Source organism: Microvirga tunisiensis, assembly GCF_009296175.1.
Lineage (GTDB): Bacteria > Pseudomonadota > Alphaproteobacteria > Rhizobiales > Beijerinckiaceae > Microvirga > Microvirga tunisiensis.
The window spans coordinates 1-43876 of record NZ_VOSK01000035.1; the positions used below are offsets into that span (position 1 = coordinate 1).

Annotated in this window: 43 protein-coding genes, 1 pseudogene and 1 riboswitch; of the genes and pseudogenes, 28 read left to right on the forward strand and 16 right to left on the reverse strand. The window is 64.9% G+C overall.

Going from position 1 to position 43876, the window contains the following annotated elements; genetic code table 11:
• Positions 1–306: 306 nt before the first annotated feature.
• A complete protein-coding gene (mutY, locus tag FS320_RS11950; protein WP_152711817.1) occupies positions 307–1425 on the reverse strand; it encodes an A/G-specific adenine glycosylase in 1119 nt (372 codons plus the stop codon).
• Between the two features lie 57 nt (positions 1426–1482).
• On the opposite strand from mutY, the gene FS320_RS11955 reads away from it, so the two are divergent.
• The 9 genes from FS320_RS11955 (at position 1483) to FS320_RS11995 (ending at position 9748) form a co-directional block, all read left to right on the forward strand.
• Positions 1483–1992, forward strand: a complete 510-nt coding sequence (locus FS320_RS11955; protein ID WP_152711747.1) for a DUF721 domain-containing protein — start codon at positions 1483–1485, stop codon at positions 1990–1992.
• A 72-nt stretch (positions 1993–2064) separates the two neighbouring features.
• Positions 2065–2703 (forward strand): DsbA family protein, encoded by a 639-nt coding sequence (locus FS320_RS11960; RefSeq protein ID WP_152711749.1) that lies wholly within the window; start codon positions 2065–2067, stop codon positions 2701–2703.
• A gap of 45 nt (positions 2704–2748) precedes the next feature.
• On the forward strand, positions 2749–6216 hold the full coding sequence (smc, locus tag FS320_RS11965; protein ID WP_152711751.1) for a chromosome segregation protein SMC: 3468 nt from the start codon (positions 2749–2751) through the stop codon (positions 6214–6216).
• A 206-nt stretch (positions 6217–6422) separates the two neighbouring features.
• Positions 6423–6794, forward strand: a complete 372-nt coding sequence (locus FS320_RS11970; protein ID WP_152711753.1) for an AtpZ/AtpI family protein — start codon at positions 6423–6425, stop codon at positions 6792–6794.
• A 59-nt stretch (positions 6795–6853) separates the two neighbouring features.
• Positions 6854–7582: a F0F1 ATP synthase subunit A gene (locus FS320_RS11975; RefSeq protein ID WP_152711755.1), complete on the forward strand. Its 729-nt coding sequence runs from the start codon at positions 6854–6856 to the stop codon at positions 7580–7582.
• Between the two features lie 55 nt (positions 7583–7637).
• The gene (locus tag FS320_RS11980) at positions 7638–7862 is read left to right on the forward strand and encodes a F0F1 ATP synthase subunit C (RefSeq protein ID WP_152711757.1); all 225 of its coding nucleotides are present in this window, start codon (positions 7638–7640) and stop codon (positions 7860–7862) included.
• A 120-nt stretch (positions 7863–7982) separates the two neighbouring features.
• A complete protein-coding gene (locus tag FS320_RS11985) occupies positions 7983–8531 on the forward strand; it encodes a F0F1 ATP synthase subunit B family protein (RefSeq protein WP_152711759.1) in 549 nt (182 codons plus the stop codon).
• A gap of 13 nt (positions 8532–8544) precedes the next feature.
• Complete coding sequence (locus FS320_RS11990; RefSeq protein WP_152711761.1) at positions 8545–9030, forward strand: F0F1 ATP synthase subunit B family protein; 486 nt, start codon at positions 8545–8547, stop codon at positions 9028–9030.
• A 67-nt stretch (positions 9031–9097) separates the two neighbouring features.
• The gene (locus tag FS320_RS11995; protein ID WP_152711763.1) at positions 9098–9748 is read left to right on the forward strand and encodes an HAD family hydrolase; all 651 of its coding nucleotides are present in this window, start codon (positions 9098–9100) and stop codon (positions 9746–9748) included.
• Between the two features lie 209 nt (positions 9749–9957).
• Here FS320_RS11995 and gcvPB read toward each other — a convergent pair whose 3' ends face one another.
• The 5 genes from gcvPB to gcvT all read right to left on the reverse strand — a co-directional run bounded on the left by gcvPB (position 9958) and on the right by gcvT (position 15085).
• Entirely contained in the window at positions 9958–11601 is a 1644-nt protein-coding gene (gcvPB, locus tag FS320_RS12000; protein WP_244627103.1) for an aminomethyl-transferring glycine dehydrogenase subunit GcvPB, read from the reverse strand.
• The gene (gene gcvPA, locus FS320_RS12005) at positions 11601–12941 is read right to left on the reverse strand and encodes an aminomethyl-transferring glycine dehydrogenase subunit GcvPA (RefSeq protein ID WP_152711765.1); all 1341 of its coding nucleotides are present in this window, start codon (positions 12939–12941) and stop codon (positions 11601–11603) included. Before gcvPA ends, gcvPB begins: the two co-directional genes overlap by 1 nt.
• Before the next feature lie 108 nt (positions 12942–13049).
• Positions 13050–13526: an OsmC family protein gene (locus FS320_RS12010; protein ID WP_152711767.1), complete on the reverse strand. Its 477-nt coding sequence runs from the start codon at positions 13524–13526 to the stop codon at positions 13050–13052.
• Between the two features lie 14 nt (positions 13527–13540).
• On the reverse strand, positions 13541–13915 hold the full coding sequence (gene gcvH / locus FS320_RS12015; protein ID WP_152711769.1) for a glycine cleavage system protein GcvH: 375 nt from the start codon (positions 13913–13915) through the stop codon (positions 13541–13543).
• Between the two features lie 21 nt (positions 13916–13936).
• A complete protein-coding gene (gene gcvT / locus FS320_RS12020; protein ID WP_152711771.1) occupies positions 13937–15085 on the reverse strand; it encodes a glycine cleavage system aminomethyltransferase GcvT in 1149 nt (382 codons plus the stop codon).
• Positions 15086–15242: 157 nt separating this feature from the next.
• Positions 15243–15334: riboswitch (glycine riboswitch) on the reverse strand.
• A 170-nt stretch (positions 15335–15504) separates the two neighbouring features.
• On the opposite strand from gcvT, the gene FS320_RS12025 reads away from it, so the two are divergent.
• Entirely contained in the window at positions 15505–16809 is a 1305-nt protein-coding gene (locus FS320_RS12025; protein ID WP_152711773.1) for a hemolysin family protein, read from the forward strand.
• A 3-nt stretch (positions 16810–16812) separates the two neighbouring features.
• On the opposite strand, the gene FS320_RS12030 is transcribed toward FS320_RS12025, so the two are convergent.
• Together FS320_RS12030 and FS320_RS12035 are read right to left on the reverse strand one after the other, a co-directional pair.
• Positions 16813–17373, reverse strand: coding sequence for a hypothetical protein (locus FS320_RS12030; protein ID WP_152711775.1), 561 nt, complete (start codon positions 17371–17373; stop codon positions 16813–16815).
• Between the two features lie 39 nt (positions 17374–17412).
• The gene (locus FS320_RS12035) at positions 17413–17925 is read right to left on the reverse strand and encodes an invasion associated locus B family protein (RefSeq protein ID WP_152711777.1); all 513 of its coding nucleotides are present in this window, start codon (positions 17923–17925) and stop codon (positions 17413–17415) included.
• A gap of 312 nt (positions 17926–18237) precedes the next feature.
• On the opposite strand from FS320_RS12035, the gene coxB reads away from it, so the two are divergent.
• From coxB to FS320_RS12070, 8 genes are all read left to right on the forward strand, one after another.
• Positions 18238–19095 (forward strand): cytochrome c oxidase subunit II, encoded by an 858-nt coding sequence (coxB, locus tag FS320_RS12040; RefSeq protein ID WP_152711779.1) that lies wholly within the window; start codon positions 18238–18240, stop codon positions 19093–19095.
• 28 nt (positions 19096–19123) lie between these two features.
• Positions 19124–20743 (forward strand): cytochrome c oxidase subunit I, encoded by a 1620-nt coding sequence (gene ctaD / locus FS320_RS12045; protein ID WP_152711781.1) that lies wholly within the window; start codon positions 19124–19126, stop codon positions 20741–20743.
• A gap of 133 nt (positions 20744–20876) precedes the next feature.
• Positions 20877–21833, forward strand: a complete 957-nt coding sequence (locus tag FS320_RS12050; protein WP_152711783.1) for a heme o synthase — start codon at positions 20877–20879, stop codon at positions 21831–21833.
• Between the two features lie 4 nt (positions 21834–21837).
• A complete protein-coding gene (locus FS320_RS45915; protein ID WP_162866276.1) occupies positions 21838–21999 on the forward strand; it encodes a hypothetical protein in 162 nt (53 codons plus the stop codon).
• 10 nt (positions 22000–22009) lie between these two features.
• Positions 22010–22600, forward strand: coding sequence for a cytochrome c oxidase assembly protein (locus tag FS320_RS12055; RefSeq protein WP_152711785.1), 591 nt, complete (start codon positions 22010–22012; stop codon positions 22598–22600).
• A 68-nt stretch (positions 22601–22668) separates the two neighbouring features.
• Positions 22669–23526, forward strand: a complete 858-nt coding sequence (locus FS320_RS12060) for a cytochrome c oxidase subunit 3 (RefSeq protein WP_152711787.1) — start codon at positions 22669–22671, stop codon at positions 23524–23526.
• Positions 23527–23643: 117 nt separating this feature from the next.
• Positions 23644–24015, forward strand: a complete 372-nt coding sequence (locus FS320_RS12065; RefSeq protein WP_162002948.1) for a DUF983 domain-containing protein — start codon at positions 23644–23646, stop codon at positions 24013–24015.
• Positions 24015–24746 (forward strand): SURF1 family protein, encoded by a 732-nt coding sequence (locus FS320_RS12070; protein ID WP_152711789.1) that lies wholly within the window; start codon positions 24015–24017, stop codon positions 24744–24746. The genes FS320_RS12065 and FS320_RS12070 overlap by 1 nt, the downstream gene beginning before the upstream one ends.
• 11 nt (positions 24747–24757) lie before the next feature.
• Here the strand turns inward: FS320_RS12070 and FS320_RS12075 are convergent, their stop codons facing one another.
• Positions 24758–25114, reverse strand: a complete 357-nt coding sequence (locus FS320_RS12075) for a hypothetical protein (protein WP_152711791.1) — start codon at positions 25112–25114, stop codon at positions 24758–24760.
• A 235-nt stretch (positions 25115–25349) separates the two neighbouring features.
• On the opposite strand from FS320_RS12075, the gene FS320_RS12080 reads away from it, so the two are divergent.
• The 4 genes from FS320_RS12080 (at position 25350) to FS320_RS12095 (ending at position 31726) form a co-directional block, all read left to right on the forward strand.
• Positions 25350–25877 carry a GNAT family N-acetyltransferase gene (locus FS320_RS12080; RefSeq protein WP_152711792.1) on the forward strand — a complete coding sequence of 176 codons (528 nt, stop codon included), beginning with the start codon at positions 25350–25352 and terminating at the stop codon, positions 25875–25877.
• Positions 25878–25951: 74 nt separating this feature from the next.
• The gene (gene thrC / locus FS320_RS12085; RefSeq protein ID WP_162002947.1) at positions 25952–27367 is read left to right on the forward strand and encodes a threonine synthase; all 1416 of its coding nucleotides are present in this window, start codon (positions 25952–25954) and stop codon (positions 27365–27367) included.
• Positions 27364–28647 carry a M16 family metallopeptidase gene (locus tag FS320_RS12090; RefSeq protein ID WP_152711794.1) on the forward strand — a complete coding sequence of 428 codons (1284 nt, stop codon included), beginning with the start codon at positions 27364–27366 and terminating at the stop codon, positions 28645–28647. The genes thrC and FS320_RS12090 overlap by 4 nt, the downstream gene beginning before the upstream one ends.
• 199 nt (positions 28648–28846) lie before the next feature.
• Positions 28847–31726 carry an EAL domain-containing protein gene (locus tag FS320_RS12095; RefSeq protein WP_152711796.1) on the forward strand — a complete coding sequence of 960 codons (2880 nt, stop codon included), beginning with the start codon at positions 28847–28849 and terminating at the stop codon, positions 31724–31726.
• A gap of 11 nt (positions 31727–31737) precedes the next feature.
• On the opposite strand, the gene FS320_RS12100 is transcribed toward FS320_RS12095, so the two are convergent.
• Positions 31738–32349: a YqgE/AlgH family protein gene (locus FS320_RS12100; protein WP_152711798.1), complete on the reverse strand. Its 612-nt coding sequence runs from the start codon at positions 32347–32349 to the stop codon at positions 31738–31740.
• 106 nt (positions 32350–32455) lie between these two features.
• On the opposite strand from FS320_RS12100, the gene FS320_RS12105 reads away from it, so the two are divergent.
• Positions 32456–33283 carry a protein-disulfide reductase DsbD domain-containing protein gene (locus FS320_RS12105; RefSeq protein WP_162002946.1) on the forward strand — a complete coding sequence of 276 codons (828 nt, stop codon included), beginning with the start codon at positions 32456–32458 and terminating at the stop codon, positions 33281–33283.
• 41 nt (positions 33284–33324) lie between these two features.
• Complete coding sequence (locus FS320_RS12110) at positions 33325–33807, forward strand: peroxiredoxin (RefSeq protein ID WP_152711801.1); 483 nt, start codon at positions 33325–33327, stop codon at positions 33805–33807.
• A gap of 246 nt (positions 33808–34053) precedes the next feature.
• On the opposite strand, the gene rnhA is transcribed toward FS320_RS12110, so the two are convergent.
• The 3 genes from rnhA to ispH are packed head-to-tail and all read right to left on the reverse strand — an operon-like array spanning position 34054 to position 36446.
• Positions 34054–34521 (reverse strand): ribonuclease HI, encoded by a 468-nt coding sequence (gene rnhA / locus FS320_RS12115; RefSeq protein WP_152711803.1) that lies wholly within the window; start codon positions 34519–34521, stop codon positions 34054–34056.
• A complete protein-coding gene (locus tag FS320_RS12120; RefSeq protein WP_162002945.1) occupies positions 34518–35483 on the reverse strand; it encodes a homoserine kinase in 966 nt (321 codons plus the stop codon). Before FS320_RS12120 ends, rnhA begins: the two co-directional genes overlap by 4 nt.
• Before the next feature lie 3 nt (positions 35484–35486).
• Entirely contained in the window at positions 35487–36446 is a 960-nt protein-coding gene (ispH, locus tag FS320_RS12125) for a 4-hydroxy-3-methylbut-2-enyl diphosphate reductase (RefSeq protein ID WP_152711805.1), read from the reverse strand.
• A 295-nt stretch (positions 36447–36741) separates the two neighbouring features.
• Here ispH and FS320_RS12130 point away from each other — a divergent pair, with 295 nt between their 5' ends.
• From FS320_RS12130 to FS320_RS12140, 3 genes are all read left to right on the forward strand, one after another.
• Positions 36742–38592: a monovalent cation:proton antiporter-2 (CPA2) family protein gene (locus tag FS320_RS12130; protein WP_152711807.1), complete on the forward strand. Its 1851-nt coding sequence runs from the start codon at positions 36742–36744 to the stop codon at positions 38590–38592.
• Between the two features lie 32 nt (positions 38593–38624).
• Positions 38625–39971 (forward strand): MATE family efflux transporter, encoded by a 1347-nt coding sequence (locus FS320_RS12135; protein WP_244627104.1) that lies wholly within the window; start codon positions 38625–38627, stop codon positions 39969–39971.
• Positions 39972–40094: 123 nt separating this feature from the next.
• Positions 40095–40844 carry a DUF937 domain-containing protein gene (locus tag FS320_RS12140; RefSeq protein ID WP_152711811.1) on the forward strand — a complete coding sequence of 250 codons (750 nt, stop codon included), beginning with the start codon at positions 40095–40097 and terminating at the stop codon, positions 40842–40844.
• Here FS320_RS12140 and FS320_RS12145 read toward each other — a convergent pair.
• Entirely contained in the window at positions 40841–41167 is a 327-nt protein-coding gene (locus FS320_RS12145; RefSeq protein WP_152711813.1) for a DUF1127 domain-containing protein, read from the reverse strand. The genes FS320_RS12140 and FS320_RS12145 overlap by 4 nt on opposite strands.
• 311 nt (positions 41168–41478) lie before the next feature.
• Between FS320_RS12145 and FS320_RS12150 the strand changes: the two genes are divergently transcribed.
• Positions 41479–42393, forward strand: a complete 915-nt coding sequence (locus tag FS320_RS12150) for a LysR substrate-binding domain-containing protein (protein WP_244627105.1) — start codon at positions 41479–41481, stop codon at positions 42391–42393.
• A gap of 7 nt (positions 42394–42400) precedes the next feature.
• Here the strand turns inward: FS320_RS12150 and FS320_RS12155 are convergent, their stop codons facing one another.
• Together FS320_RS12155 and FS320_RS45920 are read right to left on the reverse strand one after the other, a co-directional pair.
• A complete protein-coding gene (locus FS320_RS12155; RefSeq protein WP_152711815.1) occupies positions 42401–43330 on the reverse strand; it encodes a DMT family transporter in 930 nt (309 codons plus the stop codon).
• Between the two features lie 247 nt (positions 43331–43577).
• Positions 43578–43876: pseudogene (locus FS320_RS45920) on the reverse strand (hypothetical protein); the annotation flags it as partial.

The following is a 43876-nucleotide window of genomic DNA, read 5'->3' on the forward strand; positions in this document are numbered from 1 at the left end:
TCCTGATCGAGCCGGCTCATGCGCTCCTCCGTGTCGTCCCGTGACACGGTAGGTCGACTTCAACCGGAGGCGACATCTCGTAAATCTGGCCGTCGCCTTACTCACACATTCGCGCGTCGCGCTACAGCCCACACCGCCCCGTCATCACCGGCCTTGTGCCGGTGATCTCGATCATGTGGAATGCCGAGCCTCACCGTATCGGGATGACCGGGACAAGCCCGGCCATGACGGGAAAGGTGTCGCCCGGTCGAACCTCCCCTGCCCCCCACAAGGGTGAGGGAAACAGCGCCCTGTGTTGAAAGGGCTTCACACGCTCTTCGCCTGCTTTTGACCTGAGGTCTTTGCCTTCGCTCCCGGCAACTCTCCCAGCGCATGCACCAGCACCTTCTTCATGGCGCCGGGCAGCGCCTCCTCGTGCAGGGTCATGCGCGGCGTCCAGCGCATGTCTTCGGGCGCGGGCGTGCCCTTCGCGACCTTGGCGAAGAGCACCGTGAGTTCGAGTGGAAAATGGGTGAACACGTGTTTCACCGTGCCCGGCAGACGCTGCCAGCGCGCCTCCATGGGTGCGTCGAGCACGGCGCGGGAGGGCTCGTAATCGGGCTCCCAGGCACTCGTCGGCGGCTCGGCCATGCCGCCGAGAAGCCCTTGCGGCGGGCGGGTGCGGAGCAGGATCGTGTCGTCGGCGCGCAGCACCACGAACGCCGCGCCCTTGCGCAGCTGCCCGCTCTCCTTCTTCTGCTTTCTCGGAAACGTCTCCTGCAGGCCCTCGGCGCGGGCGCGGCAGGGCACCATCCAGGGGCAAAGCGCACAGGCGGGGCGCTTGGGCGTGCAGATGGTAGCGCCGAGATCCATCACGGCCTGCGCGAAGTCGCCCGGCCGGTCCGCCGGCACCAGGGCCTCGGTCAGGGCGCGGATCAGAGGCTTGGCCTTCGGCAGCGGCTCCTCGACCATGAAGATGCGGGACATGACCCGCTCTACATTGCCGTCCACCGCCGCCGCCTTCTCGTTGAAGGCGATGGCCGCGACCGCTGCTGCCGTATAGGCGCCGATGCCGGGAAGCTTCAGGAGCTCCGCTTCCGTCCCCGGAATGCGTCCACCATGCTTATCCACAACCGCCTTGGCGCAGGCATGAAGATTGCGGGCGCGGGAATAATAGCCGAGCCCCGCCCAAGCCTGCATGACCGCCTCGGAGGGCGCCTCGGCCAAGGCCTCGACAGTCGGGAAACGCTCGAGGAACTTCAGGTAATAAGGTTTGACCGCCGCCACCGTCGTCTGCTGCAGCATGATCTCGGAAAGCCAGACGCGGTAAGGGTCTGCGGTCACGCCGGGCCTGGCACGCCACGGCAGGTCCCGCCGGTGATGATCGTACCAGGCGAGGAGATCCTGCGGGTCGGGCTTGGTCGCGCTCGAAGCGGGCGTTAACATGTGATGTGGAATAACGATCCTCATCGCAGATTCCAACGCGGCTTTTGGACATTCAACATGAGACGACCGAGACCTCTCGCCCGCCCGCTTGCCGAGTTTCTCGACGTCTGCCTGTCCCCCAGCCTGGCGGCGCAAGGCTTTGCCACCTCCGACATCATCATGGCCTGGCCCGATATCGTCGGCGAGCGGCTGGCCGCCTTCACCCAGCCCCTCAAGATCGAATGGAAGCGAAAAGGCCCCCATGCAGATCCGGAGGCGCGGCCCGACCCGGCCACCCTCGTGATCCGGGTCGAGAGCGCCTTCGCCCTCGAACTCCAGCACCTCGCGCCGACCGTCATCGACCGGGTGAACACCTATTACGGCTGGCGCTGCATCGGAAAGCTGGTGCTGAAACAAGGGCCCGTGCGGCGGGTTGAGAAGAAGCGCCCGACCGCGCCCGTTCTCACTCCTGCGGATCGGGAGAAGGTCGGCAAGGCCGTCCAGCCCATCGAGGAGGAAGCCCTGAAGGCCGCGCTCGACAGGCTGGGCCAAGCCATCGTCGGCTCCGGTTCACGCACGAAAGCGTGAGATGGCCGACGCTTGCCAGAAAACCCAAGTCATTCTACCGCAGGACGAAATCTCTTCAGGAGCCTCCCCACGATGATCACCCGGCGTCAGACGCTTCAGCTTCTCGGAACCGCAGCCGCGACCGCCTATCTCGCCACGAGCCTGCCGGCCTTGGCCCAGAACGTGGCCGTTCAGGACCTTGCGGTCCCCGGCCCCCTCGGCGACGTGGCCTTGGGTCCGGAAAACGCCAAGGTGACGATCATCGAGTACGCCTCGATGACCTGCTCGCACTGCGCCAATTTCCACAAGACCACCTGGCCGGAGCTGAAGAAGCGCTACATCGACACGGGCAAGATCCGCTTCACCTTACGCGAATTCCCGCTCGATCCGCTCGCTACGGCCGGCTTCATGCTCGCCCGCTGCGACGGCAACGACAAGTATTACCCGATCACGGACCTCCTCTTCGAGCAGCAGCGGAACTGGGCCTTTGTGGACAAGCCGCTCGACGCCCTGCGCGGGCTCATGCGCCAGGCAGGTTTTTCACAGGAAAAATTTGACGCTTGCCTCAAGGACCAGAAACTATATGACGCGGTGAATGCGGTGAAGAACCGGGGTATGGAGCAGTTCCGTGTGGACTCCACGCCGACTTTCTTCATCAATGGTCAGCGTCATCCTGGAAGCCTGTCGATCGATGAGATTGAAAAGGTCATCAAGCCTCTCCTGGGAGAATAAGCTCCCTCAACCCGCCCCCGAGGGGCGGGGCGGGAAGGCGCGTCCATGAAGCTGACGCGCCTTCGCATCGCAGGCTTCAAGACCTTCGTCGAGCCCACCGATTTCCTGATCGAGCCGGGCCTGACCGGCGTGGTCGGGCCGAACGGCTGCGGCAAGTCCAACCTCGTCGAGGCCCTGCGCTGGGTCATGGGGGAGAACTCCTTCAAGAACATGCGCGCCACGGGGATGGACGACGTCATCTTCTCAGGCTCCTCCGGCTCGGGGGGCCGTCCGGCCCGCAACTGGGCCGAGGTGATGCTCACCATCGATAATGCCGAGCGCACGGCCCCAGCCGCCTTCAACGACACGGATCTCCTGGAAATCTCGCGTAAGATCGAGCGCGAGGAAGGCTCGACCTACCGGGTCAACGGCAAGGAAGTGCGGGCCCGCGACGTGCAGATCCTGTTCGCGGATGCCGCCACCGGGTCCCGCTCGCCGGCGCTCGTCCGCCAGGGCCAGATCAGCGAGATCATCTCGGCCAAGCCCCAGGCCCGCCGCCGCATCCTGGAGGATGCCGCCGGCATCGCCGGCCTCCATGCCCGCCGGCACGAGGCCGAGCTGCGCCTCAAGGCGGCCGAGGACAACCTGGTTCGCGTCGAGGACGTGACCCGCGAGCTGGAAAGCCAGATCGAGAGCCTGAAGCGCCAGGGCCGCCAGGCATCCCGCTATAAGAACCTCTCGGCCGAGATCCGCCGTCTCGAAGCCCTGATGTATGCCATCAGCTTCTCCGAGGCCCGCGAGCAGGCGGCCACCGCCGAACGCCAGGTCGCCGAGGATCTCAAGGCGGTCGCCGACGCCACCGAGGAGCAGACCCGGGCCGCCACGGCCCAGGCCGTCTCCGCCCATGGCATTCCGGCCCTGAGGCAGGCCGAAGCCGCCGCCGCGGCCGCCCTGCAGCGCCTGACCCATGCCCGCAACGAGCTCGAATCGGAAGAGCGCCGCTCCAAGGAGCGCGTGGTCGAACTGGAGCGCCATATCGGCGATCTGAACCGCGACATCGCCCGCGAGGCGGCGCAGCGTACGGACGCCGAAGCCACCATCGAGCGCCTCCAATCGGAAGCCGCCGAGATATCGCTCACCACCGACGGGGCGGACGATGTTCGCGCCGATGCTGAGGAGCGCCTTCAATCCGCCGAGGCCGAGCTGGCGGAAGCCGAGGGCGCCTTAAGCGCCCTTCAGGCCCAGACCTCCGACCTCAATGCCCGCCGCGCCGCCTTGGAGCGCGCCGTACGCGAGGAGATGGAGCGCGCCTCCCGTTTCCGATCCGAGAAGGAGCGGCTCGAGCGCGAGATCGCGGCGCTCTCCGCTTCCCCCGAAGATGGCCCCTCTCTCGACGACCTGCGCGAGGAAGCGGCCATTGCCGAGGAAACGGCGCAAGGCGCCGAAGAGGCGGTGATCGAGGCGCGTGAGACCCTCTCGGTCGCCCGCGAGGCCGAAAACCGCCTGCGCCAGCCCCTCAACGAGGCCGAGCGCAAGGCGCAGCGGCTCGAGACCGAAGCCCGGACGCTCGCGAAGCTGGTGACATCCGCGACCGGCGATCTCTGGCCCCCGGCCGTCGACCAGATCACGGTTCAAAAAGGCTACGAGACGGCGCTGGGCGCAGCCCTCGGCGACGATCTCGAAGCCTCGACCCATCCTTCGGCGCCGCACCATTGGGCCGAGACCCATGCGGGCGACAGCGATCCAGCGCTGCCGGAGGGCGTCCGCTCCCTGGCGGATCTCGCCCAGGCTCCGGCTGCCCTGCAGCGCCGCCTGCGCCAGATCGGCGTGGTGAGCAAGGCCGACGGCCTGCGCCTGCGCGACCTTCTGAAGCCGGGCCAGCGCCTGGTCACCCAGGAAGGCGACCTGTGGCGCTGGGACGGTTTTACCGCTGCCGCCGAAGCACCCTCCCCGGCTGCCCGTCGCCTGGCGGAAAAGAATCGCCTCGGCGATCTGGAGCGCGATGCCGCGGAAGCGCGTGAGCAGGCCGAGCACCTGCGCCACGAGGCGGAAGCGGCGGGTGAGGCGGTCCGCAAGGCGGCCTCCCATGAAACGCAGACCATCGAGGCCGCGCGCCGGACCCGTCAGGCACTCGATGCCGCCCGGACGCGGCTCGCCGCCGCGGAGCGCAAGGAGGCCGAGCTCGGCCAGCGCCGCTCGGCCCTGCAGGAAGGCCTGACCCGCCTCTCCGAGAGCGAGGCGGAAGCCCTGGAGCGCGTGCAGGATGCCGAGGGCGCCCTGCAGGACCTCGCGCCGGCGCCCGATCTCGAAAGCCGCCTGCTCGAGGAGCGCACCCGCGTGGCCGAGCGCCGTGCTGCGGCCTCCGAGGCGCGCGCAGCCCTGCAATCCCTCATGCACGAAGCCGAGCTGCGCCGCCGTCGGCAGGATGCGATTGCTGCCGATACCCGCCTCTGGACCGAGCGCGCCGCCCGCGCCGCCAAGGCGTTCGAGGATCTGGGCGAGCGCCTGGAGCGGGCCCTGGACGAGCACCAGCGGCTGCTGGAAGCGCCCGACACCTATCTCATGCGCCGTCGCGCCCTCATGGCCGAAGTCGAAGAGGCCGAGGCGAAGCGCAAGGAAGCCGCCGACCATCTCGCCGATGCCGAAACCGGCCTTGCCGAGACGGACCGCGCCGCCCGCGCGGCTCTGGAAGCCTTGTCCGCCGCCCGCGAGGCCCGGGCGGGCTCGCAGGCACGCCACGAGGCCGCCGTTGCGCGTCTCGCCGAGATCACCCGCAACATTGCAGAAAACCTGGAGACGACCCCGGCGGGGCTCATCGAGCTTGCGGGCCTGAAGGAAGGCGTCGAGCTGCCCTCCCACGGGGAGATCGAATCCAAGCTTCACTCGTTGAAATCCGACCGGGAGCGCCTCGGCGCCGTCAATCTGCGGGCCGACGAGGAACTGACCGAGCTCGAGACCAAGTACAACAGCATCGCGGGCGAGCGCGACGACCTCGTCGAGGCCATCAAGCGCCTGCGCCAGGCCATCGGCAGCCTCAACCGCGAGGGCCGCGAGCGCCTGCTGGCTGCCTTCGACGTGGTGAACAACCATTTCCAGCGTCTTTTCACGACTCTCTTCGGCGGCGGTACGGCGGAGCTCACCCTGGTCGATTCGGACGATCCGCTGGAAGCGGGCCTCGAAATCCTGGCTCGGCCGCCGGGCAAGAAGCCTCAGAGCATGACCCTGCTGTCGGGCGGCGAGCAGGCCCTGACGGCCACTGCGCTGATCTTCGCCGTGTTCCTCACGAATCCCTCTCCGATCTGCGTGCTCGACGAGGTCGACGCGCCGCTCGACGACGCCAACGTGGAGCGCTACTGCGCTCTCCTGGAGGACATGGCCCGCCAGACCGAAACCCGGTTCGTGGTCATCACCCACAACCCGATCACCATGGCCAGGATGGATCGCCTCTTCGGCGTCACCATGGCCGAACGGGGCGTCTCGCAGCTCGTCTCCGTCGACCTGCAGAGCGCGGAGCGCATTCTTGAGGTAGCCTAAGGCTTTCAGCCCTGCCTTGCTCCAGCCTCAAAAACATGTGCGCTTTGAGCTGCAGCTTGCCTGAAAACACTGATACCGAAGCCTTTTCAAAGGCTTAGATCTTTTCAGACGGTTCTTGACAGGGGGGACCCCCGCTCATATGGTGCGCCCGGCTTTCGGGGCTGGGCTTCCAAGCATTTTCCCGCAACGCTTCAAAGGAGATCGCAATGGCGGACCCTCACGAGCGGAACGGTGAAAATGAGCGGAAACCGGGCAGCGCCGACGATGCCGACCTGTCAGCGAGACTGAAGTCTCTCGATGCACGGATCTCCCAAGCTTCCGCGCATCGAGCCGAGTCGGAACCTCGTGCCCGTCCGACGTCAGATTCCAGCGCTCTCGGCCAAGCCTTCAGGCTCTCGGCAGAATTCGTTGCAGGGGTCGCCGCCGGCGGAATTCTGGGTTGGATTGTCGACCGCCTGTTCGGGACGTCCCCTTGGGGTCTGATCGTTTGTCTGATACTCGGCTTCTGCGCCGGGATGCTCAACCTGATGCGAGCAGCCGGGATGGTCAAATCGGCCCGGTATGACGACAAGCGGTAACGAACCCGACCTTCGAACGCCGAACGGCATTTGATAACATCGAACTTTGAGAGCGGATCATGGCGAGCCCGATCGAACAATTCCAGATCAAGCCCATCATTCCGGTCATCAACTTCACCAATTCGTCCCTGTTCATGATCGGCGCAGCCGCCGTGATCGTGGGTGGCCTGATGCTGGCGACCCGCAAGCGCGCCGTCATTCCGGGCCGCGCCCAGTCTGTGGCCGAGGTCCTGCACGATTTCGTCGCGAACACGCTGGTCGATGCGACAGGCAAGGAGGGGATGAAGTTCTTCCCCCTCGTCTTCTCCCTCTTCATGTTCGTGCTGACCGCCAACCTGCTCGGCATGATCCCGGGCTTCTTCACGGTCACCAGCCACGTCATCGTCACCTTCGCCCTGGCCATGCTCGTCATCGGCACGGTGGTGGTCTACGGCTTCATGAAGCACGGCACTCATTTCCTCGGCCTCTTCGTGCCGTCGGGCGTGCCGGTTTGGCTTTTGCCCTTCATCGTCGTCATTGAGGTTATCTCATTCCTCTCCCGCCCGATTTCGCTCAGCCTGCGTCTCTTCGCGAACATGCTCGCGGGACATATCGCGCTGAAGGTTTTCGCGGGCTTCGTCGTTAGCCTTCTGGCTGCCGGCGGCGCCCTGACGATCCTCGCTCCGCTGCCGCTCCTCATGGCGGTTGCTCTCATGGCGCTCGAGTTCCTCGTCGCCGCTCTGCAGGCCTACGTCTTCACGGTGTTGACCTGCATCTACCTCAACGACGCGCTGCACCCGGGCCACTAGGTCTGCGCTGAGTTACACCTTCCCTCCCGATCACAGTATTCCCAAGGAGATCACAATGGATCCGGTTGCTTTCAAGTACCTCGGCGCGGGCCTCGCCTGCATTGGCATGGGTCTCGCCGCTATGGGCGTTGGCAACATCTTCGGTAACTTCCTCTCCGGCGCTCTGCGCAACCCGTCGGCGGCCGACAGCCAGTTCGCCCGCGCCTTCATCGGTGCGGCGCTCGCAGAAGGTCTCGGCATCTTCTGCCTCGTCGTCGCTCTCGTTCTGCTCTTCACCTAATCTCAAGACGGTGATCGGGAGGTCGAGGCGTGCGAACGCTTCGCCTCGACCAGGGTGACGGCGGGCTCAACCGCCGTCATTCATTGTTTCTAGGATTGTCTATCCTTTAGGATCTGCTCCATGGCTCAGGCTCAGACGAACCACGCCACAACAGAGGCCCCCGGTGGCGCTCATGAGGATATCGGCTTTCCGCCCTTCGAGACGGAAACCTATGCCGGTCAGCTCCTCTGGCTGGCGATCACTTTCGTGGTGCTCTACACCCTGCTCTCACGGCTGGTCCTCCCGCGTCTGGGCGGAATCATCGAGAACCGCCGCGCGATGATCGCCAACGATCTCGACGACGCGGCTGCCATGAAGTCCCGCGCGGAAGAAGCCGGCACCGCCTACGAGGCGGCTCTCGCCGCAGCCAAGGGCCGTGCACAGGCACTCGCGCAAGAAACCCGCGCCAAGCTCTCCACCGAGAGCGACGCGAACCGCAAGGCACTCGAGGCCGACCTCAACCAGCGCCTGGCCGATGCGGAAGCGACGATCACTTCCAAGAAGGCGGAGGCCATGAGCCACGTGGATGCCATCGCCCGCGACACGGCTTCCGCTATCATCGAGCGCCTGACCGGCAAGGTCCCGGCCCCGCAGAAGGTCGAAGCCGCTCTCAACCAGATCAAGGCCTGATCGGGAGATCCGCATGTTACATAGCGCTGAATTCTGGGTTGCGGTCGCCTTCGTCATCTTCTGGGGTATCCTGTTCTACAACGGCGTTCCAGGGAAGGTGATGAATCAGCTCGATTCCCGCGGCAAGCGGATTGGCGACGAACTGGCCGAGGCCAAGCGCCTGCGCCAGGACGCCGAGCGGCTCCTCAAGGAATACGAGTCCAAGCGCGCCGCTGCCGAGCGCGAGGCTGCCGACATCGTGTCCAATGCCCGCGACGAGGCCGAGCGCCTCGCCCGCGAAGCCCAGGAGAAGATGGCCGACTTCGTGAAGCGTCGCACGGCCACCGCCGAGGCCAAGATCGCCCAGGCCGAGGCCCAGGCCTCCGCCGACGTGCGCGCCGCCGCTGTCGACGCCGCCATCAAGGCCTCCGAGCGCGTCCTGCGCGACGAGATCACCGGCACCACCGCTGCCTCGTTCGTGACGGCCAGCCTCAACGACGTGCGCACGAAGCTGCAGTAACGGCTTCGTTCCGGACGAACCCTATCAAGGCCGCCCTCCGAGGCGGCCTTTTTGCTTGGAGGATGTGATGCTGCTGATCTTCGACTGCGACGGAGTCCTGGTCGATTCGGAGCCTTTGAGCTGCCGGATCGATGCAGAGGTCCTGACGGAATGCGGTGTTCCCTACACGGCCGAGGAGGTGGCGCGCGACTTCACCGGGGTCAGCATCAAGGACCAGATCACCCGCATCGAGATGGAACGCGGGATCAGGCTTCCCGACGATTTCACGGAACGGCTCAACCGCACACTGTTCCAGCGCTTCGAGACGGACCTGAAGCCGATCGACGGCGTGCGGGACGCCATTCTCTCCCTCCCCTTCCCCCGTTGCGTCGCCTCGTCGTCCATTCCTGAGCGAATCGCGTTGTCGCTGCGGGTCACCGGCCTGGCGGACCTGTTCGACAACATCTTCAGCTCGACCCAGGTCGCGCGCGGGAAACCCGCGCCGGACCTGTTCCTGCATGCCGCGAGCCGGATGAACACGCTTCCCGAGGAGTGCCTGGTGATCGAGGATTCCATCGCGGGCGTTCAGGCCGCCCGAGCCGCCAGCATGCGCGTCATCGGCTTCGTCGGCGGCAGCCATTGCGGACCGGGACATGCGGAGAAGCTGCGTCAGGCGGGTGCTCCCGTCATCATCGAGCGGATGTCCGATTTGCCGGCCGCCGTGTCGACCTCCTGCTAACCACCGCGTCATCACCGGCCTTGTGCCGGTGATCCCGATGCAAGGAGCGCGATGCTCTCCAAAGCGGGATGGCCGGGACCGATCCCCGTATCAAGCTCGGGGACGGCCATGACGAGGAACAGATATCCCGCGTTTCCGTATGCCCAAAGCGAAGCGCCCCGAAATGAAAATGCCCGGCACGAGGCCGGGCATTTGGATTCTTAAGAGTTTTACTCCGCCGCTTCCGCCACCGGTGACGGCGGCGTCCACTTGAGGACCGGGTTGCGAGCAGCACGGGTCTCGTCGAGGCGGCGGCGGGGGGCGTGGTAGGGGGCGCCGGTGAAGCGCTCCGTGTCGCCGTTCTTCGCAGACATGGCGAGGTCGCGGAGCGTTGCGATGAAGAGATCCAGCGAGGACTTCGATTCGGATTCCGTCGGCTCGATCAGCATCGCGCCATGCACCACCAGCGGGAAGTACATGGTCATCGGGTGGTAGCCCTCGTCGATCATGGCTTTCGCCACGTCGAGGGTGGTCACGCCCGTGTCCTTGAGCCACGCATCGTCGAACAGCACCTCGTGCATGCAGGGCTTGTTGCCGAAGGGAAGCGACAGGAGATCGGCAAGGCCTGCGCGGATGTAGTTGGCGTTGAGCACGGCGTCTTCCGATGCCTGCTTCATGCCATCCGCGCCATGCGACAGCATGTAGGACAGAGCGCGCACATACATGCCCATCTGGCCATGGAAGGCCGTCATGCGGCCGAAAGGCTTTTCCGCTGCATCCGATTCCTGTTCCACCAGCTCGAAGCCATCCTTACCGGCCCGCACGAACGGCACAGGGGCGAAAGGCGCAAGGCGGGCGGAGAGCACCACCGGACCCGAGCCCGGGCCGCCGCCGCCATGCGGCGTCGAGAAGGTCTTGTGCAGGTTGATGTGCATGGCATCGACGCCGAGGTCGCCGGGCTTCGCCTTGCCGACGATGGCGTTGAAGTTGGCGCCGTCGCAGTAGAAGTAGGCGCCTGCATCGTGGATGGCTTTCGCAATCTCCGCCACCTGCGGCTCGAAGAGCCCGCAGGTGTTGGGATTCGTGAGCATGATGGCCGCGACATCGGGACCGAGGCGCTCCTTCACGTCCTCCACATGCACCCAGCCGTCCTCGCGCGCCGGCACGGGCTTCACCACGAAGCCGATGAGAGCAGCAGTCGCCGGGTTCGTGCCGTGGGCCGAATCGGGCACCAGCACCACATTGCGGGTCTTGCCCTCGCCCTTGGCTTCGATGGCGGCCTTGATCGCCATCATGCCGCAGAGCTCGCCATGCGCGCCGGCCTTCGGCGACAGCGCCACCGCCGTCATGTTGGTGAGGGTGACGAGATAGCGCCCGAGCTCGTTCATCAGCTCCAGCGCGCCCTGCACGGTCGAGACCGGCTGCAGCGGGTGCACGTCGGAGAAGCCCGGCAGGCGCGCCACGCGCTCGTTCAAGCGCGCATTGTGCTTCATGGTGCAGGAGCCGAGCGGGAAGAGGCCCGTGTCGATGCCGTAGTTCTGCTGGCTGAGGCGCACGTAATGGCGCATGGTCTCAGGCTCGGAGAGACCCGGCAGCCCGATGGGCTCCTTGCGCTCCAGCCCGCCGAGGCGCGGCTCGAAATCCTCCGGCTCGTCGAGGTCGACGCCGGTCGTGTCATAGCGGCCGATTTCGAAGAGCAACGGCTCCACCTGCGCCAGCGCCTTGTTGCCGGTGAAAGTCGGATGGCTGCCGGCGCCGGATGGAGCGCGGCTGGCATCACCCTGCAGGCGAGCAGCCTGATCGCCCATGCCGGCGGCCGGATCGGACATGCCGTGAGCCTGCGGAGCGGAGGGACGTCCCTGGCGGTTCAACATCACAGAACCTCCTTCAAGGCGGCACAGAGGGCCGCGCGATCATCATCGGTGTTCACTTCGGTGGAAGCGACGAGCAACAGGTTGTGGAGGCCGGCGCCCGGCAGGAGGCGTGACACGGGCACGCCCGCGAGCACGCCCTTTTCGGCCAGCCGCTCGACCACGTCCGCCGCGGGCTTTGCGAGCTTCACGGTGAATTCGTTGAAGAACGTCTTGTTGAGAACCTCGACGCCCTTCACGGCTGCGAGCCCGTCCGCCAGCTTCACCGCATTCGCATGATTGATGCGGGCGAGCCGCGACAGGCCTGCCTCGCCGAGCAAGGTCATGTGAATGGTGAAGGCGAGCGAGCAAAGCCCTGAATTGGTGCAGATATTCGAGGTCGCCTTGTCGCGGCGGATGTGCTGCTCGCGGGTCGAGAGCGTCAGCACGAAGCCGCGATTGCCGTCCGCATCCACCGTCTCGCCGCAGAGGCGGCCCGGCATCTGGCGGATGTATTTCGACTGCGTGGCGAAGAGGCCGACATAAGGCCCGCCGAAGTTCAGCGCATTGCCGATCGACTGTCCCTCGCCCACCACGATGTCGGCGCCCTGGCTTCCGGGAGATTTCAGCAGGCCCAGCGACACGGCTTCCGTGAACACGGCGATCAGCAGCGCGCCGTGCTGGTGCGCCTTGTCGGCGATGGCCTTCAGGTCACGCACATTGCCGAACACGTCCGGTGTCTGCACGACGACGCAAGAAGTCTTGTCGTCGATCTGCGAGAGGATGTCCTCGGTGCCGCTCACATCCGGGTTCATCGTCACGACTTCGTCGCTCGCCATGTCGGACAGGGTTCTCACCACGTCGGCATAATGCGGATGCAGGCCGCCGGAGAGAACGGCCTTGCGGCGCTTGGTGACGCGATGCGCCATGAGCACCGCCTCGCCCGTGCCCGTGGAGCCATCATACATGGAGGCATTCGCCACATCCATGCCGGTGAGCGCGGCCACTTGCGTCTGGAACTCGAAGAGATATTGCAGCGTGCCCTGTGCGATCTCCGGCTGATACGGCGTGTAGCTCGTCAGGAACTCGGAGCGCTGAATCAGGTGATCGACGGTCGCCGGCACGTGATGCTTGTAGGCGCCCGAACCGACGAAGAACGGCACGGACGAGGCGGAGATGTTCTTCGCGGACATGCGGGAGAGGATGCGCTCCACCTCCAGCTCGCCCTTGCGGCGCGGCAGATCCACCGGCTCCTTGAGGAGCAGGTTCTTCGGCACGTCGGCGAACAACTCATCGACATGGTTGACGCCGATCCGTGCGACCATCTCGCCGCGGTCGGTGTCGGACAAAGGCAAATAGCGCATCGGCAAAAAACCTTGGGTGAGTTAGAGCATTTTGCGCAAAAGCGGATACCGGTTTTGCGTCAGAAAATGCAGCTTTCCATGAACGTAGTGCGTTACCATGGCGACGCACTACGGCGAGGGAATGCCGGCCACGACAATCTCCGTGAGAACGGAACTGGCGATGAAGCATTCCTTGTGAGCGAGGTGATGCATGTCGGCGATCTGCTCCGGCGTCGGAACCTTGTCGCCCGAGAATTCGATTCTTGGGTCCAGGGTGACCTTGGACACGAATAGCTTGCCGTTCTCGTTCTTAGTCATGATCCCGAGCGCTTGGTCCTCGTAAGCATCGACGACGAAGCGCTTCTTGGCGGCAATCGACAGGAAGGTCAGCATGTGGCAGCTGGAGACCGCCGCCACGAAGGCTTCTTCCGGATCGACGGCATCCTCCCGCGAGAGAGGCAACGGCACGACGGAGGGCGACGCGGAGCCCGGCACTTCGATGCCGCCATCGAAGCTCCAGGTGTGGCCGCGGCCGTAGCGGTTGTCGGAGAAGGTCTCGTCCGCTCCGCGCATCCAGCGAATTGTCGCCTTGTATTCGTGCGCCATTGCCGTGTTCTCGTTCAGGAGATCGACTTCACGAATTCCTGGTACTGCTCTTCGGTCATGAGGCCGTCGAGCTCTCTCTGGTCCGTGAGGCGGATCTTCATGAACCAGCCCCGGCCGGCGGGATCCTCGTTGACCGTGCCGGGAGACGATTCGAGATCGCTGTTGACCTCGACCACTTCGCCGGACACCGGAGCATAGACTTCGCTCGCGGCCTTCACGCTTTCGACGACGGCGGCTTCGTCGCCCTTCGACAGGGTCTTACCGACGCTCGGCAGCTCCACGAAGACGACATCCCCGAGTTGGCCCTGGGCGTAGTCGGAGATTCCGACGATGCCAGCATCGCCCTCGATGCGGACGTATTCGTGATCCTTGGTATAGCGCGTGGTCATGGTGAATTCCCTCTTTGAATGTCAGCGCTTGTAGCGATGGGGGGCGAAAGGCATGGCCGCAACCTTGGCCGGCAGCGGCTTGCCGCGAACGATGAGGTGAAGGTCCGTGCCGGCAGCGGACACGTCCTTCGTGACATAGCCCATGGCGACCGGGCCGTTGACCGTGGGACCGAAGCCGCCGGAGGTCACGATGCCTACCTCGCGGCCATCGGGCGTCGTGATGACGGCTCCCTCGCGGGCCGGAGCACGGCCCTCGGGCTTGATGCCGACGCGCACACGCGCGGCACCGTCCCTGATCTCGCGCTGAACGCGCTCGGCTCCTGGGAAGCCCCCCTCCTCGCGGCGGCGCTTCTGGATCGACCAGATCAGGCCCGCCTCGATGGGCGAAGTCGTGGTGTCGATGTCATGGCCGTAGAGGCAAAGGCCCGCTTCGAGGCGCAGCGAATCGCGCGCACCGAGGCCGATGGCCTTCACCTCCGGATCGGCGAGGAGCGTGTTCCAGAGCTTGGCGGCATCTGCGGCGTGGCAGGAAATTTCATAACCGTCCTCGCCCGTGTAGCCGGAGCGGGAGACGTGGCACCAGATGCCATCGATCTGCACGTCGGCCGACATCATGAACGGCAGATCGGCGGTCTCGGGCGCGAGCTTGGCGAGCACGCCCTCGGCGGAGGGCCCCTGCAGGGCCATCAGCGCCAGGCCGTCCTTGGGGTTCAGGGAAACGCCCTTGGGCAGGCGAGCCTGGATATGGGCGTAATCGGCGTCCTTCATGGAGGCGTTCACCACCAGATAGAGCCAGCCTTCGTGACCGGGGGCGCCGACGCGGGTGACCATGAGGTCGTCGAGAATGCCGCCGTCGTCCGCCAGAAGCTGCGAATAGCGCTGCTGGTTCGGCTTCAGGTTCAGGACGTCGGCGGGAATCAGCGCCTCGATCGCCCTGGCCACGGTCTCGTGGCTCTTGTCCTCGGCGACGAGGAAGGCCTGGCCCATGTGCGAGACGTCGAACAGGCCCGCATGCTCCCGGGTCCAATTGTGCTCGGTCAGGATGCCGGCGGGGTACTGCACCGGCATGTCGTAGCCGGCGAAGGGCACCATGCGGGCGCCAAGGGCCACATGCTCGGCATGAAGCGGGGTTTGCAGGAGCGGCTCGTCGCTATGCGCTGGCTCGGCCATCGGGTTCCCTCAAAGGTGCGCGTTCCATCGAGCCTTTCGGCCCGTTGCTGTGCGCCCCCTCTGTCCCGAGACCTGAGAGATTTCCCTTACCGCTTTCGCGGCAGGTTACGCCCGTCGGTGGGCGACGCTTTGAAACGTCGCCGCTTTCCAGAGTGCCAGCTCCCGCGCGGTCCTTTGGCCTGAGCGTTTCCGGGGCGGTTGCGCCTTCGGCGCCGGACGCTGAGGTCCGGTCTCTTCCGCGGGGATCATCGGCTGGGTTTAAGCTCTGAAGAGGAATTGCACTCCTGTCAACAAAGCAGGCTGCCGCACGGGATATCTCCCCGCCTTAATTGACGGCAGCCTCCGGACACTCCATCCTAAGCGCCTCATTCACAGAAGGGGAGAACGCGGCCTGATCCGGTCGGCAGCTCCACGCATCGTTGCTCGAACTGATCATCGCTCTCGCTCTCGTCGCCCTCAACGGCGTCTTTGCTCTTTCCGAACTCGCCATCGTCTCCGCCCGCCGGGCCCGCCTCAAGGCCATGGCCGAACAGGGCCGTTCAGGCGCCGACACGGCCCTGACCCTGATGGAGGATTCGGGCCGTTTCCTCTCCACGGTCCAGATCGGCATCACCCTCGTCGGCATCCTGGCCGGTGCCTTCTCGGGTGCCGCGCTCGGCGACCGGCTGACGCAGATCTTTCTTGCCCAGGGCATGCCCGAGGGTGCGGCCGAGCCTCTCGGCTACGGCATCGTGATCGGCATCATCACCTATCTTTCCATCGTCATCGGCGAGCTGGTGCCGAAGCAGATCGCCCTGCGCAATCCGGAGGGCATCGCCTGCACCATGGCGCCCATGATGCTGGTGCTCTCGAAGGTCGCCGCCCCCGCCGTCTGGTTGCTCAACGCCTCCACGAGCCTGATCTTCCGCCTCCTCGGGGCCAAGTCCGACGACTCGTCGACCGTTACGGAAGAAGAGATCAAGATGCTCGTCGGCGAGGCCGAGAGCGCCGGCGTGATCGAGGAGGAGGAGCGGCGCATGATCTCGGGCGTGCTGCGCCTCGGAGACCGCACGGTGCGCGGGCTCATGACCCCTCGCACGGATGTGGACTGGATCGACCTCGACGACGACGACGAGGCGATCCGCGAATTGCTAATCGAAACGCCGCATTCCCGCCTGCCCGTCAGCGAAGGGACGCCCGACAACGTGATCGGCGTCGTCCAGTCGCGCGAGCTTCTGGCGGCCATGCTGTCGGGCCAGCCCCTGGATATCCGCGGCCACGTGCAGCAAGCCCCGGTCATTCCGGATACGCTCTATGCCCTGGATGCGCTTGCGACCTTGCGCGATGCGGAGGTGCCGATGGCGATCGTCCATGACGAGTACGGGCACTTCGAAGGGGTCGTGACCCCGGCCGATGCCCTGGAGGCCATCGTGGGCGCCTTCCGCTCCGACGGGGAGACGCCGGAGCCGGATGCCATCCGGCGCGATGACGGCTCATGGCTGCTCGCGGGCTCCATGCCGGTCGACGAAATGGCCGAGGTCCTGGGCGTTACGCTGCCCGAGACCCGCAGCTATCACACGGTCGGGGGCCTGGTGATCAGCGAACTCCAGCATTTGCCCAACACGGGCGAGCATGTGGACACCCTCGGCTGGCGCTTCGAGGTGATCGACCTGGACGAGCGGCGGATCGACAAGGTCCTGGCCGCTCCTCTCAACCAGAGAGCGGGCGCCGCAACGCTCTATTGAAGCTTAGCCGCGCCGGCCTGCCGCGCGGCCGCCGAGGCCGACCTCGATCTCGAAGCTGTTGGCATAGGAGGCGGGAACCACGATGCCCTCTTCGATCACCGACACGGTCGTCCGGGACTGTCCGGCCGGGATCGCGGCCGCGACGTGGCGGGACCGGTTGGCGAAGACGGTCGAGCCGTCCTTCACGACGATCTGGATCGGCACGTCGTAGCGTCCCGACGATCCGCCAACGCCCACAAGCGCCCGCGCCTCGACGCCGACCTTGACCAGAGTCGAGCCATCCGGCTGACCGATGCATTCGCGCGCCACCTCGCCCAGAGACACCTGGCTTCGGACGGAGCCGCCCTCCCCGCCCCCGCGGACCTGGATCGCGGCGCCCCCATCGACGATGTCGACGGTCGGGCAATAGACGTCCCGGATCTCGGCCGACTGGGCCGGCGCCTGGGTCGTTCCCGCCGTGAGCAGCATGTCGCCCACGCCGAAGCCGCCCTCTCCCGGCGCGCCGCAGCCCGTCAGGGCCGACAGGCCGAGCACAGCGAGCGTCCACCCGGCCTTCCGGCTCAATCCATCTCTCATGTTCGCCCCCACCTTCTTGTTCATCTGTTACGGAAGGGCATCGAACCCGGCCGCGAATCCGTTCAGGGACACGGGAATCCCGATCCCCTCCTCAGGCGTCTGGAAGACGATGAAGGTGGCCGCCTGACCCGTCTTCATCTGGTTGATCAAGTTGTCTTCCATCACGACCTCGGCCACGCAGCCCGTGGCCAGGCAGCGCACGAACCCGGCGCGGCCGATATCCGTCTGGTCGATCTTGAGACCCAAGCCTGACGGCAACAGAATACCAAGAGGCGCGACGACGCGCAGGAGGCGGCTTTTACCGTCGGCGGTTTTCAACACAATAATGACGAGGGTGACGTTGGGGCGGTCCTCGGCGACGACGTTCTGCACGAGGGCGCATTGCTCGGCCGTCGCGCCCGCCGGCGTCTCGCAGCGCATCTGCCATTCCCCGTAGGTGTTCTTGACCATGCCCTGAGCGCCGGCGCCACTGGCCCCGAAAAGGGCCGACAGCCCCAGGATTGCCGCCGCACAATGGCGAGCCCACCGCGATGCGCCCATCGGTTTCTCCATTCAATAACCCTGCTGAAAGGGTCGCGGCCGGCCGCCGCTTCGGTCCATCTTTGGCCCGTTGGGACCATGGCAGGGGGCGCGATGTCAAGCGAGAGGGGCTGTTTGGAGGGCCGAAATGATTTTTGGCGGTTATGACGCACAGTTTGGAACGCTTCTACCGTTGCGCTTGAGCGCGTCCTGTGATCTTTGACGCAGATCAAAGGTGATGGCGCAAGCCGGGCACCGCCTTCCGCACGCCCGCGCCTTCCCCGATGCTTTCATGGCCATGCGCCACACATCTTTAGGAGCTTTGGAACGCCGATGCGGATCGAGACTGGACGTCGATCGGTGACCGCCCTCTCCACGGCAGCGGTCGCACTTGTGTTGGGCATAAGTGAGGCATGGGCCGCCGCCGGCCGGCCCTCCCCCTGGGAAACCGGCATGCAGGAGATGGTGACCGAGTTGGGACAGAGCGTGTCCAACTTCCACACATACCTGGTTTGGCTGATCACGGTGGTCTGCCTTTTCGTGCTGGCCCTGCTCCTTGTGATCGTTGCCCGCTTCAACGAGCGCAAGAACCCGGTTCCCTCACAGACCACCCACAACACCCTGCTCGAGGTGGCCTGGACCATCGTTCCGGTCCTGATCCTCGTAGCGATCGCCATTCCCTCCTTCCGTCTCCTGCGCCAGCAGCTCGTGCCGCCGCAGGCCGATCTCGTGGTCAAGGCGACGGGCTATGCCTGGTACTGGGGCTATGAGTATCCGGCCGACCAGGGCGGCGGCTTCAAGTTCGATTCGAACATGATCACCGATGCCAAGGACCTGAAGCCGGATCAGCCGCGTCTGCTGGGCGCCGACAACGCCATGGTCGTGCCGGTCGGCAAGATCGTGCGCGTTCAGGTGACCTCCGCGGACGTGATCCACGCCTTCGCGATGCCGTCGTTCTACATCAAGGTCGACGCGGTTCCCGGCCGCCTGAACGAGGTCTGGTTCAAGGCCGAGAAGGAAGGCGTCTATTACGGCCAGTGCTCGGAGCTCTGCGGCAACGGCCATCCCTATATGCCGATCGAAATCCGTGTCGTGAGCGAGCAGCAATTTGCCGCTTGGCTTACCGAGGCGAAGCAGAAGTATGCTTCGACCGAGGGCTCAGCCCCGCTCAAGTTCGCGACCGCTCAGTAATTGTAAGAAGGACCACAGAGGTCTCATCATGGCACATGCAGCTGATGCCGCTCACGCGGATCACCACGATCATCTTCCGAGCTTCTGGCGCCGGTGGTTCTATTCCACGAACCACAAGGATATCGGCACGCTCTACCTCATCTTCGGCTTCACGGCCGGCATCGTCGGCGGCCTTCTGTCCATCGGCATGCGCCTGGAGCTCCAGGAGCCCGGCCTCCAGTTCTTCTCGAACCCGCAGGCCTTCAACGTCTTCGTGACCGGCCACGGCCTCATCATGGTGTTCTTCATGGTGATGCCCACGCTCATCGGGGGCTTTGGCAACTGGTTCATCCCGCTCATGATCGGCGCGCCGGACATGGCCTTCCCGCGGATGAACAACATCTCCTATTGGCTTACCGTTTCGGGCTTCTGCCTGATGCTCTGCTCGCTCTTCGTCGAAGGCGCTCCAGGCTCGCTCGGCTTCGGCGGCGGCTGGACGGTCTACCCGCCGCTCTCGACCGTGGGCCATCCCGGCCCTGCGCTCGACTTCGGCATCCTGGCCCTGCACCTTGCCGGTGCGGCCTCGATCCTGGGCGCGATCAACTTCATCACCACGATCCTCAACATGCGCGCTCCGGGCATGACGCTGCACAAGATGCCGCTCTTCGCCTGGGCGATGCTGGTGACCGCGTTCCTGCTTCTCCTGTCGCTGCCGGTTCTCGCGGGTGCGATCACGATGCTGCTCACCGACCGCAACTTCGGCACGACCTTCTTCGAGCCGTCGGGCGGCGGCGACCCGGTGCTCTATCAGCACCTGTTCTGGTTCTTCGGCCACCCCGAAGTGTACATCATGATCCTGCCGGCCTTCGGCATCGTGTCACACATCATCTCCACCTTCTCCAAGAAGCCGATCTTCGGCTATCTCGGCATGGCCTACGCCATGGTGGCGATCGGCGTGGTCGGCTTCGTCGTGTGGGCGCACCACATGTACACCGTCGGCCTCTCGCTCCAGACACAGGCCTACTTCGTGTTCGCCACGATGGTGATCGCGGTTCCGACCGGCGTGAAGATCTTCTCGTGGATCGCCACCATGTGGGGCGGCTCCATCCGCTTCACGGCGGCCATGCAGTGGGCGGTGGGCTTCGTGTTCCTGTTCACGGTCGGCGGCGTCACCGGCGTGGTGCTGGCGAACGCTCCCGTCGACCGCTACATGCACGACACCTATTACGTGGTGGCTCACTTCCACTACGTGCTGTCGCTCGGCGCGGTCTTTGTGATCTTCGCAGGCATCTACTATTGGTTCCCGAAGATCACCGGCTACATGATCCCCGAATGGATCGGCAAGCTGCACTTCTGGGTGGCCTTCATCGGCGCCAACGTGCTGTTCTTCCCGATGCACTTCCTCGGCCTCTCCGGCATGCCGCGCCGTTATGCGGACTATCCGGACGCCTTCGCCGGCTGGAACCTCGTCTCCTCGATCGGTTCCTACATCTTCTTCGCCGGTCTCTTCATCTTCATGTTCGGCGTCGTCTATGCCTTCATCCGCAAGGAAAGAGCTGCCGCCAATCCGTGGGGTGAAGGTGCAACGACGCTGGAATGGACCCTGTCCTCTCCGCCTCCGTATCACCAGTTCGAGACGCTGCCCCGCATCGTCGACACCGGACACTAACCAAAGCGAGCCGGGCGGCCCTATGCCGCCCGCTCCTCCCCAGAGGGCTTGCGATGACAAGCCTTCCGGCGAGGAGCCGACAATCCGGAGGCCTTTTTGGCCTCGTCCCGGCATTTCGGAAGATCAATCAGTCATGAGCACCATGTCGAACAGTTTGGCCGATAACCACGCAGAGCAACTTGCCACGGCAGGCCTCTCGCAGGGTGACGTGTCCGACTTCTTCGCCCTTCTCAAGCCGCGCGTGATGTTTCTCGTCGTGTTCACGGCGCTCGTCGGCATGGTCGTGAGCCATCCGGACGTTCATCCGGTCGTGGCGTTCGTGTCGCTGCTGATGATTGCCGTCGGCGGCGGCGCGTCAGGCTGCCTGAACATGTGGTGGGATGCGGATATCGACGCCATCATGATCCGCACCCGCAAGCGTCCGATCCCGGCCGGGAAGATCCAGCCGGGTGAGGCTCTGGCGTTCGGCGTGACGCTCTCCGTCGGCTCGGTGATCATTCTCGGTCTCGTCAGCAACTGGCTTGCGGCCGGGCTGCTCGCCTTCACGATCTTCTTCTACGTGGTCGTCTATTCCATGTGGCTGAAGCGCTCGACGCCGCAGAACATCGTCATCGGCGGTGCGGCGGGCGCCCTCCCCCCGATCGTCGCGCAGGCTGCCGTCACCGGTCATGTCGCGTGGGACAGCGTCGTGCTGTTCGCCATCATCTTCATGTGGACGCCGCCCCATTTCTGGGCCCTGGCCCTGGTGAAGTCGGGCGATTACGAGCGCGCCGGCATTCCCATGATGCCGAACGTCGCCGGCCCCGATTCCACACGCTTCCAGATCCTGGCCTATACCGTTCTCCTGGCCCCGCTCGGCCTGGCCCCGGTGGCTCTCGGCTTCGGCGGGCTGGCCTATGCCATCATCGCGCTGATTGGAGGCCTCGGCATGCTGGCGCTCGCGGTGCAGGTCTATCGCGTACGCCAGGACGAGCCCGCCATGCGCGTGGCCCAGCAACTCTTCGGCTTCTCGATCCTCTATCTCTTCCTGCTCTTCGCGACCCTTCTCGCGGAGCATGGCTTCGGCTTCTTCCGGCCGGTCTTCGGGTGATCGGATGGCCGGTAACAAAGCTCCTCATAGCCTGACCCCCGAGGAACAGAAGCGCCGTCGCAAGCGTTCGCTTGCTCTGGCGCTCATTCTCGGTGCCCTCGTGCTGATTTTCTACGTGGTCACGATCGCAAAGCTTGGGCCGGGCGTCATGCAGCGGCCTCTGTGAGATTGAATCGATGGCAGAAACCTCCAACCTTCAACGCAAGATGCACCGCACGGCCTTCGCCTGCGTCGGCGTCGCCGTGGGAATGGTCGGCCTCGCGTATGCTTCCGTGCCGCTCTACGATCTCTTCTGCAAGGTCACCGGCTTCGGCGGCACCCCGATTGTCCGCGATGCCAACGGCTCGGAGGTCATGGACCGGACGATTGCCGTCCGCTTCGATTCCAATGTCGCGCCCGGCCTGAACTGGCGCTTCGCGCCGGAGAAGCCGGAGGTCAAGGTCAAGCTCGGCGAGACCACGACGGTCTATTACAAGGTCACCAATACCGGCGACAAGGCGAGCACGGGCATCGCCACCTACAACGTGCAGCCCGATCTCGCCGGGACCTATTTCTCCAAGCTCGAATGCTTCTGCTTCACCGAGCAGACCCTGCAGCCGGGCGAGACCCTGGAATCAGCGGTCGTATTCTACGTCGATCCCCGCCTCGTGCAGGATCCCGACGTGAAGGACCTGACCTCTCTCACCCTCTCCTACACCTACTTCCCCTCCAAGGGGGGCAAGCCGGTGGCGGAGGTGACATCATCCACCAAACCCATTGCGCAATAAGGGACGTGACAAGCTGGGCGGAAACGTCTTAAAGCGAGTTCACATTCGAGGCACGGAGACGACACGAAATGGCCGAGGCCCACGCCAAGAACCACGACTACCACATTCTTGAACCGAGCCCGTGGCCGCTCATCGGCGCGGTCAGTGCCTTCCTGATGGCATCCGGGTTCGTGACCTGGTGGAAGGACATCGCCATCGCCGGGATGCATCTCGGTCCGTTCATCTTCGGCGCGGGCATCATCGGCGTGCTCTACACCATGCTCAGCTGGTGGACCGACGTGGTGCGCGAGGCCAATACCGGCTACCACACCCGCGTGGTCCAGCTTCACCACCGCTACGGCATGATCATGTTCATCGCCTCGGAGGTGATGTTCTTCGCTGCCTGGTTCTGGGCCTATTTCGATGCCGCCCTCTATGCCGGCGACCCGCAGCTCTATGCCCGCGTCGAGGCTCTCGGCGGCGTCTGGCCGCCCAAGGGCATCGAGACCTTCGATCCCTGGCACCTGCCGCTCCTCAACACCCTGATCCTGCTCACCTCCGGCACCACGGTCACCTGGGCGCACCACGCGCTGCTGGAGAACGACCGTCAGGGGCTCAAGGCGGGCCTGTGGCTCACGGTGATCCTGGGCCTGATCTTCACCTGCGTTCAGGCTTACGAGTACAGCCACGCCACCTTCGGCTTCAAAGGCAACATCTACGGCGCCACCTTCTTCATGGCGACGGGCTTCCACGGCGCGCACGTGATCATCGGGACGATCTTCCTGGCCGTCTGCCTGCTGCGCACCTATCGCGGCGACTTCACGCCCAAGCAGCACCTCGGCTTCGAGTTCGCGGCCTGGTACTGGCACTTCGTCGACGTGGTGTGGCTCTTCCTCTTCGCCGCCATCTACGTCTGGGGCTTCGGCGGCCACGCAGCCGGCCACTAAGTCGCTCAGTACAACAAACTCAGCAAGGGCGGCTCCTACAGCCGCCCTTCGCTTTTTGGGCTCCCCGGCACCATTGGCTCGGGAGTTCGTTGACCGGCAACCGTTTGGAGAAAAGCCGTGGCACACGATCCTTCCGCCCCTTCGCCCATCATCACCGGCCTCAAGGGCCTGTGCCCCCGCTGCGGCAAGGGACATGTGTTCAAGGGCTATCTGAAGGTTCAGACGAAATGCGAGGTCTGCGGCCTCGATCTCGCCTTCGCCGATACCGGCGACGGCCCGGCCTTCTTCGTCATGTCCATCGTCGGCATCGTGGTGGTGGCGCTCGCCCTCTGGGCCGAGTTCGCCTATTCCCCGCCGATCTGGCTCCATCTCGTCATGTGGTCCACTCTCAGCATCGTCTTGAGCCTCGCCCTCGTCCGTCCGCTGAAGGGCGTTCTGGTCGGCCTGCAATACCACCACAAGGCCGAGGAAGGGCGCTTCCAGAAGTGATGGCCGCCTCCCACAAGGCCCGCTCGCTGATCGTTCCCGGATTGGCGGCGCTGGTCGCCCTCGCCATCCTGATCGGCCTGGGCACCTGGCAGCTCCAGCGCAAGGCGTGGAAGGAAGACCTGATCGCGCAGATCGGGGCCCGGGCCTATGGCGAGCCCGGCGCCATCGTCCCGGAGGCGGACTGGGCCTCCTGGCGCGCCGATCAGGACGAGTTCCGCAAGGTGCGGCTGACCGGCTCCTTCCTGCACCCGTTCGAAGCCCCCGTTTACGGCCTCGCCCCCGGCGAGCGCCAGGGCGCGCCGATCCAGGGCTATTACCTGATCACGCCCCTGAAGCTCGCGAACGGCTCCATCGTGATGGTCAACCGAGGCTTCGTGCCCACGGACCTGCGCGACCCGGCCCGGCGCCCGGAGAGCCAGCCGCAGGGCGAGGTGACGGTCACCGGCCTCGTGCGTGCGCCCGAAGCCCGCAATCCCTTCACGCCCAGCGACGATCCCGCCCGGAACCAGTGGTTCGCGCGCGACCCCCAGGCGATTGCAGCGGCCCACAATCTCGAACGTGTCGCGCCCTTCCTGATCGACGCGGATGCCAGTCCCAACCCGGGCGGCTGGCCGCGGGGCGGCCAGACCCCGCTCACCCTGCCGAACAACCATCTGCAATACGCGGTCACCTGGTTCGGCATCGCGCTGACCCTGATCGGCGTCTTTACCGCCTTCGCCTGGGGCGGTTGAAGGGACCGGGTTCAGCCGAGTTGAAATAGGACGAAGAGGCCGAAGCCGAGGATGATCAGTCCGGCGCTGACGACCTTGGCGACGAACAGCCACGCCAGAAGAGCCTCGTTCTCGGCCTTCCGCTCCGCGCGCTCGGCGCGGGTCATGCCTTCCTGAGCCTTGAATTGCTGCGCATAGAGGGACGTCGTCATGTCGTTGCTGGTGGCACCATCTTTTTCGAGTTCGATGCGCTGGGCCATGACGCCGACGATAAGTCCGAGAATGCCCAATCCAAGGAAGCCCGCGAGCAGGAACGCGCCCACGACCACCCCCGCCAGCACGCCGACCAGAACGGGTAGCAGGATCCAGTCGATCCGGGTCATGCGCACGGGCGAAAGCCTCTCCGAACGAGACGAGCTTGGCTTATGATCCTCTGTAATATACCATGCCTCGCATGTTCACGCTCGTCATGACCGTAACCCATCTCACGATGGGCCTTGCAGGGCGCACGGGAGAGGCTTTGCGCGGTTAGACAAGCGTCGAGCATTCCCGGCAAGCCCTGCGGAGACGAGCAGGGCTTCTCGAAGGTTCGGTTCGCCTCCGCCTCATCCAGAGGAGAGCGACATGAACGCAGAACCAGCTGTCCATCCGCCCAATCCCACCGACGACGTCGTTATCCGTGCGGCGCGTCCTATCGATTGTGAAGGAATCGCCGCGCTGGGGAATATGCCCGGCTATCGCTGGGGCACTTTGCGCCTGCCCTATCAAAGCCCCGAAGAGACCCGCAAACGGCTTGAAGGCAATGGCCCCAACAATGTCAGTCTCGTGGTAGAGAAGAACGGCCGGATCATCGGTCTGGGCGGTTTCGAGCGCCTGCCCGGCCGCCGCTCCCATGCGGCCTATCTCGGCATGGGTCTGCATGACGACTTTCGCGGCCAAGGCATCGGCTCCCGGCTTTTGCGCGAAATCATCATGATCGCCGACGACTGGCTGAACCTGCGCCGGATCGAGCTCACGGTCTATGTGGACAACGCGCCGGCCATCGCGCTCTACAAGCGTAACGGTTTCGAGATCGAAGGCACCCACCGGGATTTCGCCTTCCGGGGCGGGGTCTTCGTCGATGCCTATGCCATGGCGCGGATAAAACCGTGAAATCTGCGACCGGATGCGGCTTGCCGCAACCGGTCCATACCCATAATGTCCGGCCGATTTCCAGGAGATCGAACGTGCTCCATGTCTCGACCCGGGGGGAAGCCCCCGCGCTCGGTTTCGCCGATGCCCTGCTGACCGGTCTTGCCCGGGACGGCGGCCTCTACCTGCCGGAAAGCTGGCCGACCCTGGCCCGGGAGACGATCCGGGGCTTTGCCGGCAAGCCCTATGCGGACGCCGCGAAGGCCGTGCTCGGGCCGCTCGTCGACGGCGACATCCCCGAGGCCACGCTCGGACGCATGATCGACGAGTCCTACGCGTCGTTCCGGCATGCGGCCGTCTGCCCGCTGACCCAGATCGGCGACAATCTCTTCGTGCTCGAGCTGTTCCACGGCCCCACGCTCGCCTTCAAGGACGTGGCGATGCAGCTTTTGGGCCGCCTCATGGATCACGTGCTCAAGGCCCGTGGAGCGCGGGCCACCATCGTCGGCGCCACCTCTGGCGATACCGGCAGCGCCGCGGTCGAGGCGTTCAAGGGCCTGGATCAGGTCGACATCTTCATCCTCTACCCCCATGGCCGCGTCTCGGACGTGCAGCGCCGGCAGATGACGACAGTAGCCTCGCCGAACGTGCATGCGCTCGCCGTCGAGGGCAACTTCGACGATTGCCAGAACATGGTGAAGGGCATGTTCAACCATGCCCGCTTCCGCGACGAGCTGCAGCTCTCCGGTGTGAACTCCATCAACTGGGCCCGCGTCGCCGCGCAGGCGGTCTATTACTTCACCGCCGCCGTCGCGCTCGGGTCGCCCTACCGCCCGGTTTCCTTCTCCGTGCCCACCGGCAATTTCGGCGACATTCTCGCCGGCTGGGCCGCCAAGCGGATGGGCCTTCCCGTCGAGCAGCTGATGATCGGCACCAATGCCAACGACATCCTGGCCCGCACGCTGGGCTCCGGTTCCTATGAGATCAAGGGCGTGCAGCCCACGACCTCGCCGTCCATGGACATCCAGATCTCGTCCAATTTCGAGCGCCTGCTGTTCGAGGCCTATGGCCGCGACGGCGGAGCGATCCGGCGCCTGATGGCGAACCTCAATCAGTCGCACGCTTTCATGATCGACGCACAGCCGCTGTCGCGCATCCGCGAGGAGTTCTCGGCTCGGGCCGTGAACGAGGACAGCGTCGTCGCCGAAATGGCCGAGACCTACCGCACGACCGGCTACGTGCTCGATCCGCACAGCGCCGTCGGCACCCGCGCCGGACGCGCCTTGCTCAATGAGAATCCCGAAACTCCCGTGGTGGCGCTTTCCACCGCTCATCCGGCCAAGTTCCCGGATGCGGTCGAGCGCGCGACGGGCGTTCGCCCCGCACTTCCGCCGCACATGGCTGATCTGATGGAGCGCAAGGAGAGCTTCACGGTTCTTCCCAACGACCAGGCTGCGGTCGAGCGCTTCATCCGCGAGCGCGCGCGGGCGGTCAAAGGCGCTGCCGCATGAATCAGCACTTCGTCCGCGAGAAGCGGGTCGACATCACCACCCTGTCCAACGGCCTGATGGTGGCGACCGAACGCATGCCCGAGATCGCCACCGCGACGCTCGGCGTCTGGGTCGGCACGGGCTCACGGCACGAGCGTCCCCATGAGCATGGCCTGTCGCACCTCATCGAGCACATGGCGTTCAAGGGAACGGCCCGCCGCTCCGCGCGCCAGATCGCCGAAGACATCGAGAATGTGGGCGGCGACATCAACGCCGCGACCAGCGTCGAATACACGAGCTACACCGCCCGCGTTCTCGGCGCGGACGTGGATGTCGCTCTCGATGTGCTCGGCGACATTCTCATCAATTCCGCCTTCGATCCCGGCGAGCTCGCCCGTGAAAAAGGTGTCATCCTGCAGGAATACGCCGCCGTCGAGGACACGCCCGACGACCTGATCTACGACGCCTTCATGGAAACGGCATTCTCGGGTCAGGCCGTCGGACGTCCGATCCTCGGCACGCCGGACACCATCAAAAGCTTCGACGAGGCGACGATCCGCGCCTTCCTGGCGCGGGAATACACACCGGGCAAGATGGTGCTCGCAGCCGCAGGCGATGTGGACCATGCTCAGATCGTCGACATGGCGGAACGCCTCTTCGGCGGCATGCCCGCAGTCGCCCCGCAGCAGCCGGAATCGGGACGCTACACGGGCGGGGAGAGGCGGATTTCACGCAAGCTCGAACAGGCCAATCTGGTGCTCGGATTGCCGGGCCTTTCGTTCAAGGATCCCGGTTATTACGCCGTCCATCTCTTCGCCCACATGCTCGGCGGCGGATTGACGTCGCGCCTCTGGCACGAGGTGCGCGAGACCCGGGGCCTCGCCTATTCGATCGATTCCTTCCACTGGCCCTTCTCCGATTGCGGTCTCTTCGGCATCGGCGCCGGAACGGCAGGCTCGGACGTGCGCGAGCTGATGGACGTCACGCTCGCCTGCATGGCTCAGGCGACCCAGGACATCAGCGAGATCGAACTCGTGCGCGCCAAGGCGCAGATGAAAGTCGCGCTCCTCACTGCTCTGGAGACACCCGGCGGCCGCATCGAGCGCGTAGCCCGCCAGCTCCTGTCCTGGGGACGCGTGGTGGCGAGCGAGGAGATCGTCAGGAAGGTCGATGCTCTTGAGGTAGAGCATGTGCGCGAAGCCGGACGTCGCCTGCTGCAGAGCGCACCCACGCTCGCGGCCATCGGCCCCATCAAAGGGCTGCCATCGCTGGACAGCATCGCCTCAGGGCTGCAGGGCTGAATTTTCCGCCACACCTTCCCTTTGGTCACGGGCGATTCTCCTCAATCCCGCCGCAAACTGGTCTCATGGCCACATAGTAACGATAACAAATGAGTCCTGCGGACAAGTGGTCAGCCTCCCCGGCTCCAGCTTGCTCTCAAGGCTCCTGACCGGTACCAATCCTGTTCCACTGTTTAGTACCGGACGAAAGACCGAAGCATTGCGGATCGTATCTTTCGCCATAGCCCTTCTTTTGGCGACATTCCTGGGGCTGGCTTTGCCGTCGACCGGCTGGGCGGTGGAATCCGTTCGCGTCGACCCCAAGATGAAGGCCATCGACCTCACCCCGGCCATCGAGCGCTACAACTCGGACGGGGACGAGATCAGGATCTCGACGGCGCCGGGGCGTGACGGCATCGTCCGCCGCATTGCCGTGAAGGCGCGTGAGGCCGGCACGCGGCCCGACTGGATCGTCTTCGCGCTCACCAACGATACCGACGAGCAGGTGGACCGCCTCCTCGTCGCTCCGCACTTTCGCCTCACCGGCTCCGGCGTTCTCTGGCCCGATCTCGGCGCGACCCGCATCGCGGCGATCACCGCGAGTCAGGGGATCAGGCCTGACCGCGACGACAGCGAGGATGCGGACATCTTCCTCATCACTCTCGATCCGGGCACGACCGTCACCTTCGTGGCGGAGCTGCGCTCCAACAACCTGCCCCAACTCCATCTGTGGGACGCGAATGCCTACAAGGACCGCATCAACGGGCTGACGCTCTACAAGGGCATCATTATCGGCATCGCGGGCCTTCTGGCCCTGTTCCTCACCATCGTCTTCGTGGTGAAGGGTGCCCTGATCTTCCCGGCGGCGGCGGCTTTGGCCTGGGCGGTGCTGGCCTATGCCTGCATCGATTTCGGGTTCTTCCAGCGCATCTTTCCGATAAGCGAGGCAACGGAGCAGATCTACCGCGCCGGTGCGGAGGCGGTGCTGTCGGCAACGCTCCTCGTCTTCCTTTTCGCCTATCTCAACCTGAACCGCTGGCACGTGCGCTACAGCCACGTGACGGCCTTCTGGCTTCTGTTCCTCGGAGCCATGGTGGCGCTCGCCATCGTCGATCCGCCGGTGGCCTCGGGCGTGGCCCGGATGTCCATTGCGGCCGTTGCCGGCATCGGCTTCGTCCTCGTGATCCATCTGGCGACGCACGGCTATGACCGCGCCGTGATGCTCGTCCCGACCTGGCTCCTTCTGGTGGCTTGGGTGACGGCGGCGAGCTTCACGGTCGTGGGCCAGCTCTCGTCGGATCTCGTCCCGCCTGCCCTCGTCGGCGGCCTTGTTCTGGTGGTCATGCTCATCGGCTTCACCGTGATGCAGCACGCCTTTGCCGGCGGCGCCTTCACCCGCGGCTTCGTGAACGACACGGAACGCCGGGCCCTGGCCCTGACGGGTGCCGGCGACATCGTGTTCGACTGGGACGTGGTTTCCGACAACATCTTCGTCAGCCCGGAGGTCGAACATCAGCTCGGGCTCAAGCGTGGCTCGCTCGAAGGCCCCGCCTCCGCCTGGCTCAACCTGATTCACCCCTTCGACAAGGACCGCTACCGGCTCGCCCTCGACGCGGTGATCGAGCAGCGCCGGGGCCGCCTGACCCAGGATTTCCGCCTGCGTTCTTCTTCGGGCACCCACAATTGGTTCCGCCTCAAGGCCCGCCCGGTGATCGGCTCGGACGGCGAGGTGCTGCGCATAGTCGGCACTCTTGCCGACGTCATGGACAGCAAGACCGCCGAGGAACGCCTGCTCTATGACGCGGTGCACGACAACCTGACGAGCCTGCCGAACCGGCAGCTTTTCTACGACCGATTGGAGGCGGCCCTCACCTACGCCAGCCAGGACGATTCGTTGCGTCCCACCGTTCTCGTCATCGACATCGACAAGCTGAAGGATGCGAATGCCACGGCGGGCTATGCCGCCGGCGACTCGGTGCTGCTCACCCTCTCCCGCCGCCTGAGCCGCGTGCTCAAGCCGCAGGACACTCTGGCGCGCATCTCGGGTGACGAGTTCGCGATCATCCTGCTTTCCGAGCGCGAACCGGATCGCATCATCTCCTTTGCCGACATGGTGCGGCGCGTCGTGACGACGCCCTTCACCTATGCGGAGCGTGAGATCTTCCTCACCGCCTCCATCGGCATTGCCCTGTACGATCCGCAGATCGCCGCACGGCGCGAAGAGGTGCTGCGGAACGCCGAGATCGCCATGGCTCATGCAAGGCGCCACGGTGGCGACCGGATCGAGGTCTTCCGGCCTACCATGCGCTCGGACCGCAGCGACCATTTCACGATGGAAACCGACCTTCGCCACGCGCTCGACCGCAACGAGATGAAGGTGCTGTTCAAGCCCATCGTGCGCCTGGAAGACCGGACCATCGCCGGGTTCGAATCCATGCTGCGCTGGGATCACCCGCGCCTCGGCCGCATCGGGCCCGAAGACTTCATGTCGATTGCCGAGGAAACCGGCCTCATCATCAAGTTGAGCGTCTTCCTGCTGGAGCAGACCGGGCGCGAACTCGCCGCCTGGCAGAACGCGCTCGAGGTCGAGCCGCCGATCTTCGCCAGCGTCAACATGTCGAGCCATCACCTGCTGCGCCACGATCTGCTGCAGGACGTGAAGACGGTCATCGCCCGCTCGGGCGTTATTCCCGGCACTCTCAAGATCGAGATGACCGAGAGCCTCGTGATGGAAAATCCGGAATACTCGGCCCAGATGCTCACGCGCCTGCGCGATCTCGGGGCAGGCCTCTCGCTCGACGATTTCGGCACGGGCTATTCCGCCCTCTCCTATCTGCAGCGCTTCCCATTCGACACGATCAAGGTGGACGAATCCTTCGTGCGCCTGATGGCTGCCGGCAAGCCCGTCATCCTGCGCTCCATCGTCAAGATGGCGCATGAGCTCGGCATGGCGATCGTGGCGGAAGGCGCAGAGAGCGAATCCGAGGCCATCGAGCTCTACCAGCTCGGCTGCGAATATGCGCAGGGTCCCGTGTTCGGAGAGCCGATGTCGACGCTGCAGGCCCGCCAACTCGTCGGCGCGGCCCCGGCGGCAGCCTAGAGCATCACTGTTTAGGCGTGGCCGGTTTCCATCGACAGCATGGCCGGCTCGATCCCGATCCGGCGCAGGGCCATCTCGTAGCGCAGATCGGCGGCGGTGTTGAAGATCAGCTCCGCGTCGGCCGGGCAATTGAGCCAGCCATTGGCCTGAAGCTCCATCTCGAGCTGTCCGGCGCCCCAGCCGGCATAGCCCAGTGCCAGCACGGCATTCTCCGGCCCGTCGCCGCGGGCAATGGCCCGCAGGATATCGATGGTTGCGGTCAGGCAGATGCTGTCGTCGATGGGCAGGGTCGATTGGGCGAGATGAAAGTCCGGCGAGTGGAGAACGAAGCCCCGGCTCGTCTCCACAGGCCCTCCCATCAGCACCTGCATGCTGCCCACCCTTTGCGGCAGCCGGATCCGCTCCGGTTCGGGAAGGATCTCGAGCTGCACCAGCAGATCCGGCATGTTCAGGTTGGCGGCGGGCCGGTTGAGGACGATCCCCATCGCGCCTTCCGCCGAATGGGCACAGACATAGATGACGGATCGCGCGAAACGCTCGTCCATCATGCCCGGCATGGCCACGAGGACCTGCCCATCCAAGTAAGGGGATTCGGTATCGTAGGGAGGAAGCTGAGAGCCCATATTCCAAATTCTGCCTTGCCGGACCTGCCGTCTGATCACAGGATCGTGGATGGCGGACCCGAAGATAAAACGCATAAGGGAAGCGCGTCAGGGAGGCGTCAGTTCCATGGCATTCATGCTCCGCACCGTTTCGGCCGCGATTTTTTCGATTTTGTCCTTTGCCGCGGTTGTCGCGCAACCGTCCAAGCCGTCCGCCGTCACCCAGGGTTTTCACTCTCAGGCCCGTCTGATCTCAGGCGGCCGGCAGGGCGATGTCTGGCTTGCCGGCATCGAGATCACCCTCGACCCGGGCTTCAAGACCTATTGGCGCAATCCGGGCGATTCCGGTCTGCCGCCCCGTTTCGACTGGTCGCGATCCGAGAATGTGGCCGGCGCTGACATCCGCTTTCCCGCCCCGTACCGGCACATGGATGCCGCGGGCGTGGCCTATGTGTACGGCAAGAAGGTCGCTCTGCCGGTCCTGGTCACGGCGAAGGACAGGGACAAGCCGGTCACGCTTGTGCTTTCGGCCGAATACGGGGTCTGCAAGGATATCTGCATCCCGGCCCGAGCGGATCTGACCCTCGACCTGACCCAGGATGGCCCGGACCGCAGCGTCATCGAGGCCGCTCTGGCGAAGGTGCCGCGCCCGCAGGCCTTGGGGGCGCAGGCCGATCTGTCCGTCCTCTCCGTCGAGCCCGCGATCCAGGACAAGCCAGCCTTCTCCGTCACGGTCCGTGCTCCGGAGGGCGCAAAACCCTCCCTCTTCGCCGAGGGCCCGGAGAACTGGTATCTCTCGACCTCCCTGCCCGACGACGCGAACCGCTTTACCGTGATCGTGGACGAAAAGCCCAAGGATGCCTCGGGCCCGGTTCCCGTGCGCCTGACCCTGGTGGCGGGCGGAAAGTCCGTCGAGACGGAAGTCAGCCTCGACGGCAACGGGCAACCGCGCTAGGGATGAAGCACTCAACGGCATCCCTTTGGAGTAATATGCCCATGCCCATCCAGGTTGGAGAACGCCTTCCCCAGGTCACCTTCCGCATCATGACGGCGGAGGGGCCCGTGGCCAAAACGACGGACGATCTGTTCAAGGGCCGCAAGGTGGTTCTCGTCGCCGTGCCCGGCGCCTTCACCCCGACCTGTCATCGCAACCATCTGCCCGGCTACGTGCAGAAGAAGGACGAGATCAAAGCCAAGGGCGTGGATTCCATCCTGGTGACCTCGGTCAACGACGTCTTCGTTCTGGAAGCCTGGAGCAAGGCCTCCGGCGCCGAAGGCATCGATTTTCTGTCCGACGGCAATGCCGATTTCGCCAAGGCCATCGGCCTCTCCATGGACGGCTCGGGCTTCGGCCTCGGCACGCGCTCGCAGCGCTATTCCATGGTTGTCGACGACGGCGTGGTGAAGGCGATCAACGTGGAGGACGCTCCCTCCAAGGCGCAGCATTCCGGCGCCGACAACATCATGAAGGATCTCTGATCGCTCTCAGGGCATATCCGGGAACGGAGTGCAACGGTGTCATTCCCGGCCGGAGCGCAGCGGAAGGGAAGGGAATCCATCAGCTCATCGCTTGATCGTGGATCCCCTTCCCTCGCCTGCGGCTCGCCGGGGATGACACCGTAGCGCCTCCTCGGCGCTGCGCATCAAACAAACGTCGTGGCCGGCACGAGGCCGGTGATGACGTGGGAGAGTGTCATTCTCGTCCGGCCTCACCAGCCGAAACGGTCAGACGCTGACCCTCCGGCCCTGCCTCTTGAACGGCTTCATGGCGGCAACGGCGAGTTCGTCGACGCAGATATTGGTCGGATCGTCCGCATGGCCCTTCACCCAGTGCCAAGCGACGTCGTGCCGGGACGCGGCTTCGTCGAGCTCCCGCCAGAGATCCTCGTTCTTCACCGGCTTGTTGTCGGCCGTGCGCCAGCCGCGCCGTTTCCAGTTGTGCATCCATTGCGTGATGCCTTGGCGGACATACTGGGAATCCGTGAACAGATCGACCGCGCAGGAACGCTTGAGGGCGTTCAAGCCCTCGATGGCCGCGCGGATTTCCATGCGGTTGTTGGTAGTATGCGCCTCCCCGCCGGAGACCTCCTTCTCGCTGCCCTTGAAGAACAGGATCGCGGCCCAGCCGCCCGGTCCAGGATTTCCCGAGCAGGCGCCGTCCGTGTAGATCATCACGCGCTCAGGTGTGCTCATGCGTCGAGTCCGTATTCGCGCGCATGCTTCACATGGCGGTGGAAGTTGAGCTTGCGGTCGTATTCCAGCGGGTCCTTCGGCTTCACCAGCGCACCCGGCGGCACGTTGAGCCAATCCACCAGCCGCGTCAGCATGAAGCGCATGGCCGATCCCCGGCAGAGCACCGGCAGGGCCTCGACTTCTCGCGGCTCGAGCCGGCGAACGGACTGATAGCCTGCGAGCATTGCCTGGCCCTTGGTCAGGTTGAACGAGGCGTCGATCTCGAAGCACCAGGCGTTGAGGCAGATCGCGACGTCGTAGGCGAAGGAATCCGTGCAGGCGAAGTAGAAATCGATCAGCCCCGAAACCTCGGCTCCGATGAAGAAGACGTTGTCCGTGAAGAGATCCGCGTGGATGATGCCGGAAGGGAGATCGCGGGGCCAGGCGTCCTGCAGGCCCGCGAGCTCGCGCCGCGTCCGTTCGGCGAGTCCGGAAGACACCGTGTCGGCCCGGGCCTCGGCCTGCGCGAAGAGCGGCGCCCAGGCTTCCAATGAGAGCGCATTGGGCCGCTGCATGGCAAAGTCCCGGCCTGCCAGATGCAGCTTCGCCAGCGCAGCGCCGAGCGCGCCGCAATGCTGCGCCGTGGGGCGGCGGACCGCGATACCGTCCAGGAAGGTGATGATGACCGCGGGCCGCCCGGCCACGCGGCCGAGAGGCTCGCCGTGGCGGTTGTTGACCGGCACCGGGCAATTCAGCCCCTTCAGCGCCAGATGCTGCATGAGGCCGAGGAAGAAGGGCAGATCGCCTTCCCGCACCCGCTTCTCGTAGAGGGTCAGAATGTACGAGCCCTGCGTGGTGTGAAGGAAATAGTTGGTGTTCTCCACGCCCTCGGCGATGCCCTTGTAGGAGAGCACCGTGCCGATATCGTAGGTTTCGAGGAAGGCCGAGAGCTCCTCGTCGCTGACTTCCGTATAGACCGCCACCGCTTACTCCGCCGCCTGCTCACGAAGCTCGCGAGGCAAAGGAAAGAACACGCTCTCATCGGCCGTCGACACGCTCTCGACCGACACCTCGTAGCGAGCCGCGAACGCGTCGATGATCTCCTCGACGAGGATCTCGGGTGCGGAAGCGCCGGCGGTGATGCCGAGGCTTCTGACATTGCCGAACAGGCTCCAGTCGATGTCCTCGGCCCGCAGGATCAGCCGGACCAGGGGGCAGCCTTCCCGCTCGGCGACCTCGCGCAAACGCTGGGAATTGGAGGAATTCGGCGAGCCCACCACGATCATGGCATCGACCTGGGGCGCCACGCGCTTGACCGCGCCCTGGCGGTTCGTGGTGGCGTAGCAGATGTCTTCCTTGTGCGGCCCGACGATGGATGGGAACCGCGCCTTCAGGGCCTCCACCATGTCCTGGGTATCGTCGACGGAGAGCGTCGTCTGGGTGACGAAGGCGAGATTGTCCGGGTCTGCAGGCTGCAGCCGGGCGATATCGTCCACGGTCTCGACCAGGGTGGCCGCTCCTTGAGGCAATTGCCCCATGGTGCCGATCACCTCCGGGTGCCCCGCATGGCCGATCAGGATGATGTGGCGGCCGCGCTTGTGGTGGACCTGCGCCTCCCGGTGCACCTTGGTCACCAGCGGACAGGTGGCATCGATCCCGAAGAGGTTGCGGACCTGCGCCGCCTCCGGCACCGACTTGGGGACCCCGTGGGCAGAAAAGATCACCGGAGCCTGTGTATCCGGCACCTCGTCGAGCTCCCGGACAAAGACCGCGCCCTTCCGCTTCAGGTTTTCCACGACATATTTGTTGTGCACGATCTCGTGGCGCACATAGACTGGCGCGCCGTGGATCGCGAGCGCCTTCTCGACCGCGTCGATGGCGCGGACGACCCCGGCGCAGAAGCCGCGCGGGGCACAGAGCAGAATGTCGAGAGAGGGCTTCGTCATGATCTGGCGATGTGGCGAGACGAGGCCCCTCCTGTCAAGCGGGAGCGACGCTTATTCGCGGCGGAGATGACGCTCTCCGGCGTCATGGCCGGGCCTGTCCCGGCCATCCCGACCCTGGGAGGCGCAGTGCTTTACGGATCGGGATCACCGGCACAGGGCCGGTGATGACGTGGAGTGGCCTTTCCGAACCTGTGCGATGAGGCACGAAGCGGGGCTGTTCCCCTCAAGAAACGCTCGCTCTTGACCATAAGAATCCCTAGAAAGGTGCAACAGCCCTTCATTTCCCTGATTGCTCATGGCCTCCACCGCATCCCACGTCAGCTTCCTTCCACCCATCCTGACCTTCTGCGGGGCGGCGGTTGTGGCCGTGCCCGTGTTCCGCCTCTTGGGACTGAGCGCCGTGTTGGGCTATCTCGCGGCCGGCGTCGCCATCGGCCCGTCGGGCCTGAGCCTGGTGGAGGACCCGGAGACCATCGCGACGGTCGCGGAACTGGGCGTGGTGCTGCTTCTGTTCATCATCGGGCTCGAACTGAAGCTGTCCCATCTCTGGGAGATGAAGCGGGACATTTTCGGCCTCGGCTTCGCTCAGCTGACCGTGACGGCCCTCTGCCTCGGTGCCGCTGCCTACGCCATCGGCTTCTCGCCCAAGGCGTCCTTCGTCACGGGCGTCGCCGTCGCGCTTTCGGCGACGGCCATCGCCCTGCAGATGCTGGGCGAGAGAAACGATCTGCCGACCCCTTACGGCCAGCGCTCCTTCGCGATCCTGCTGTTCCAGGATCTGTCCGTCGTTCCGCTCCTGGCCATCCTGCCGCTTCTCGCCTCCGGGGCGGCTGCGGATCATGGTTCACTCATGGATCGCCTCCTGGCAGTCGGCGAAGCGCTTCTCGGCATCACAGCCGTCGTGCTGATCGGCCGTTACGGGCTCAATCCCTTCTTCCGTATCCTCGCCCGCAGCGGCGCCCGCGAGGTCATGACCGCCTCGGCGCTGCTTGTGGTGCTCGGCGCCGCCCTGCTCATGCAGGAGGTCGGCCTCTCCATGGCGATGGGTGCGTTCCTCGCAGGATTGCTGCTCGCGGAATCGAATTTTCGCCACCAGCTCGAAGCCGATATCGAGCCGTTCCGCGGCATGCTACTCGGCCTGTTCTTCATGAGCGTGGGCATGTCGATCGATCTGGCCCTCGTTCGCGAGCAATGGGTGCTGCTCGCCATCGCGGCACCTGCAATCATCATCGGCAAGAGCCTTCTCATCGCCGTCCTTTCGAAGCTGTTCGGCGCAAGCTGGCGCGATGGCCTTCGGTCGGGAACGCTTCTGTGCACGGCGGGCGAATTCGCCTTCGTCCTTCTCCCTGTTGCGATGGGGCTCGGCGTCATGTCTCCGGCCGAGGCGCAGCCGGTCACGGCGCTCGCCGCCATCACGATGCTGCTGGGCCCGCTCCTGTCGACCTTCGTCGAGAAGATGGTCGCCAGGAGCGGCGAGAACGAGGAAGACCCGGATCTGCAGGGACTTCCCGGTCAGGAAGGCGAGCTTGAGAGCCGCGTTCTCGTGATCGGCTTCGGCCGCTTCGGGCAGATCGTGAACCAGGTTCTGCTGGCGCAGGGCATTCACGCGACCGTGATAGACAAGGATGTCGAGCGCATCCGCGATGCGGGGCGCTTCGGGCTCCAGGTCTATTACGGCGACGGCACCCGCCTCGACGTGCTGCGCGCGGCCGGTGCAGAGAAGGCCGAGATGATCTGCATCTGCATCGACGATCAGGAAGCGATGATGAAGATCATTGAGATCATTCATGAGAACTTCCAGAACGCCCGCAGCTTCGTGCGCGCCTTCGATCGCATTCACGCCATCGAGCTCATGAACCGGGATGTGGATTATCAGATCCGCGAGGTGTTCGAATCCGCCATCGTCTTCGGGCGGGCGGCGCTCGAGGAACTCGGGACCGAGCCCGATGCGGCGGCTTCCGCGGCCAACGATGTGCGCAAGCGCGATATCGCGCGCCTCGTGCTGCAGAAGGAAGTCGGCACCATGGGCGGCGCCGAGCTCGTGGTGGGCGCCAAGATCACCCCGGAACCGCTTACGGTTCCCACGAGCAGGGCCAGGGCCCTCAGCCCGGAGACGCGAGACATCCTTGGCGAAGGCGTGACGTGATGGATGCTGAGCCTTCGGTGAAGAAAACCGACATGACGAGTGAGTCACCGCGCTTCGTGGTCGGCTCGACCATGCGCCACGTTCTCGTCATGACGGGAACGGCAGCAGCCGGCCTCATTGCGATCTTCATCGTCGACCTCGTTTCGCTGCTCTACATCTCCTGGCTGCACGATCCGAGCCTGACGGCCGGCGTCGGCCTCGCCACAGTGGTGATGTTCTTCACGGTCTCGATCAATGTGGGCCTGATGATTCCCATCGGAGCGCTCGTCTCGCGCTCCCTCGGGGCGCGCCGGCCCGACGATGCGCGCCGCCTGGCGACCTCGTGCAGCATCCTCATGGCGGCAGTCGCAGCCCTCGTGAGCCTGATCATTCTGCCTCTGCTGCCGTTGATCCTGGGTACGATGGGCGCACGCGACGAAGCCTACGAGGTCGCGAAGAGCTTCCTCTGGATCGCGCTGCCGACGAACGTTCTTATGGCCATCGGCATGGCGTTCTCCACCGTCCTGCGCGCTGCGGGCGATGCCAAGCGCAGCATGTATGCCAGCCTGTCCGTGGCAGCCGTCACGGTCGTTCTCGATCCAATTCTCATCTTCGGACTGGGCCTGAAGGCCAACGGCGCGGCGCTGACCATCAACATCGCGCGCGTTGCCTATGTCTATGTGGCCTTCCTTTACCTCACTCGTGCCCACCACCTTCTGGCCCCGCCCGACTGGACGTCGATCGCCGGTGATGCGCGGTCGTTCTTTTCCATTGCGATCCCGGCTATCCTCACCAATATCGCGGCTCCCATCGCCAACGCCTTCTTCATGGGGGTGATGGCGCAGTTCGGCGATCAGGCGATTGCCGCCTCGGCGATCATCGACAGGGTCACGCCCGTGTCCTTCGCGGGCGTCTTTGCGCTCGCCGGAGCCATCGGCCCTGTGCTCGGGCAGAACTGGGGCGCGCAGCGCTATGACCGCATGAAGCAGACCCTCAAGGACGCACTGATCTTCACGGTGGCCTATGTCGGCAGCATGTGGCTGATCCTGTTTCTCGTGCGAGTCCCGATCTCCCAAGCTTTCAATGCACCGCCGGCAACGGCCGAGATCGTCCAGTTCTTCTGCCAGCTCAGCGGCTTCATCTGGTTCTTCGTCAGCCTCGTCTTCGTGGCCAACGCCTCGTTCAACAACCTCGGCTATCCCCTGCTCTCCACCTTCTTCAACTGGGGACGGGCCACGCTGGGCATGATTCCCTTCGCCTATTTCGGGGCCCAGATCGGCGGCCCCAAGGGGGCCCTCCTGGGGATCGGCGCGGGATCCGTGGTGTTTGGAATTGCAGCCGTCATCACTGCGTTCTGGACAATCCGGCGTTTGGAGAGGCAAGCTGTTCGAGCCGTGTGACGTTCCAGGCGCATCGGGCTCAAAATGTGGATCCGGTTTTTCGCTTACGCGGCCCTTCGGGTCGCACACAACGATGCGCCGGCCTAAGAAGAGCCGCAGGCGTTTCAATTCGAGGAGGCTGCCATGTTCAACTGGTTCGACCTGATGCGCCAAGCCCAGACCAATGCAGCCCTGGCCTCCCTCGCGCAGCAGTTTAACCTTTCAGGTGATCAGACGCAGAAGACCATGGCGGCCTTCATGCCGGCCTTTGCCATGGGGCTGCAGCACGCCACCACGTCCAGCGATCCTGCCCGCCTGTTCCAATCCATGATGAGCGGCGCCTACCAGAATTTCTGGCAGGCCGCTGGCAACCCTTTCACCCCGCAGGCGCAGCAGGAAGGACGACGGCTGCTCAACCAGCTCTTCGGCTCCGACGAGATCAGCCGCCGCGTGGCACATCAGGCCGCCGACTACGCGGGCGTCAGCACCGAGACCATGCAGCAGTTGCTGCCGGTTCTCGCCGGTATCATGGCGGGAGGCATGTCGCATTGGATGACGGCGCACGCGCATGCGATCCAGTCCATGGCATCCTCCAAGGACGGCGCGAAAGACAAGCCAAGCGGCGCCGTCAACCCTTGGGCGGATCTCTGGGCAGGCTGGACGACCGCGACGGCGCCCGAGAAGAAGCATGCCAATCCGTTCGAGGACATGATGGCAAGCGTTCTGCAGATGCAGATTCCGCAACCGCCCAAGCAAGCGCCCAAGGAGGAGCCGCGACCCTCGCCGTCCTTCGACGAGATGATGGAAAAAGGACGCGAGATGCAGTTGCAGTATCTCGCGTCCCTGCAATCGATCTTCAGCGATGCCTGGAAGACGGATTCTTCGAAGTCCTAGGCGCAGTGCTTGACCGGCGTCACCATGGGAACCACGGGTCGGGCCTGCCTGGCCGAGTAGTCGGGCTTTTCAGCGCGGGAATGTCGCTCCGCACTTCGAATCAGCACCCATGACGGATTGCGCGTGAACGGCTCGGCGAGCGCGCTCGACACATCGTTGCGCGTCAACCCGATATCCTTGAGCATCCTGTCGTCGAACTCGGCGAGATGTTTGACCTCCCGGCGGTGCCTCAACGCTTGCGTGAGAGCGACGAACGAACGGGTGAACTGCTTCAGGGCAGCCATTCCTGAGAAGGGCGTCGTCGAAAATGCAGACCGGTTCATCGGAGGTCTCCTTGCTCTCTCGGTCAGGTCATCGGTTTTGGAACGCTGTGGAACGGGCGTTACAGGGTGTCACAGGGCGTCACAGCGTGTTGCAGCCCGTGTACCAGGAGCGTTCCAGGGGGTGAGGCTGGACCGTACCAGCCTCTGTTCCAACGAACATTCCACGGCGTTCCACGATGTTTCATGGAGGCCCCTGTCAATGAGCTTCCATTTAACGCCTTGTTTATCCTGATTCATTTCCCAGGATGTGGAAGATCGTACCAAAGGCATTTCATCACTTGAAACGATTGTTTGAGATATGTATCATCAACATGATTGATGATGAGGGCGTCGCCATGCATCTGCTTGATATCGACCAGCTTCGGACCTTCGTGGCCATTGCGGATACCGGTTCGTTCACCCGCGCGGCGGAGATCGTGCACAAGACGCAGAGCGCGGTGTCCATGCAGATGAAGCGGCTGGAGGACCGGGTCGGCAAGACGATCTTCGAGCGCGACGGGCGCCTGTCGAAGCTCACCGACGAAGGCGAGCGCCTGCTCGACTACGCGCGCCGGATCGTGCGGCTCAATTCCGAATGCATGGCCTCCTTCAACGACAACGAGCTCACCGGCCGCGTGCGCCTTGGGCTCCCCGACGATTACGCCGACCGCTACCTGCCGGAGATTCTGGCCCGCTTCTCGCGCTCCAACCCGAAGGCCGAGGTGACGGTGGTGTGCGAGCCCAGCCACAACCTGATCGAGCGGGTGCAGCACAGCGACCTAGATCTCGCGATCATCACCCATGTGGACCGGCGCGGCCCGTCCGAGATCGTGCGCATCGAGCAGCTGCTCTGGGTGACCTCGGCCCGCCACGGGGTGCACGAGGAAAGCCCGGTCCCGCTGGCGCTCGGCCGCCCCAATTGCGACTGGCGCCACTCGGCCACGGAAGTGCTGGAAAGCGCCGACCGCACCTTCCGCGTCGCCTATGTGAGCTACCACTCGACGGCCGTGGGCGCGGCCGTGCTGGCGGGGCTTGCGGTCTCGGTCCTGCCGGAGAGCGCCGTGCGCCCCGGCATGCGGATCCTCGGACCGTCCGACGGCTTCCCGGCCCTGCCCTCGTGCAAGATCGGCCTCATCCGCGCCCGCGGCGAGGAGAACCCGCTCGCGGATGCCCTGGGCGTTCACATCAAGCAGTCGCTCGACAATCTCGGCTCGACGCGCACGATGGCGCCGCTCGCGGCCGAATAGACGACGCTCACTTGGCCGCGGGCCGGCGCAGCACGAGCACGTTGCCGGCGAGCGCCAGCACGACGCCGATCACGGCGAGCGGCGTCCACACATAGCCCTCGAGCAGGGTCGAGACCGTGAGCGCCACGATGGGGAACAGCACCGTGGCGTAGCCCGCTCGCGCGGCCCCGAGCCGCCGCAGCAGGGTGAGGTACGACATGAAGGCCAGCACCGACGCGCCGATGGACAGGTAGAGCAGCGAGCCGATGTATTTCAGCGTCGGCTCGATGATGAAGGCGTTGCCGCGCAAGAGGTTCAGCGCCAGCAGCACCGCGCAGCCATAGGTCATGGCCCAGGCGGTGGCGGAGAGAAGCGGCGCGCCCCGGCGCTGCACGACCGTCGAGATCATGTTGCCCGAGCAGAAGAACAGCGTGCCCATCACGCAGAGCCCGAGGCCTTTCAGCGCCGCCGCGTTGAAGCCCGCGCCGGTGATTTCCGGCCAGAACAGGAACACGATTCCCGCAACCCCGATCACGCCGCCGAGCGCCACCCGCGGCTCGACCTTCTGCCGGAAGATCACGAAGCCGAGACCTAAGTTGAACACGGAGGCGAGCGAGAACACCACCGAGAGCAGCGCGGAGGGAACGCTCAAACCGCCGTAATAGAACGAGATGAAGTTGAACGAGAACAGGCAGCAGCCCACGGCTGCGAAGCGCAGGTGATCGGCGAGCGGAAAGCGCACCCGGTGCCCGGTGGCGAGCACCCAGACCCACATGAGCGCGGCCGCGAGCAGGAACCGCCACAGCACCGACATCTCCGGCGCCACGACGCCGAGCTGCGCCCGGATGCCGATCCAGCTCACGCCCCACAGGAACACGGTGGCCGCATAGAGCCCGAGGGTCGTCCCGTCGATTCCCTTCAGGTTCTGCGCGGGCATGGCGGCGCTGGCGTGACTCATGGCATTCCCGTCCCATTTGAGACAACCGGGATACGCTCAGCCACGCATCAGCACAAATGATGAAATCTGATCGATTGCGCTTGCAGCGGTGATGAAACACGCGGCAAACGGCTGCCAACCTGAAACAGGGGCTGTGACACCCCCCTGAAACGGGCTGTGACGGGGCAGGGGCTGTGACGCGTCACAGCCCCTGCCCCGGTCTCGATCGCCGCCCCGGCGGATGGGGGCGCGACCCGGGCCGAGGCCCCTACCCGGCGACCCGTCCCTTCACCGCCCAGGCCCGCACCGCCAGCAGGATCTCGCCGTCGGGTCCGGTCGGAAGCCGCCGGCGCACGCTCTCCCGCACTTGCTCGCGCAACGGCTCGTCGAGGGACTGGCAGACCGTATGTTCGTTGCCGGCGGAGGTGGCTCGTCCCAAGCTATGCGATGAGCGAGGGTTGCGCTGGATGGGCCGGCGCCGAGCCTCCCGCACAGGGGACGAGCCATGCAGCAGAAGAGCAAAGTGTTTGTCGGTCTGGATACCTCGAAACTGAAGATCTCCGTCGC

What these genes read in the sequence shown, in the direction of transcription:
- mutY (WP_152711817.1), bottom strand. Translation starts at nt 1,425, where the DNA reads ATGTTAACGCCCGCTTCGAGCGCGACCAAGCCCGACCCGCAGGATCTC.
- FS320_RS12140 (WP_152711811.1), top strand. Translation starts at nt 40,095, where the DNA reads ATGTTCAACTGGTTCGACCTGATGCGCCAAGCCCAGACCAATGCAGCC.
- FS320_RS11990 (WP_152711761.1), top strand. Translation starts at nt 8,545, where the DNA reads ATGTTACATAGCGCTGAATTCTGGGTTGCGGTCGCCTTCGTCATCTTC.
- FS320_RS11995 (WP_152711763.1), top strand. Translation starts at nt 9,098, where the DNA reads ATGCTGCTGATCTTCGACTGCGACGGAGTCCTGGTCGATTCGGAGCCT.
- FS320_RS12090 (WP_152711794.1), top strand. Translation starts at nt 27,364, where the DNA reads ATGAATCAGCACTTCGTCCGCGAGAAGCGGGTCGACATCACCACCCTG.
- smc (WP_152711751.1), top strand. Translation starts at nt 2,749, where the DNA reads ATGAAGCTGACGCGCCTTCGCATCGCAGGCTTCAAGACCTTCGTCGAG.
- FS320_RS12010 (WP_152711767.1), bottom strand. Translation starts at nt 13,526, where the DNA reads ATGGCGCACGAATACAAGGCGACAATTCGCTGGATGCGCGGAGCGGAC.
- FS320_RS11985 (WP_152711759.1), top strand. Translation starts at nt 7,983, where the DNA reads ATGGCTCAGGCTCAGACGAACCACGCCACAACAGAGGCCCCCGGTGGC.
- FS320_RS12110 (WP_152711801.1), top strand. Translation starts at nt 33,325, where the DNA reads ATGCCCATCCAGGTTGGAGAACGCCTTCCCCAGGTCACCTTCCGCATC.
- FS320_RS11975 (WP_152711755.1), top strand. Translation starts at nt 6,854, where the DNA reads ATGGCGAGCCCGATCGAACAATTCCAGATCAAGCCCATCATTCCGGTC.
- FS320_RS11960 (WP_152711749.1), top strand. Translation starts at nt 2,065, where the DNA reads ATGATCACCCGGCGTCAGACGCTTCAGCTTCTCGGAACCGCAGCCGCG.
- FS320_RS12155 (WP_152711815.1), bottom strand. Translation starts at nt 43,330, where the DNA reads ATGAGTCACGCCAGCGCCGCCATGCCCGCGCAGAACCTGAAGGGAATC.
- FS320_RS12050 (WP_152711783.1), top strand. Translation starts at nt 20,877, where the DNA reads ATGAGCACCATGTCGAACAGTTTGGCCGATAACCACGCAGAGCAACTT.
- FS320_RS12150 (WP_244627105.1), top strand. Translation starts at nt 41,479, where the DNA reads ATGATTGATGATGAGGGCGTCGCCATGCATCTGCTTGATATCGACCAG.
- FS320_RS12055 (WP_152711785.1), top strand. Translation starts at nt 22,010, where the DNA reads ATGGCAGAAACCTCCAACCTTCAACGCAAGATGCACCGCACGGCCTTC.
- FS320_RS11980 (WP_152711757.1), top strand. Translation starts at nt 7,638, where the DNA reads ATGGATCCGGTTGCTTTCAAGTACCTCGGCGCGGGCCTCGCCTGCATT.
- gcvPB (WP_244627103.1), bottom strand. Translation starts at nt 11,601, where the DNA reads ATGTTGAACCGCCAGGGACGTCCCTCCGCTCCGCAGGCTCACGGCATG.
- FS320_RS12135 (WP_244627104.1), top strand. Translation starts at nt 38,625, where the DNA reads ATGACGAGTGAGTCACCGCGCTTCGTGGTCGGCTCGACCATGCGCCAC.
- FS320_RS12105 (WP_162002946.1), top strand. Translation starts at nt 32,456, where the DNA reads ATGGCATTCATGCTCCGCACCGTTTCGGCCGCGATTTTTTCGATTTTG.
- FS320_RS12080 (WP_152711792.1), top strand. Translation starts at nt 25,350, where the DNA reads ATGAACGCAGAACCAGCTGTCCATCCGCCCAATCCCACCGACGACGTC.
- ispH (WP_152711805.1), bottom strand. Translation starts at nt 36,446, where the DNA reads ATGACGAAGCCCTCTCTCGACATTCTGCTCTGTGCCCCGCGCGGCTTC.
- FS320_RS11955 (WP_152711747.1), top strand. Translation starts at nt 1,483, where the DNA reads ATGAGACGACCGAGACCTCTCGCCCGCCCGCTTGCCGAGTTTCTCGAC.
- ctaD (WP_152711781.1), top strand. Translation starts at nt 19,124, where the DNA reads ATGGCACATGCAGCTGATGCCGCTCACGCGGATCACCACGATCATCTT.
- gcvH (WP_152711769.1), bottom strand. Translation starts at nt 13,915, where the DNA reads ATGACCACGCGCTATACCAAGGATCACGAATACGTCCGCATCGAGGGC.
- FS320_RS12070 (WP_152711789.1), top strand. Translation starts at nt 24,015, where the DNA reads ATGGCCGCCTCCCACAAGGCCCGCTCGCTGATCGTTCCCGGATTGGCG.
- FS320_RS12035 (WP_152711777.1), bottom strand. Translation starts at nt 17,925, where the DNA reads ATGGGCGCATCGCGGTGGGCTCGCCATTGTGCGGCGGCAATCCTGGGG.
- FS320_RS12100 (WP_152711798.1), bottom strand. Translation starts at nt 32,349, where the DNA reads ATGGGCTCTCAGCTTCCTCCCTACGATACCGAATCCCCTTACTTGGAT.
- FS320_RS12060 (WP_152711787.1), top strand. Translation starts at nt 22,669, where the DNA reads ATGGCCGAGGCCCACGCCAAGAACCACGACTACCACATTCTTGAACCG.
- coxB (WP_152711779.1), top strand. Translation starts at nt 18,238, where the DNA reads ATGCGGATCGAGACTGGACGTCGATCGGTGACCGCCCTCTCCACGGCA.
- rnhA (WP_152711803.1), bottom strand. Translation starts at nt 34,521, where the DNA reads ATGAGCACACCTGAGCGCGTGATGATCTACACGGACGGCGCCTGCTCG.
- FS320_RS11970 (WP_152711753.1), top strand. Translation starts at nt 6,423, where the DNA reads ATGGCGGACCCTCACGAGCGGAACGGTGAAAATGAGCGGAAACCGGGC.
- gcvT (WP_152711771.1), bottom strand. Translation starts at nt 15,085, where the DNA reads ATGGCCGAGCCAGCGCATAGCGACGAGCCGCTCCTGCAAACCCCGCTT.
- FS320_RS45915 (WP_162866276.1), top strand. Translation starts at nt 21,838, where the DNA reads ATGGCCGGTAACAAAGCTCCTCATAGCCTGACCCCCGAGGAACAGAAG.
- gcvPA (WP_152711765.1), bottom strand. Translation starts at nt 12,941, where the DNA reads ATGCGCTATTTGCCTTTGTCCGACACCGACCGCGGCGAGATGGTCGCA.
- FS320_RS12145 (WP_152711813.1), bottom strand. Translation starts at nt 41,167, where the DNA reads ATGAACCGGTCTGCATTTTCGACGACGCCCTTCTCAGGAATGGCTGCC.
- FS320_RS12130 (WP_152711807.1), top strand. Translation starts at nt 36,742, where the DNA reads ATGGCCTCCACCGCATCCCACGTCAGCTTCCTTCCACCCATCCTGACC.